This window comes from Streptomyces lasalocidi, assembly GCF_005280215.1.
Classification (GTDB): Bacteria; Actinomycetota; Actinomycetes; order Streptomycetales; family Streptomycetaceae; genus Streptomyces; species Streptomyces longwoodensis.
The window spans coordinates 844268-898986 of sequence record NZ_SZNQ01000001.1 but is presented as its reverse complement, the minus strand read 5'-3'; the positions used below and the strand labels follow the sequence as shown (position 1 = coordinate 898986).

The window sequence follows — 54719 nt, the reverse complement described above, 5'->3', positions numbered from 1 at the left end:
CGGCCGATCAGGTCCCGGCGGAGCGGCGCAGCCGCCACCGCAGCCCCAGCGCGACGGCGGCGGCCCCCAGACAGGCGGCCCCCACCACGGCCACCGCGTCCGGCCAGCCCGGACGGTCGTCCTCCTGCGCCGTGGCGGGGGCGGCGACCGGGGCCGCCGGCACCGCGGCGGGCCCGGGCCTGGGCGGGGCGGCGCGCGGGGCGTCCAGCGATCCCACCGGGTCGACGCTCCCGGCGGCGGCGAACCCCCAGTCCAGCAGCGCCCGCGCCTCCTCGTAGACCGCGAGGCCGCCGCCCGACCGAGGGTTCATCACCGTCACCACCAGCGTGCGCCCGTCCCGGCGGGCGGCGGCCACCAGGGTGTTCCCGGCCTGCGTGGTGTAGCCGTTCTTGATGCCGATCAGCCCCGGGTACGGCGCGACCCCGTTGCCGGTCAGCAGCCGGTTGGTGTTGGCGATCGCGTACGAGCCCCCGTCGGCGCCGGGGAACCGGGCCAGCGCGGTCGCGCAGTACCGGGCGAAGTCGGCGTTGCGCAGTCCGGCCCGCCCGAAGACCGCGAGGTCGTACGCCGACGACACCTGGCCGGGTGTGTCGTACCCGTCGGGCGACAGCACGTGAGTGTCGAACGCGCCGAGTTCCCGTGCCTTGGCCTGCATCCGCTCGGCCGCCGCCTGCCAGCCGCCGCTGAGCGCGGCGAGGACGTGCACGGCGTCGTTGCCGGAGTTCAGGAACACCCCGCGCCACAGGTCGGCGACCTCGTACGTGCGTCCCGGCGCGACCCCGACCAGGCTGCTGCCCGCGCCGATCCCGGCCAGCTCCTGCTCGCCGACCCGGTGCCGGATCCCGGCGGGCAGCGAGGGCAGCACGGTGAGCGCGAAGAGCGTCTTGAGGGTGCTGGCGGGCGGCAGCGGGCGGTGCGCGTCGGAGGCGGCCAGCACGTCACCGCTGTCGGCGTCGGCCACCAGCCACGACAGCGCGGACAGCGCCGGGACCGCGGGCGCGCCGGGACGGGGCCGGACCTGCACCCCGGGCTGGTGGAGCAGTCCCGGCGCGGGCGCCGCCCCGGGGCCGCCCGGCGTCCCCGGGTCCGCCGCGTGCGGGGCGGCGACCGCGGCCGGGCCGAGGACGAGCACCCCGGCCGCGCAGAGCGCGCAGGCCGACGCGGTGGTCCGGGACGCGAGCGACCGAGAAGAGAATCCGATCTTCATATGAGCAACGTAGGAACCGGGGGCGCCATCCCCGCGCTGCCCGTGCCGTACGCGCCTCGCGTGCACCCGGATGCCGTACGCGGGTCCGCGTGCACCCGGATGCCGTAGGCGCCCCCCCGTGCGGGACGCTACGCCCCCGGCAGGGTCGGCTGGATCCGCCGCAGGAACGTCGCGTTGTCCGGGCTCTGGCGCATGCGCTCCAGCAGGGTCTCCAGGTGCGCGTGCCCGTCCCGGGTGCGCAGCGCCCGCCGCAGGCCCCGTACGGCGCCCAACTCGGAGGAGGTCAGCAGGAGTTCCTCGCGGCGGGTGCCGGAGGCGTCGATGTCGACGGCCGGGAAGACGCGCCGGGAGGCCGGTTCGCGGTCCAGGCGCAGCTCCATGTTGCCGGTGCCCTTGAGCTCCTCGAAGAAGAAGTCGTCGGCGCGCGAGCCGGTCTCCACGAGCGCCGTGGCGAGGATCGTGAGCGAGCCGCCCTCCTCGGCGGCGCGCGCGGCCCCGAAGAACCGCTTGGGACCGATCAGCGCGCCCGCGTCGACGCCGCCGCTGAGCGTCCGGCCCCCGGAGGCGGCCGCGTTGTTGTGGGCCCGGCACAGCCGGGTCAGGGAGTCGAGGAGGATCACGACGTCGTCGCCGGCCTCCACCAGCCGCTTGGCCCGCTCGATCACCAGGTCGGCGAGCGCGATGTGCTGCCGCGGGGCCCGGTCGAAGGTCGAGGCGAACACCTCGCCGCGCACCGAGCGGCGCATGTCGGTGACCTCCTCGGGACGTTCGTCGAGCAGCACGACCATCAGCCGGCACTCGGGGTGGTTGCCGGCGACGGCCGCGGCGAGCTGCTGGAGCAGCACGGTCTTGCCGGTCTTGGGCGGGGCCACGAGCAGGCCGCGCTGGCCCTTGCCGACGGGGGCGAGCAGATCGGTGACGCGCCCGGCGAGCCCGGCGGCCGGGTGTTCCAGGCGCAGCCGCTCGCTCGGGTGCAGGGGTGTCAGGTCGCGGAAGTGGCGGCGGTCGCGCAGCGCGTCCGGCGTCCGGCCGTCGACGCGGGTGACGTCGGTCAGCGCGCGCTGCTCGCCGCGCACGCCCTCCACCAGGTCGCCCTTGCGCAGGCCGTGACGGCGGATCAGCGCGACGGGGACCGTGGGGTCGGCGGGGGAGGGCAGCCAGTCCGGGCCGCGCAGGTGCCCCTTGCCGTCGCCGTCGACGTCGAGCACACCGGTGACGGTGCGGACCGGGGGCCGCTGCTGGACGGGGGGACGTTCGAGTGTGGTGGTCATGGTGGTCGGTCCTTTCGAGGACGACGGGCTGGGAAAGCTGCGGGAAGGGAGGGGCCGCGGAGAGCGGAGGCCGGCCGGCGTGCGCGAAGAGGGCGACTGCCTGGCGTACGGAAGGGCCTCCGAGCGGCGGGAACGGCACCCGGGTGCGTGAAGGGCGTGGGCCCGGGGTGCGGACGGAAAACCAAGGGCGTCGCGAAGAAGAGAAGAGCGACGGGGGGAAGATCCGCACCGACGCCCACGACGGGGCGTGCACAGGTGCTGACGGCAGCGTAGCACTCGCTCGCCGTTCTGCGGGGTCCAACACGGCGGGGGCCCGCCGTATTCCGTGACCGTCCGGACAGCCGGGGCCGGTGCTGGCGCGGTGCCGCGCGGTCGGCCTTCCCCGCTCAGTACTCCCGCGCCGGCAGCCCCGCCAGCCCGGTCTCCCGCAGGATCAGCTCCACCGTGTCGGCCAGTGCGCTGCCGGCGCCGATCACGGTCTCCCCGAGGCCGGGCAGCAGGTCCAGCGGCCGGTACCACTCCCGCAGCTGCTCCTCGCCCACGCCCGGCAGGTCCGGTTTGGTGGCGTGCCGCAGGAGGGTCTCCTCGAACGGCACGTCCAGGTAGTAGCCGTGCGTGGGCCCACGGTGGTCGGCGCACAGACGGCCGAGCATCGCGCCGTAGCGGGAGGCGTCGAGGATGCCCTCGACGACGACGTGGTAGCCGGCGTCGAGGGCGTAGCGCGCGACGGTGTCGATGAGCCCGATGTTCGCCCCGCCCGGCCGGTCCCGCTCGCGCAGCACGGTCCGGCGCAGGTGGTCCTGCCCGACCAGCGCGACGCCCCGGCCGAAGCGGTCACGGATCCCGGCCGCCACGGACGACTTGCCGGACGCGGAGTTCCCGCGCAGGACGATCAGCCGGGTGCCGGCGCTGCCCGCCTTCATGGGCGGCAGGCCGGTGCGCGTTCAGGGCGGGGCACGGCGTTCACCCCGCCGCGCCCGACGCCTCCCGGGCGATCTGCTCGAACTGGGCACCCATGGCCGCCGCGAGGGCCTGCGCACCCGACAGCGGACGCACCATCACCATGAACCGGTCGATCAGCCCGTCCTCGTCGACGTGGAGGAAGTCGCAGCCGGTCAGCTCGCGGCCGTCCACCCGGGTCGTGAACACCAGGGCGTGGTCGCGGCCGTCGGAGCCGGACAGCTCGCGCTCGTAGCGGAAGTCCTCGAAGACGCGCAAAACCCCGCGCAGGATGGCCGCGGTCAGCGCCCTGCCCTCGTACGGCTTGAACGCCACCGGGCTGGTGAAGACGACGTCCTCGGCCAGCAGCGCCTCCACGGCGTCCATGTCCCGTGCCTCGACGGCCTCGCGGAAGGCGCGCATCGGATCACCTGCGACTCTCTCATCAGTCAACTTTTTGAATAGGTGCGTCCGACAATAATCACCCGCTGTTACCGTGTCCACATGTCTCTCAAGTACGCCGTCCTGGCCGCCCTCCTGGAGGGCGAGGCCTCGGGATACGAGCTGTCCAAGGTCTTCGACGTCTCGCTGGCGAACTTCTGGCCCGCCACTCCGCAGCAGCTCTACCGGGAGCTGGAGCGGCTGGCCGGGGACGGGCTGATCGAGGCCCGGGTGGTGCAGCAGGAACGGCGCCCCAACAAGCGGATGTTCACGCTCACCGAGGCCGGCCGCGCCGACCTGCGGGCCTTCTCCGCCGCCCCGCCGCGCCGGCCCACCGCGATCCGCGACGAGCTGCTCATCAAGATCCAGGCGAGCGACGGCGTCGATCCGGGCACCGTCCGGGAGCTGGTCGAGGAGCGCATGAGCTGGGCGCGCGGCAAGCTCGGCCGGTACGAGCGGGTCCGGGAGCGGCTGCTGGCCGGCCGCTCGGAGGAGGAGTACCTGCGCGAGGCCGACCGCGTCGGCCCGTACCTCACCCTGCTGGCCGGGATCGGCTTCGAGGAGGAGAACCTGCGCTGGTGCGAGCGGGTCCTGTCCGTCCTCGGCCGGCGCGTTGCCCTAAGCTGACCCGGATGTTCAGCCCCGAGGGCCCGACCCTGCGCGAACTCGCCGTCCAGGCGCTGTCGTCCGTCGAGCGCGGCTACGACCTGCTCGCGCCGAAGTTCGACCACACGCCCTTCCGCACCCCGGACCCGGTCCTGGACGCGGTCGCCGCCGCCCTGCGGCGCACCGGCCCCTACGAGGAGGGCCTGGACCTGTGCTGCGGCACCGGCGCCGGCCTGGGCGTCCTCGCCGAGGTGTGCCGCTCGGGCGTCACCGGGGTCGACTTCAGCGCCGGGATGCTGGCGGAGGCCCGCCGGCGCACGGACGTCACCGGCCCGCGGGTCTCCTTCGTCCGCGCGGACGCCCGCGCCCTGCCCTTCGCGTCCGCCTTCGACCTGGTGGTCAGCTTCGGTGCCTTCGGCCACTTCCTGCCGCGTGAACTCCCGGGCCTGTTCCGGCAGGTGCACCGGGTGCTGCGGCCCGGCGGCACCTTTGCCTTCCCGGTCCTCGCGCCACCGCGCCTCGCCCACCCGGCGTTCTGGATGCTGCTGGGCTTCGACGCCGTGATGCGGGTGCGCAACGCCCTGTGGCGGCCGCCGTTCGTGATGTACTACCGGGCCTTCCGGCTCGGCGACGTCCGCCGCGAACTGGAGCGCGCCGGCTTCGCGGTGGACCTGTACGCCCTGCCGGAGTTCGGCCGCCGCGACGACGGCAGCCCCCGCGTCCGCATGGTGGCGGCCCGCCGGACCTCCTGACGCCGCCCCGCGGGGCGGGACGCGGCCGGCCCCGGCGGGCCGCCACCGGGCCTCACCCGGCCGCGGGCAGCGTGAACTCGTAGACCAGGGCGCCCTGGCGGGTGTCGACCAGCAGGTCGGTGATCTCCAGCGGGCGCGCGTACTGGTCGTGCACCCGGCGGGTCACCCGCATCGACGGGGCGTCGGGCAGGCGGGTGATCGCGTCGTGGTGGTGCAGCGTCAGGCCCGCCCGGCGCATCCAGTCGTAGGCGCGCCGCAGTTGGGGCGTGCCGGGTGCGCCGACGCGCTCGCGGTAGCGGGCCAGCTCCTCGACCTCGGCGAGCGCGACGGCCGAGAACGACGTCACGGCCGTACGCCGGCCCCGTCCGTCCGTCCCGGCGGCCTCGTAGCGGTGGACCAGGGTCGGCCGGTGCGGGGCGAGGCCGAGCGCCTCGGCGTGCTCCGGCGGGGGCGGCTCCCAGCTGACGCTGGCCGTGTTCACGGTGCCGGGTTCGGCCGCCCCGGCGCCCAGCGGGAAGGCCAGGCAGGTGGGCGTGGACACCGGCGTTCCCGGCAGGGCGGCGTGACTGCCGCGCCGGTCGGTGTCGACCAGGCCGTCCCGGCGCAGCACGTCCAGTGCCTGTCGTACGGTCTCCCGGCTGACGCCGTACTGCTGCGCCAGCCGCCGTTCACCGGGCAGCCGACGGCCCGGTGGGAAGGTGCCGTCGCGCAGGGCGCCCAGCAGTTCCATGGCGATCCGCCAGTACAGCGGCCGTTCCTCGATGTGCGGGTGCTCCCGGGGGATGCTGCGGGCCATGTGCCGCGCGCCTCCTGTGGTGACGTTTCGTAGCCGTTCGGGCTCGGTGCGCCACCACATCTACCATTGGTCTAAACCACCAGGGAAGGGCGGCCCGCCCGAACGGCCGAAAGCGGGCCCCGTCGCCCCGTCGGCCCCGGCCGCGTCACAGCGCCTGGTACAGGGCGTCCACCAGGGCCATCTTCCGAGGGTCGTCGGCGATCCGCGGCCCCATCCGGTTCATGACGTAGCCCAGCGCCACCCCCGCCTCGGGGTCCGCGAGTCCGCAGGAGCCGCCGAAGCCGTCGTGTCCGAAAGCCCGCGGGTTCGGCCCGTACGAGCCGTGCGGTCCGCTCAGCCACAGACCCAGGCCGATCTCCGTGTCCCGCCCGAGTCCCGCGCCCAGCACCAGGTCCCGTCCGCTGCCCTGTCCCTCGCGCACCCGCTCGACCGCCGCCGGGGACAGGACCCGGTGCCCGGCGTGGGTGCCGCGCCCGGCGAGGACCGCGTACAGCTCCGCCACCGCGCGTGCCGTGCCGTGCCCGTTCGCGGCGGGTATCTCGGCGGCCCGCCACGCCGGGGTGTTGGCCCCGGCCGCGCCCACCGCCGGGTTGGTCAGCGCGGCCAGCGCCACCGGCGCCAACCGGCCGGCGGCCGCCTGCTGTTCGCCGGGTGACGGGGCCGGTGCGTGCTCCAGCTCGGCCACCCGGCCGGCGTCCTTCCCGGGCAGCCCGATCGTGAAGTCGACGCCGAGCGGCCCGGTCACCTCCCGCTCAAGGAACGCGCCCGGTGTCAGCCCCGACACCCGCCGCACCACCTCGCCGACGAGGTGGCCGTAGGTCAGCGCGTGGTAGCCGAACCGCTCACCCGGCTCCCACCACGGCTCGGTGGCCGCGAGGCGCGCGACGGTCGTCCCCCAGTCGCACAGCTGCTCCAGCGAGTGCGGCTCGCGCAGCCCGGCCAGGCCCGCTCGGTGCGACAGCAGGTGCCGTACGAGCACCTTCTCCTTGCCCGCGGCGGCGAATTCCGGCCAGTACGCCGCGACCGGGGCGTCCAGGTCGAGCAGGCCCCGGTCGGCCAGGAGGTGCGCGCACAGCGCCACCGGGCCCTTGGTGGTCGACCAGACGTTGACCAGGGTGTCCCGCTGCCACGGGCGGGTGCGCGCCGGGTCGGCCCAGCCGCCCCACAGGTCCACCACGGCCTCGCCGTCCGCGATCACCGTGACGGCCGCGCCGAGTTCGCCCCGGGTCCGGAAGTTCTCCTCGAACGCCTCCCGCACCGCGGCGAACCGCGCGTCGCAGTGGCCGTGCAGCTGTGCCTCGTCCTCGGACATGGGCGCCCTCCGTCATCCGCCGGGAAACCTGGAACCGTGAAGTCCCGCCCGCGTCGCCGCGGGCCGGGCTCCCCGAACATACCGACCGGTCGGACCAGTGGGAAGGTCACGTCCGCGGAACGCCTCCCGGCCGGCGGGCCGTCCCGACTCAGGCGTGGGACCGCAGCCAGCGCAGCTTCGCGGCCTCCTGGTAGGGGCCGCCGCCCTCGTGGTCGTTGAAGTCGTAGACCTCGACCGCCTTGTCCTCGTGCGCCCAGGCGTTGAAGGCGGCGAACACCGTCGACGGCGGGCAGGTCTGGTCCTCCAGCGCTGCCGAGAACAGCGCGGGCGCCGAGCCGCGCGCCGCGAAGTGCACCCCGTCGAAGTAGGACAGCGTGCGCAGCGCGTCCCCGCTGCGGCCCCGGTGCGTCTTGAGGAACAGGCCTATCTCCCGGTACGGGTGACGGTCCGTCAGGGTCACGGCCCGCGGGAAGTCGCACAGGAACGGCACGTCCGGCGCGACCGCCACCAGGTCGGGCACCAGGCCGCCCACGGCGATCGTGATGCCGCCGCCCTGGCTCGCGCCGACCGCCACCGTGCGCGAGGCGTCGGTCAGCGGGTGCGACCGGGCCGCCTCCACCGCGCGCACCGCGTCCGTGAACACCCGCCGGTAGTAGTAGTTCTCGGGCGCGTCCAGGCCCCGGGTCATGAAGCCCGGGTACGCGGGGGCGCCCGCCACCGGGTCGGCCGTGGCGCCGCCCCCGCCCCAGGTGCTGCCCTGGCCGCGGGTGTCCATGACGAAGTGGGCCCGGCCCGACGACGCCCACAGCAGGTGCTCGTGGGGCAGACCGCGCCCGCCGCCGTAGCCGACGAACTCCACGACGAGCGGCAGCGGTGCGGTGGCGCCGGCGGGCAGCGTCAGCCAGCCCCTGACCGGGTGCCCGCCGAACCCGGCGAACGTCACGTCGAACACCTCGACCGTCGACAGGCCCGTGTCGACCGGCTCGAACCGGGCGTCCAGGTCATGGGCGCGCGCCTCCTGGAGCGTCTTGGACCAGAACGCGTCGAAGTCCTCCGGCTCGGTGGACGCGCTGCGGTACGCGCGCAGTTCGTCGAGGGAGAGGTCGAACAGGGCCATGCAGGACCGCCTTTTTGTCAACGGGCTGAACGAACCAGCACACCGTACGTGCCCGTGACGGCGCCCACCAGACCCCGTGCCCCGCGCGCGGGGACCGCGGCTCAGGCGTTGTGCCGCCGCGTCCACTGCGGTTCGGTGCGGGCCCAGTCCCGCTCCCACTCGCCCAGCCGGCGGCGCAGCGCCACCCGGCGGACCACCGCGTGCGCCAGCAGCACCGTGGTCCCGGCGCCCAGGGCGACGCAGGTGCCGATGGTCAGGGTGTGCTGCCACACCGCCGTCTCGTCGGGCGGCGCGGCGACTCCCCGTCCCCGGGAGTCCAGCCACACGGTCACCGTGTCGCCGGTGCGCGTGCCCGCAGGCACCCGCGCCGCCGTCAGCCGCGGCCGCTCGCCGGGCGGCGTCCAGCGCACGGTGACCCGGTAGCTCCGCCGGCGCCCGTCCTCCATCACCGGCAGGGCGTCCGGGAGGTCACCCACCACCTCGGCGCGCACCCGGTGGCGGTCGGCCCGCTGGGCCGACGCCACGGCACGTGCCTCGTCGTGCGCCCACCGGCCCGCGAGGGACCCGGCCAGGGGCGCGCTCACCAGCAGCAGCACGGCCACCACCAGCGCCGTCCACGCCTCCACCACATCCGACCGGCGCCGCAGCGGATTGCTCCGCCAGCGCCAGCCGCGCACCCGGATTCGCACGTCGACCTCCTCGCCGCACGCGGACGAGTGCCCACAGGAAAGTCGTACGCCTACTGGAGCCATTGTTCAACGGGAAGCCGACGTCACCGGTGGCGCGGGTGCGGCGGGCGGTCAGCCGAAGCGCTCGATGCGGATGCGGTCCACCGGCTGTCCGGCCGCCACCAGCAGGCGCGAGGCGTGCTCGGCGAACCCGTTCGACCCGCACACGTAGGCCTCCCAGCCGCCGGGCGGCCGCTCGGCGAGGACCGGCTCCAGGTGCGCCGCGCCCAGCCGGCCCACGGGTGTGCCCCGGGGCGCCCGGCGGGTGAAGACCGGCGTCGTCTCCGGGCCGTACTCGCGCGCGTAGATCAGCTCCTCGGGGCCGCGCGCGGACACCAGCAGCCGCAGCGGTACGTCCAGACCGCGCGCCCGGTGGTGCCGGACCATCGACATCAGCGGTACGACGCCGGAGCCCGCGCCGACCAGCAGGGCGGGCCGGTCGCCGGGCCAGGCGAAGAAGCCGCTCACCGGGCCGCGCACCTCGACCCGGTCGCCGGGCCGGGCCTCGGTGTGGAACCAGCCGGAGACCTCACCGCCCTCGACGTGGTCCAGGGTCAGCTCGATGTGGCCCGAGTCGTCGGGCGCGGAGGCGATCGAGTAGTGCCGCTGCGCGGTGTAGCCGTCCGCGGCGGTCAGCCGCAGCATCAGGTGCTGGCCGGGCAGGTGCCCCGGCCAGCCGGGCACCGCGAGCCGGAACGTGGCCGCGCGGTCCGTCTCGCGGCGGATCGCGCTGAGCGTGGCCGGCTGCCACTCACCGGCCTGCGGGGCGTCCACGGCGATCCGGCCGGGCACGGCGAACCGGGTCGCCGGGGCGGCGGCCGGGGGAGCGGAGGCCTGCTCGGGGGCGGGGGCGAGGTCAGTCACCGGAGTACCTCTGCTCCTCCCAGGGGTTGCCGCGCGCGTGGTAGCCGTTCTGCTCCCAGAACCCGGGCTCGTCGTGGTCGAGGAGGCGGATGCCGGCGATCCACTTCGCGCTCTTCCAGAAGTACAGGTGCGGCACCAGCAGCCGCGCCGGACCCCCGTGCTCGGGCGGCAGGGGCGCGCCCGCGTACTCGAACGCGATCCAGGCCCGCCCGCCCCGCAGGTCCGCCAGCGGAAGGCTGGTGGTGTACCCGGTGTGCGCGTAGGCCACGGCGTGCGTCGCGGCCGGGTCGGGCCGCACCGCGTCCAGGAACACGTCCAGGGAGACGCCCCCGAACCGCACGCCGAACTTCGACCAGCTGGTCACGCAGTGGATGTCGCCCTCGTAGACCGACCCGGGCAGCGCCCGCGCCTCGGCCCAGGTCCAGGTGCGCTCCTCGGCGACCAGCCCGTCGACGCGGAAGGTCCACTCCTCGGGCGCGAGGTCGGGGGTCACCTCGGCGGACAGGACGGGCCAGTCGGTGCCCGCGTCGTACTGGCCCGGGGGGAGTCCGGGGTGCCGGGCGCGCGAGCGTCCGGTGAAGCCTCGCGTGACGTTCATACGGGGTGGTGCCTGCCTCGGTGCGACGACGGGGGCGCGCGGTGCCGCGCGCGGGGTGCGCCTTCCACCGTAAGGCCACGTCAGCCGTGCTCCCGCCCCGGGTGGGCGGCGATCATTAAAGCGGTGTGAACTTCCACGGCCGTGGGGAATAGCGTCCGGCCCGCACCCCTTGCCCAGTGGTGGCGGCCCCCGTCGGGCCGCGCGAACGAAGGAGAGGGAAGCGATGCCCAAGGCGTACGTCTTCACGCGGTACGGGGGTCCGGAGACCGAGGCGCTGATCGAGGTCGACCGGCCCCGCCCCGGCCCCGGCGAGGTGCTGGTCGCCGTCCGCGCGGCCGGTGTGAACCCCGTCGACTGGAAGCAGCGCACCGGCTTCCGGCGCCCCGGCGAGGACGGCGAGCAGACCTTCCCGGCCGTCCTCGGCAACGAGGTGGCGGGTGTCGTCGAGGAGACCGGCGAGGGCGTCACCGGCTTCGCGCCCGGCGACGAGGTGTTCGGCACCGCGGTGGCCGGCGGCTACGCCGAGTACGCGCTCCTCGCGGGCGACATCACCGCCCGCAAGCCGGCCGGGCTGTCCTTCACCGACGCGGCCGCCCTCCCCGTCGCCGCCGCGACCGCCTACGACGGCGTCCGCCAGCTCGGCCTGCCCGCCGGGGCCACCCTGCTGATCACCGGCGCGGGCGGTGGCGTCGGCGTGGCCGCGACCCAGATCGCCCGCGCCGAGGGCCTGCGGGTCATCGGCGTGGCGAGCGAGTCGAAGAAGGACTCCGTGGAGGCGCTGGGCGCCGTGCACGTCCCCTCCGGGCCGGGCTGGGCCGAGCGGGCCCGGGCCGCGGCCGCACCGGACGGCGTCGACGCGGTGTACGACCTGGTGGGCGGCGAGGTGCTGCCGGAGGCGGCCGGCCTGCTGACCGACCGCTCCCGGCTCATCACGGCCGGCGCGACGGAGGACGCGGTCCGGGCACTCGGCGGCGCCCGCGTGGTCCGCGCCCGCACCGCCGCCGTCCTGGACGCCGTGGCGGACCTCGTGCTGCGCGGGGTGCTGGACCCCCTGGTGACCCGGACCTACCCGCTGGAGCAGGCCGGGTCCGCCCTGCGCGAGGTCGAGGACGGGCACGCCCGCGGCAAGGTCGTCATCGAAGTGGGGGCGGACGCGTGAGCGGGACGTCGCACGACCAGGGCGGGCAGCCGGCCCGGCACGTACTGGACAACCCGGCGCTGGCGTCCCTCACCGGCCCGCACGCCCACTTCGCCGAGCGCCGGGGACGGGTGCTGCGCTACCCGGTCGACGTGTCCCCGTGGCTGGCGCTGCCCGACGAGCCGGACGCCGACGACTGGGCGGACCTCGTCGCGCTGGCCGGGCCCGGCGCGGAGGTCCCGCTGCTCGGCTTCCGGGGCGCGGTGCCGGAGGGCTGGGAGATCACGTTCCGGGCCGAGGGCGTGCAGCTGGTCGACGACGGCCTCGCCGCCGCGCCCGACCCCGAGGCGGTCCGCCTCGGCCCCGCGGACGTCCCCGAGATGCGCGACCTGGTCGCCCGCACCCGGCCCGGGCCGTTCGAGCTGCGCACCATCGAGCTCGGCACCTACCTGGGCATACGCCGGGAGGGCCGCCTCGTGGCGATGGCCGGCGAACGCCTCCACCCGCCCGGCCACACCGAGATCAGCGCGGTCTGCACCGACCCCGCCGCCCGCGGCCAGGGCCTGGCGACCCGGCTGGTCCTCGCCGTCGCCCACGGCATCCGCGAGCGCGGCGAGACACCGTTCCTGCACACCGGCGCCCACAACACCGACGCGATCCGCCTCTACGAGTCCCTCGGCTTCCGGCTCCGCCTCAGGACGGCGTTCCTGGCGGCACGGGCGCCGGAGCGGCTGGGGGAGGAGGACCGGGAGGCGGTGGGGGTGGCCTGACGGCGGATCCGAGCGCGGGGTGAGGTGGCCCGGGCGCCCCGCGCCGCCTCAGTCGTCCTCGGCGGGCCGGGCGTTGTAGCGCACCAGGTACGCCGCGAACCTCTCCAGGTCCTCCGCCTCCCAGTCCGCGAGCCGTTCCCGGAAGGCCGCCCGGCGGCGCTCCGTGACCTGGGCGAGGACGCTGCGGCCCGCCGCGGTGAGGTCGAGGACCTGGACCCGGAGGTCCTCCGGGTCGGGGCGCCGCTCGACCAGCCCCGCGCGCTCCAGCGCGGAGACCTGGCGGCTGACGGTCGACTTGTCCAGGGCGTAGTGCGTGGCCAGGTCGGTCGCCCGGCAGCCGCCGCTCTCCTCCAGGTGTCCGAGCAGCGTGTACGACACCAGCGTCAGCTCGGGGTGCATCCGGCCCGCCGCCGCCCTGGCCCGCCGGGCGAACACGGTCATCTCCCGCTGGATGACCTCGACGGCCGCCCCGGCGCCGTCCCCACCGCGCCGAACCGTACCTGACAGACCACTCATGGTTGCATAATACAACCGTGCCGTGGTCGTTCATCGGGCCGCCGGGACAGGGTCGTTGGGCGGGGGCGTTGGGGTAGGGTGATCGTCCGGTCGCGGATCCGCCGCGCGCCCGTGGAGCCGAGGAGGTGGGACCGATCACCGCAGTACCGCAGCGGGTGCTCCCCCCTCCGCACGGCCCGGAAGGCCGGCGCTAGGACCGCAGGAGCGCCCTTCGCCCTCCGAAAGGCCGCACGGCTGTCATGCCACCCCTGTCACCGTCCCCCGCCCCCTCGCCGTCGTCCCCGGATGCCGTCGTCGCCGCGCTCCGCGCCGCCGGCTGCGTCTTCGCCGAGGACGAGGCCCGGCTGATCCTCGCCACCGCCCGCACCCCCGACGAGGCCGCCGCCCTGGTCGCCCGCCGGGTCGCCGGAGAGCCGCTGGAACTCGTCGTCGGCTGGGCCGAGTTCCACGGCCTGCGCGTCACCGTCGCGCCCGGGGTCTTCGTGCCCCGCCGCCGCACCGAGTTCCTGGTGGACCAGGCCCTCGCCCACGCCCCGCACGCGCGCGTGGTCGTCGACCTGTGCTGCGGCTCGGGCGCGGTCGGCGCCGCCCTCGCCACCGCCCTCGGCTCCGTGGAACTGCACGCCGCCGACCTCGACCCGGCCGCCGTGCGCTGCGCCCGCGGCAACCTCGCGGACCTGGGCGGGCGAGTGTACGAGGGCGACCTGTTCGGTCCGCTCCCGGACCGGCTGCGCGGGCGGGTGGACATCCTCGCCGCGAACGTGCCCTACGTCCCCTCCCGCGAGGTGCCCCTGCTCCCGGCGGAGGCCCGTGACCACGAGCCGCTGACCGCGCTGGACGGCGGCGCCGACGGCCTGGAGGTGCTGCGCCGGGTGGCCGCCGGGGCGCCCGCGTGGCTCGCGCCCGGCGGCTGCCTGCTGGTCGAGACGAGCGAGCGCCAGGCCCCGGACGCCGTCGAGGCGTTCACCGGCAGCGGCCTGACGGCCCGCCTCGCGGTGGACGACGACCGCTGGGCCCACGTGGTGGTCGGCACGCGCACGCCGTGAGGTCAGGTGGCCGCGCCGCTCCCCGAGGGCGCCGGTGAGGGCGTGGAGTCGTCGCCGCCCCACCGCTGCCCCGGGCGGTCGCCGAAGGGGCCGTGGCCGTCCTTGCGGCCCTGGTCCCCGTGGTCGTCGTGGTCGTCGTGGTCGGTGAAGGTGCCGGAGAGCACGCGGTCGGCGGTCCTCGTGCCGCCGTCGCGGGTGCCGATGACCAGGACTGCGTCGCCCTTCTTCAGGGTGTCGGCGCCTGCGGTGGACCCCTTGTCCCGGCGGACGGCGGTGTCCTTGCCCACCGTCCAGGTCCACGAGGCGCCGTCCTCGCTGTGCACGGTGACCCGGTCGCCGTCCGTCTTCTCGACGGTGCCGCGCTGCCAGGTGCGGACGATCCAGTCGCCGGAGCCGGGGTCCTTCACGCTCGCCTCGCCGTGCACCCCCTCGCCGCCGAAGCCGGACCACGGCCCGCGCCCGTGCCGGTCGGGCGACGGCGCCGCGGACGACGAGGACCCCGGTGCCGCCGGTGCCGTACCGCCGGAGCCGCCCGACGTAGCGGCGTAGGCGACCGTGCCGCCCAGGGCGAGCACGGCGACCGTGGTGGCCGCGATCAGCGCGCGGCCCCGTCGTGAACGCCCCTGCCACCGCCCGGTCGGCGCACCGCCGCCGCTGTGCTCCCGCTCCGGCTCGTGCATCTCGGCTCACCTTCCCGGCCCGACGACACGGTCCATCCCTCACTGTGATTGTCCGGGCAGCGGGGTAAGGACGAGGTAACAAATGCCTGTGAATCGGACGTGCGGGGTCCGTCGTCCGCGTCAGTCCCGCTCGCGGGCGCGGGCCACGAGCAGAGCCACGTCGTCGTGGTTGTCGGGCTGGTGCAGGGTGCGCAGGAGGAGGTCGCACAGCTCCTCCAGCGGCCGGCCGGGTCCGTCCAGCAGGGCGAGCAGGGCCTCCAGCCGCTCGTCGAGGGAGTGCCGGCGGGTCTCCACCAGTCCGTCGGTGTACAGCACCAGCCGGTCGCCGGGGGTGAAGTCGACGGCGGTCGTGGAGAACGGCACCCCGCCCACCCCGAGCGGCGCCCCCGTGGGCAGGTCGAGCAGCTCGGGCGACCCGCCGGCGCGCAGCCGCACCGGCGGCAGGTGCCCGGCGTTGGCGATCCGGCACTGGCCCAGCTCGGGGTCGTGGACGACGTAGACACAGGTCGCGATGGAGTGGTCCAGGCCGGACGTGATCCGGTCGAGGTGCTCCAGGAGCACGGCCGGGTCGAGGCCGAGCGAGGCCAGCGTGGCGGTCGCGGTGCGCAGCCGGCCCATCGTGGCGGCCGCGTCGATGCCGCTGCCCATCACGTCGCCGACGACCAGGGCCGTCCGGGCGCCGTCCAGCGGGATCACGTCGAACCAGTCGCCGCCGACCTCGGTGGTGGCGCCGGCCGGCTGGTAGCGGGAGGCCACCTCCAGGCCGCCGGTGACCGGCGGGTGACTGGGCAGCATGCTGCGCTGGAGGGTGAGCGCGGTGGTGCGGGCGTTCTGGTACCAGCGGGCGTTGTCGATCTGCACGGCCGCGCGCGCCGCCAGTTCCCGGGCCAGCAGCAGGTCGTCCTCGGTGAAGGGTTCGGGGTTGACGGTCCGCTTGAGGTCCAGGGCGCCGAGCACCTCGCCGCGCGCGATGAGCGGCACGGCCAGGTACGAGTGGACGCCCGACCGGCGCAGCAGCACGGCCGCCTCGGGGGAGCGGGCGATGCGGACGTAGTCGTCGTCGGCCACCTCGGGCACCAGCACCGGGCTGCCCGTGCGCACGCACTCGGTGACTAGCCGGTCGGGCCCGTAGCGGGCGACCTGGCCGGGCGGGTCGGCCGCCGCCAGCGCCTCGGGGGAGGCGTACGCCCGCACGGCGAGCGCGCGGATGACGGCCGACTCGGTCGGTCCGAAGGTGCCGGGCCGGCCCGCGACGACCGCGTCCAGCAGGTCCACCGCGGCCACGTCGGCGAGCTCCGGCACGGCCACGTCGGCCAGCTCGCGGGCGGTGCGCTCCAGGTCCAGCGTGGTGCCGATGCGGGCCGAGGCGTCCGCGACGAGGGCCAGGCGCCGGCGGGCCGCCTCGGCCTCGACGCCGGCCCGGTGCTGCTCGGTGACGTCCACGACGGACACGGCCACGCCCAGGACGGCGCCGCGGGCGTCCTCCAGCCGGTACAGCGACATCGACCAGGCGTGGTCCTCGTCCGGGTCCGCCGGGGTCCGGCCGACCGTGGCGCGGTCCACGACCGGTTCCCCGGTGCGCAGCACCTTTCGAGCCGCCGCCTCCAGCGCGTCGGCGTCCAGCAGTGGCACCACCTCACGCAGCGTGCGGCCCAGGTGGGCGTCGGCCGGGACGCCGTCGATCCGCTCCAGCGCTGGGTTGACGGACACGTACCGCAGGTCGGTGTCGAGGACGGCCAGCCCGACCGGTGACTGCGAGACCAGACGGGTGGACAGGGCGAGGTCCTGCTCCACCTGGCGCAGTGTCGGCCGGTCGGCGGCCAGACCGAGGGCGTAGACGTCGCCGTGGTCGTCCAGGAGCCGCATGTTGCGGAACTCGATGAGCCGGACGCTGCCGTCCTTGCGGCGGATCGGGAAGGCGCCGGCCCAGCTCTGCCCGGTCCGCACGACGTCGGCGAACAGCTTCACGACCAGCTCGACGTGACGCTCGTGCACCATCACCTGCGCGGCGTACCGGCCCAGCGCCTCCTCGGCCGGATAGCCGAACAGGGTCTCGGCCTGCGGGCTCCACAGCACGATGCGTCCCCGCGCGTCCAGGACCACCGAGGCCACGTTCAGGACGTCGAGGAGGCCACCGGGCCGCATGGGGCCGCCCGTCCCGGCCGCCGCCGGTTCAGCTGCAGTCATGCCACGCACCGCCTCCGTACTGTTGCCGCGGCACGCCGTCCCCCGCGCCGACTCCCCTTGTTCTACCGCGCCCGACCCCGTTCTCCCATGCCTTCCGCACCGCTTCCATCCTCCCCCGGGACGGGGACGGGCGCCGTTCGCCGACTGGTCCGCCCGTGTCCATCATTTGGTCTGTACATGACTACAGAACGCCGCCAGACTGTGCGCCGACCCGCGTCACCCACCCCCCGTCGAGGAGTCGGCCCATGCCCCTGCGCCCTGCCCGCCGCCGCCGTCACGTGGCCCGCACCGCGCTCGTCGTCCTGGCCACCGCGGCCGCCGCCGCCCTGTCCGCGGCCCCGCCCGCCGCGGCGGCGGACACCTGGAGCGAGGTCGGCTCCGACCGCGCCGACCCGCTGACCGAGAGCCAGGGCCTGGCCTCCGTCGAGGTCCCGGCGGGCAGCCCCAACCGCTACACCGGCATCGGCACCGTCCCCCTCGGCCTGTCGATGCGCGGCTGGAACCACGTCGGCGACCCCGACGCCTCGTACAACGGCTACTACGTCGAGCCCTACCAGCGGGACTCGGGCGCCTCGAAGATGTTCCGCGTGCAGGCGCCCGGCGGCGCCTGGTCGGAGTACGTGCACGCGCTGAGCCCCGGCGAGGCCCTGAACAACTCCTGGGTGGCCGTCTCGCCCGACGGCCAGTGGATGCTCACGGGGGAGTGGGGCACCATGACGCGGTTGCTCGTCCTGCCCACCCCCGGCGTCAACGCGAGCACCTCGCCGTCGGCGAACCTCCCGCAGGCGTCCACGGTCCACCTCGACCACGCCGTCCGTGACGTGCAGGGCTGCGACTTCTCCGGCCCGACGACCCTGCTGTGTTCCTCCGACGACCCCGAGGGGTCCCTGTTCGGCATGACCAAGCCGCTGCTCCAGATCGACCTCTCGGCGCAGCCCGGCTCCTCCGACGTCGCCGGGCACGTGACGGCCCTGCGCCAGCTGCCCCTGCGCAGCGGCTGCTCGGGCAGCTTCGAGGCCGAGGGCGTCGACTACGACCGCCGCACCGGCACCCTGCGCGTCATCGTGGTCTCCCCGGGCTTCTGCGTCCTCACCGACAGCAAGACGTACCGCTTCACGCGCGGCTGAGGCGCGCGGGGGAGGGGCAGAGGGCGGGCCGGACATCGCGCCCCGGCGCCCGGCCCGCCCGCCGGCACGAACGCGGCCCGGCGTCCTGCCGGGTCACCGGCGGGCCCGCGCCCCCGAGTCGGCCGACCCTCCCGCGGGCTCACACCCTGTGCCGGCCGGCCCCAGGGTCGGGCCGCGTCCGGCGCCCGGCCTTCCCTCCCGCGCGGACGCACCCGGCGCCCCGCCCACCCGCCCACGCGGACATGGGCCCGGCACCCTGCCGGGTCACCGGCGGGCCTGCACCCTGTGTCGGCCGACTCTCCCGCGGGCCCGCACGCCGTGGCGGCGGTGTCCCCTCGGCCCGCACCCGACGCCCTGCCCGTCGACACGCGCCGCCGCGGCCCGGCGCCCTGCCGCGCGCCGGTGGGCCCTCGGGTCGGCCCGCGCTCGGTGCTCGGCCTCTCCTCCCGCGCGGACGCGTTCGGTGCTCGGCCTCTCGTCCCGCGCGGACGCGTTCGGTGCTCGGCCTCTCGTCCCGCGCGGACGCGTTCGGCGCTCGGCCCACGGACCGAAAAGTGCCGCTCCCGGGGGATGCGGTGCCGTTCGTGGGGAACTCGCGCTCCGCGTCACCGTCACGAGAGGAGCGATCACGATGGACCGCGAGCGATCGCACGAGGAGTCCGTCTCCGTCGAGATCAGCGGATGCAGCAAGGAGGACGCCCGAGTGGTCTTCGACGCGCTCTGTGCGTGCTTCGAGTCCGACCGGTGCGCCGAGGACGTGCCCGAACAACTGGACGATTCGCGTCCCATGGTCTGGCTCGGCACCTTCGAGGTCAGCGAGGCGCACGAGTTCCCGCCGCCCGCCCGGCTCTCGTCCACCGTCACGGCCGACGCGCAGGGCGGTTACTGGGCGATCGAACAGCTCCGCAAGGTGCTGGACGCCCAGTTCAGCTTGCGTGATGTGGGTCACTCCTCGGGCGACCAGGAGAAGGAGCTGCACGTCCTGCTGGAGAGCAAGTAGCCCTACAGCACGGCCGTCGGCGGGTTCCGCGGCGGATCGGGCTCGTTCTGCAACTAGTTGCATAAAGCTTCGGGGTCCTCTACAACAGGGTCGACGACACCCTGCACGGAGGGCCCCGATGAGCCGTTACCCCCACCTGTTGAGCCCCCTCGACCTGGGCTTCACCACGCTGCCCAACCGCGTCCTGATGGGCTCGATGCACGTCGGCCTGGAGGAGGCCGAGCGCGGGTTCGAGCGCATGGCGGCCTTCTACGCCGAGCGCGCCCGCGGCGGAGTGGGCCTCATCGTCACCGGCGGCATCGCCCCCAACGACGAGGGCCGCCCCTACGAGGGCGGCGCCCGCCTGACCACCGAGGCGGAAGCCGAGCAGCACCGCGTCGTCACCGCGGCCGTGCACCGCGAGGGCGGCCGGATCGCCCTGCAGATCCTGCACTTCGGCCGCTACGCCTACCACCGCGACCTCGTCGCCCCCAGCCCCCTCCAGGCGCCGATCAGCCCCTTCGTGCCGCGCGAGCTCAGCGACGCCGACATCGAGCGCACCATCGACGACTACGCCCGCACCGCCCTCCTCGCCCGGCAGGCCGGCTACGACGGCGTGGAGATCATGGGCTCCGAGGGCTACCTCATCAACGAGTTCACCGCCAGCCAGACCAACCACCGCACCGACCGCTGGGGCGGCTCCCACGAGAACCGCGTCCGCTTCCCCCTGGAGATCGTGCGGCGCGTGCGCGAGGCGGTCGGCGAGGACTTCATCGTCGTCTACCGGCTCTCGATGCTCGACCTCGTCCCCGGCGGCTCCACGCTGGAGGAGGTCGTCGACCTCGCCAAGGCGATCGAGGCGGCCGGCGCGACGATCATCAACACCGGCATCGGCTGGCACGAGGCCCGCATCCCCACCATCGCCACCTCCGTGCCGCGCGGCGCCTACACCTGGGTGACCCGGCGGCTCATGGGCGAGGTGTCGGTGCCGCTGGTCACCACCAACCGCATCAACACCCCCGAAGTGGCCGAGCAGTTGCTCGCCGACGGGGTGGCCGACATGGTGTCGATGGCCCGCCCGATGCTCGCCGACCCCGCGTTCGTCGCCAAGGCCGCCGCCGGCCGGCCCGAGGCCATCAACACCTGCATCGGCTGCAACCAGGCCTGCCTCGACCACACCTTCAGCGGGCAGATCACCTCCTGCCTGGTCAACCCCCGCGCCTGCCACGAGACCGAGCTGGTGCTCTCCCCGACCCGGCGCAGGAAGCGCGTCGCCGTCGTCGGCGCGGGCCCCGCGGGCCTGGCCTGCGCGGTCTCCGCCGCCGAACGCGGCCACGACGTCACCCTGTTCGACGCCGCGAGCGAGATCGGCGGCCAGCTCAACGTCGCCCGCCGGGTGCCGGGCAAGCAGGAGTTCGACGAGACGCTGCGCTACTTCCGCCACCGGCTCGCCGAGGAGACCGTCGACGTCCGCCTCGACACCCCCGTCACCGCCGCCGACCTGGCCGACTTCGACGAGGTCGTCGTCGCCACCGGCGTCACCCCGCGCACCCCCGACATCCCCGGCGTCGACCACCCGAGCGTCGTCGGCTACCTCGACGTGCTGCGCGGCACCGCCGAGGTCGGCAAGCGCGTCGCCGTCCTCGGCGCCGGGGGCATCGGCTTCGACGTCGCCGAGTTCCTCACCGACAGCGGTGACGGGGCCAACGAGGACCCGGCGACGTACTTCCGCCACTGGGGCGTCGACACGGACTACCGCGCGCCAGGCGGCCTCGCCGCGCCCGAACGGCCCGCCCCGCCGCGCACCGTGCACCTGCTCCAGCGCAAGACCACCAAGGTCGGCGCCGGGCTGGGCAAGACCACCGGCTGGATCCACCGCACCGAGCTCAAGCACCGGGGCGTCACCATGGTCCCCGGCGTGCGCTACGACCGCATCGACGACGCCGGGCTGCACCTCACCGTCGGCGAGGACAGCACTGTCCTGGAGGTCGACACCATCGTGCTGTGCACCGGCCAGGAGCCGCGCCGCGACCTGTACGAGGAGCTGCTGGCCGCCGGCCGCACCCCGCACCTGGTCGGCGGCGCCGACGTGGCCGCCGAACTGGACGCCAAGCGCGCGATCAAGCAGGGCACGGAGGTCGCAGCCGCCCTCTAGGGCCTGTCGTTTGGATCAGTCCGGCCCGGCCCACGGCGCCTTGTCGCCGACCCGAGCGGGGTCTGGTGCGTGCAGCTGCAAGGCGGAGGAGGGCGGCGACGCGGAGCGTCGCCAACTGACGACAACGCCGCAGATGCGCGTGCCGGACCCCGCGACGCCGGAATGATCCAAACGACAGGCCCTAGCGTCCGGAGTCACCTGGATCCGTCACCTCGGCGGCCGGGCAGCCACCAGTTGGCCCGGCCGAGCGCGGCCACCAGTGCGGGGGCCAGGACACCGCGGACGATCGTGGCGTCGATGAGGATGCCCAGCGCGAGGGCGGTGGCGAAGATCTTGACGTCGGTGGCCGGGACCCGGGAGAGGGAGACGAAGGCGAGGAAGAGGATGACGGCCGCGCAGGTGATGAGGCGTCCGGTGCGCGCCACCCCGTCGACGGTGGCCCGGTCCGTGGAGCCACTGGCCAGGTACTCCTCGCGGATCCTCGACAGCAGGAAGACCTCGTAGTCCATCGACAGGCCGAACAGGAAGGAGAAGACGGCCACGGGCACCCAGGTGGTGACGGCGTCGGAGGCCGACTGGCCGAAGAGGAGTTCCGTACCGTGCCCCTCCTGCCAGATGAGCACCGTGACGCCGTAAGCGGCCGCCAGGGAGAGGACGTTGAGCAGGAGCGCCTTCAGCGGCAGGACGATCGAGCGCAGGGCGCGGGCCAGCAGGAGGAAGGTCACCACGACGATGATCGCGGCGATCCACCAGGCGTTGCCGTACACCGCGTCGACGAAGTCGGCGTCCTGGGCGGGCAGTCCGCCGACCCGCGCCCCCGATCCCTCCGCCGCACTGCGCACCCGCGATGCGGCGGCGGCTCCCTCGGCCGTCGCCGGGTCCGCGGCCGTCCACACGTCGACGACCGACCACGCGCCGCGCCGCCACTCCTGCGGCCCGGCGACGCCGGCCACCCCGTCCACCGCCCCCACGACGGCCCGCGTCCGCGCCGGGTCGCGGGTGAGCACCTCCACGGGCTGGGTGATGCCGTCACCGATGCCCGCGTCCTGCACCGTGCGCAGAGCATCCGCCGCCCCGCCCCCGGCGCTGATCACGGAGTCGTTGCTGGGGGAGCCGAGGCGCAGACCCGCCACCGGCGCGGCGAGGGCGAGCAGCACCACGGCGCTGGCGGCCGCGGCCACCCACCGGTGGCGCACGACCACGGTGGCGATGCTCCGCCACAGCCTGCTGTCGGGCTCGCTGCGGCGCCGGTGCGGCCAGTCCAGCCGCCGGCCCGCCACCAGCAGCAGGGCGGGCAGCAGGGTCAGTGCGGTCACCACGCTGATCAGCGGGATGAGCAGGCCCGTGAAGCCCACGCTGCGCAGGAACGGCACCGGCAGGGCGATCAGCGCCGCGAGGCTGATCGCCACGGTCAGGCCGGAGAACAGCACCGACCGTCCCGCGGTACCGATCGCGCGGGTGACCGCCTCCTCCGGGTCGGCGCCCCGGCCGCGCTCCTCCCGCCAGCGGGTGACGATCAGCAGGGCGTAGTCGATGGCGACACCGAGCCCGATCAGCGCGAGCAGGTACTGCACGATGAACGACACGTCGGTGACGGCCGTCAGGCCCCACATGATCAGGAACGTGGTCAGGATCGACGCGACCGCCACGATCAGCGGGGTGGCGGCCAGCAGGGAGCCGAAAACCAGCACCAGCACGACCAGGGCGCCGATCCCGCCGAACAGCGTCTCGGCGAGCACACCGGCGTCGCCGCCCCCACCGCCCTCGGCGAGCGCGGCCTGGCCGGTCACCGTCACCGTCGTCCCGGTGGCGGCGCCGGCCCTCTCGGCGGCGGCCTCCAGCGAGGGCAGCACCCGGACGTACGGCTCCGGCGCGCCCGGCAGCGGCCTCGGGTAGACCAGCAGCACCCCCGTGCGGCGGTCGGCCGCCAGCAGGTCCGGCTCCTGCTGCCAGCTCACCAGCCGCCCGCCGGGCCGGGCCGCCTCCACCGCGGCGGCGATCCGCGTGGCCTGCGGCGAGCCGAGGCGCTCGCTCCCCGCGGTGACGGCGAGCACGACCGGTGCGTTCTCGCCGCCCGAGCCGAACTCCTCGACGATTCGCTGGTTCGTCTCGTAGCCGGAGCGGCCGGGCAGGCTGCCCTCGTAGCTCAGTGCGTTCGTGGCCCGTGGCGCGGCGAACCCGCCCGCGACGGCGAGCAGGACCCAGCAGGCGATGATCCACCAGCGGTGTCGCACCACGAAGCGAGCCAAGGCGGTCATCAGCACTCCCAGTCCGGTACGGCCCGACGGCCGGTCCCTCACCCTTCGGCGGTCAGGGGCGCGGCGGATGCGCGGCGGGTTGGTGCGGGTGCGCCGGATGTCCGGCGGAGCGGGCGGTGGCCGTATCGCGCGTGCCAAGGCGCCGCACGCTCCGCACTCCGGCTGACCCGAAGGGGTCATGCGCGCAGCGGTCGTCGTGTTCCGAGCCATCAATGCAGGCGGTGGGGGTAAGCGATGGTCACCACGACCGCCCGCAAGGAAGACAGGTGCCCCGTCATGCCCCAGACCCAGGACGTCGTCGAGCTCATCCTCCAGGACCACCGGCGGATGGAAGACCTGTTCCGCCTGATGCGCAGCGTCGAGGCCGACCGCGCCGCGGCGCTCAAGGAGTTCGCCGACCTGCTGGTCGCCCATGCGCAGGCCGAGGAGGCCAAGGTCTACCCCGCGCTCAAGAGGTACAAGAACATCGACGACGAAGAGGTCGAGCACGGCGAGCACGAGCACGACGAAGGCAACGAGGCCCTCCTGGCCCTCCTGGAGGTGGAGGAGGTCGGGTCCGACGAGTGGGACTCCAAGCTGGAGGAGCTGGTGGAGGCCGTCACCCACCACGCCGACGAGGAGGAGCGCACCATCCTCAACGGCGCGCGCGAGAACGTGGCCATGGAGCGGCGCGAGGAACTGGGAGCGGCGTTCCTGGAGGAGCGCGAGCGTCAGCTGAAGGCCGACTGCGGCTCGATCGACAACGTGCGCCGCATCGTCAAGGCCTGACCGCGGCGCCCCGGCGGGACGGCAGCGGTGGGGGACGACACGGCCGGGGGGCCGTCGCACCGGGGGCCCGTCCCTAGGATGAGGCCATGTCACTCCCGCACGCGATCCTCACCGCCCTGCTCGAGAAGCCGTCGTCGGGGCTGGAGCTGACCCGCCGGTTCGACCGGTCGATCGGGTACTTCTGGTCGGCCACGCACCAGCAGATCTACCGCGAGCTGGGGAAGCTGGAGTCCGACGGCCTCATCCGGGCCCTGCCGGCCGAGCAGCCGGCCCGCGGGCAGAAGAAGGCCTACGAGGTCCTGCCCGCGGGCCGCGCCGAGCTGGCCCGCTGGACCGCGGCCGGCCAGGACCCCAAGCCGCAGCGGGACGCGCTGCTGCTGCGGCTGCGCGCCGCCGCCGTGGTCGGCACCGCGGGCCTCGAGGCCGACCTGGCCCGCCACCTCGACCTGCACCGGCGGCAGTTGGCCGAGTACCAGGACATCGAGGAGCGCGACTTCCCGCCCGGCCGGGACGGCCCCGAGGACCGGCTGCGTCACCTGGTGCTGCGGGCCGGCATCGACCTGGAGACCTTCTGGACGGGGTGGCTCGCCCACGCGCTCGCGGAGGTCGCCGACCTGTCCGGGGTCACAGGCGGTACGGCTTCGAGCGACGGCGCAGGAACCACGCCGCCGCGATGACGCCCGCGCCCACCAGCGTGCCCCCCGCCGCCAGGGTGAGGGTGCCGTAGTCGTGGACGGAGCCGCCCGAGCCGCCCATCACGCCGCGCGAGGCGGAGGCCGTCGGCGTGGGCGTGCGGGTGACGGGGGCCGACACGATGACCGACTGGGTACCGGCCGTGGTGCCGTTGGCGCACGTGACGATGACGGTGTACGTGCCGGGGCTGACGTTCGACCAGGCGGCCGACTGGCTGACGGAGGTGCCGGACAGGGCCACCTGCCGCCCCTGCGCGAACGTCGTCTGGCCGCTGCTGAGCAGCGAGCCGGTGCCCCAGGTGCCGTTGGTCTGGGTGGTGCAGGCGCTGGTGACCACGGAGACGGTGGTGCCCACCGTGCTCACGGAGATCCCCTGCACCCGCGCGGCGGCCGGGTCGGCGGTCAGGACGAGGGGCAGCGCGGCGGCGACTGCCACGGTGAGTCCGGAGCGGACGAGAAGGCGTGAGTCGGTCATCGGTGTCCTCCGGCGGCACGGTTGGCGGTACATCCCTTGCGCCGCCGAGGGGTCGGGTACGCCCGTGCTGCCTCGGAGCCAGCCAACGGTGCCGCCCGCCCTCCCGCACCCGGACGGCACCCGGCCGGGTGACGGGCGCACTCGGGCGGACCCGGACCGACCGTCCGTCCGGGTCAGCCCGTGCCGTCCGCGCCGTCCGTGCCGTCAGCGGCGCCCGTCGTCACCGCGCGCTCGGCCGACAGGGCGCCCCAGGTGCCGTCCGGCAGCCGCGCCCGCAGCCGCACCCGCACCGTCCGCCCGGTCTCCTTCCCGAGGTAGAAGCTGTATGACGCCTCGTCCCGGGGCGCGTTCCCGCCCCACACGAGCGAGGTGGCCGTGCGCCCGTCGAGCCGGATCTCGTACTCGGTGACGACGCCGTCCACCCGCGGCGGCACCCAGGCGAGGTCGAGGTAGTACGCCCCGTCCGCCCGGTGGCTCGTCGCGCGGAAGCCGGCCGGCGCGGTGTCCCGGTCGGCGGCGCCGGTGCCGGGCCCGGTGGTCAGCCGGACGGCGGGCCCGGCCGCGGAGAGGTTGTCGGCGGCGTCCCGAGCCCGGACGGTGAAGGCGTAGCGGGTGCCGGGCCGCAGTCCCGTCACGACGGTCGCCGTCTGGTTCCCGCCGACGCTGTGGATCCTCGTCCCGCCCTGGTAGACGTCGTACGACACCACCGCGCGGTCGTCGGTCGCGGCGGACCAGGACAGCTGCACGGCCGTCGCCCCCACCGCGCGGCCCGCGACCCCGCCGGGCCGGGTGGGCGCGGAGCGGTCGGCCGCCGTGGCCGTCGGCGTGCTGGCGCGCACCTCGCGGCTGGGCGGGCCGAGCCGCCCCTCGCCGTCCCGGGCGCGCACGGTGAAGGCGTACGCGGTGCCGGGGGCGAGCCGTACGACGTCGACCATGTGGACGGAGCCGGGCACCTCCCGCACTTTGGCGGTGCCCCGGTAGACCTCGTAGGCCGACACGCCGGCCCGCGCACCGACGGCGTTCCACATCAGGTGCACGCTGGTCGCGCTGCCCGCCGCCGCGGTGACCCCGGTCGGCGCCCCGGGCGCCGCGCCCTCGGCGGCGCCGGCGGCCGTGTCATCGGTCGTCGAGGCACAGCCGCAGCCCAGCGCCAGCACCCCCGCGAGCACCGCTGAGCCCAGCACAACGCGTCGCACGGCTTCGCCTCCCGGCCCGGAACGGCGGCAATGGTCCGGACCAATATGCCGCGATGATGCGAGCACATCAAGAGGGTGTGACGTCTCCGGGCCGGCGTTGGTGGTCACCCGGGAGGGTTACGTATGCTGAGGGCCCCACGGGCGAACTGCCCCGAGAGGGCTGGGGAGTTCGCCCCGGAGGCGCGGACCGCTGTCGTCGCTGATCCCGCGCCGGCGGGTGGCCGGGTGGCCGGCGTTCCACATGGGCGCCGGCGCCCGCTCCCTGTCACCGCGTCAGAACGGTGCTCCGTACGGCCCCCTTCGAATGGCCCGGTAGGGCGACCCCCACGAGATTGGGCTGAGTGCTCGTCACCTCCCCCATGAGAGGGTCCCTTCCGTGCGTGTCCAGTCGTTGACCCTGGCCGTGGCCGGCCTCGCCCTGGTGGCCCCGACCCTCCCGTCCTCCTCCGCCGCCCCGACGGCGCCGCCGCCCCTGGGCGGTCCGGCGCCGCAGCACGTCGGAGCGGTCAGCGCGGCGGACCTGCTGGCCAGGGTGCGGGACTGCACACCCGTCTCCCAGGGCCGCTACCGCACCGACCACGACACACCCGCCACCGTCCCGGTGTGCGGCACCGGGGGCGTCGTCTTCTGGAAGGCCGACCTGGACATCGACTGCGACGGCCGCCCGGGCCGGTACTGCAACGCGCGCACCGACCCCCTGTACGCCCCCGGCACGGCCTTCCAGCAGTCCGACGGCCGTGACCTGAGCGCCGAGACCCTGCCGTACGTCGTCGTCCCGGCGCCCAGCGACATCTGGGACCACCGCCGGGACGGGGTGCGCGGCGGATCGGTCGCGGCCGTGGTCCACGGCGACCGCGTCCAGTACGCGGTCGTCGGTGACGTCGGCCCGGACGACATCATCGGCGAGGCGTCCTACGCCACCGCCGTGGGCCTCGGCATCCGCCCCGACCCGCACGGCGGCGGCACGCCCTCCGGCGTCACCTACATCGTCTTCAAGGACTCCGAGGTCAAGCCCATCCAGGACCGCGCGGCCGCCGTGGCCACGGGGGAGCGGCTCGCCCGCCTCTTCGTCCGCGGCGACACCGGCGCCGCGGCGACGGCCGGCGGATCCGCGGCCGCCACCACCGGCAAGGCGCCGGAGGACCCGCCCCGCCAGGCGGCGCCGGACGATGCGGCGGACCCGTCCGAGGAGTCGGCCGACGCCCCCTCCGACGAGGAACCGGACGGGCAGGGCGCGGACGCCGAGGACGAGCAGGAGGAGTAGCCGGGCGGGGGGGGGACCGCGCTCCTGACCCGCCGTGACGGGCGGTCCCCGGCGCCGCCCTCAGGCCTTGCGGTAGCTGTACGCCTCCGCGGCCGCCGCCGCCACCGCGTCCAGGTCCGCGCCCGTGGCCGCCGTGACCACCGCGGCGACCGCGCCCTCCACGAACGGGGCGTCCACCAGCCGGGTGTCGTCGGGCAGTTCGTCGCCCTCCGCGAGCAGCGCCTTCACGGTCAGGACGGCGCTGCCGAGGTCCGTGAGGACGGCGACCCCGGCACCCCGGTCCACCGACGCCGCGGCCGCCACGACCAGCTCGGAGCTGGTGCCGAGGCCGCCGCCCTCGGTACCGCCCGCCGGGGCGATGGGGACGTGCGGACCGCCGCCCACCAGCCCCTGGGCCAGCTCGGCGACGGCCGCCGCCACGGCCGCGCTGTGCGAGACGAGGACGATGCCGACCAGCCTGTCGTCGCTCATGGCGGCCCTCACTCCCCGTCCGTGTCGGCTTCGCCGAGCGCGGCGATCAGCAGGGCCGCCGAGGTGGCCCCGGGGTCCTGGTGCCCGATGCTGCGCTCGCCGAGGTAACTGGCCCGCCCCTTGCGGGCCTGCAACGGCGTGGTGGCCTCGGCACCCTGCTCGGCGGCGGCCCGGGCGGCGCCGAACCCGTCCCCGAGGGCGTCGACCGCCGGGACCAGCGCGTCGATCATGGTCTTGTCGCCCGGCGCGGCCCCGCCGAGCTGCATCACGGCGTCCACGCCCGTGCGCAGTGCCTCGGCCAGCTGCTCGGGGCCGACCTCCGGCGCGTCGCCGAGCGCCTTGCCGGTGCGGCGCAGCAGCGTGCCGTACAGCGGTCCCGACGCGCCGCCCACCGTCGAGATGAGCTGGCGCCCGGCGAGGATCAGGACGGCGCCCGGTGTGCGCGGCGCCTCCTTCTCCAGCGCCACGGTCACCGCGGCGAAGCCGCGCCGCAGGTTGCTGCCGTGGTCGGCGTCGCCGATGGGCGAGTCGAGGGCGGTGAGCCGCTCCGCCTCGCGTTCGACGGACGCGGAGGTGGCCGTCATCCAACGGCGGAAGAAGTCGGCGTCCAACACGGGGTCTCCTTGCGTGTCAGGTGCGTACGGGTGCGGTCGGCTGCGCCGGGGACGACTCCCTCACCGGCCCCAGCGCAGCCCGGGCGTGCTCACCGGGGCGTCCCAGAGCCGCAGCAGCTCCTCGTCGATCTGGCACAGGGTGACGGACGCGCCGGCCATGTCCAGGGAGGTCACGTAGTTGCCGACGAGCGTACGGGCGACGGCCACCCCGCGCTCGGTGAGCACCCGCTGCACCTCGGCGTTGAAGCCGTACAGCTCCAGCAGCGGGGTCGCGCCCATGCCGTTGACGAGCACCAGCACGGGGTTGCGGGGCGTCATGTCGTCGAGGATCGCGTGCACGGCGGCGTCGGCGATCTCCCGCGAGGTCATCATCGGCCGCCGCTCGCGACCCGGTTCGCCGTGGATGCCGACGCCGAACTCCAGCTCGCCGTCGGGCAGGTCGAACGTCGGGCTGCCCTTGGCGGGGGTGGTGCAGGCGCTCAGGGCGACGCCGAAGCTGCGCGCGTTCTCGTTGACCTGCCGGGCCACCGCCTCGACCCGCTCCAGGGGCTGCCCCTCGTCCGCCGCGGCGCCGGCGATCTTCTCGACGAAGAGGGTCGCCCCGGTACCGCGCCGCCCGGCCGTGTACAGGCTGTCGGTGACCGCCACGTCGTCGTCGACGAGCACCTTGGCGACCCGGATGCCCTCGTCCTCGGCCAGCTCGGCGGCCATCTCGAAGTTCAGTACGTCCCCGGTGTAGTTCTTGACGACGAACAGCACCCCGGCGCCGCTGTCCACGGCCGCCGCGGCCCGCAGCATCTGGTCCGGCACGGGCGAGGTGAACACCTCGCCGGGACAGGCCGCCGACAGCATGCCCGGCCCGACGAACCCGCCGTGCAGCGGCTCGTGCCCCGAGCCGCCCCCGGAGACCAGCGCCACCTGCCCGGCGACCGGCGCGTCCCGTCGGACGACCACCCGGTTCTCCACGTCCACGGTCAGTTCCGGATGCGCGGCCGCCATGCCCCGCAACGCGTCGGCGACCACGGTCTCGGGAACGTTGATGAGCATCCTCATGACTACCTCCGAGGGCTGGGCGGGTGTCCCGTTAGGAAGTATCGACCTTGCGGCGGCGAAGGTCACGTCCGTCGAAGACCTTCCGGCGGGGACACCCCGGGCGGCCGGAGCGCCGCCCGCCCTCACCCCTGGGCGGCCGCCCCGGGGGCCCGGCGCACGCCGACCGCGGCGACCAGCGCGCCCAGCACGCACAGCGCGCCCGCGACCAGCACGGAGGTGTGCACGCCGTTCATGAACGCTTGGTGGCTGCCCTCGACGACCGCTGTCCGCAGGGGTCCGGGCAGGGCGTCCGGGACGGGCGCGACCCCCATCGCCACGGCGTCCTTCGCCTCGCCCAGCCCCGCCGCCGCGTCGGCGGGCACCCCGGCGGCGGTCAGTTCGCCGGTGAGGGTGGAGCCGACCCGGCTGCCGATGAGCGACACCAGCACCGACGTGCCCAGCGCGCCGCCGACCTGCAGGGCCGTCGCCTGGAGGCCGCCCGCCACACCGCCGTCCCGGACGGGCGCGTTGCCCACGATGGCGTCGGACGACGACGACATCACCATGCCGACACCCAGGCCGAGCGCGATGAACGGCGGCCACATCAGGGCGTACGACGAGTCCGCGGCCCAGCCGAGCATCACGAAGCAGGCCACCGCCTGGAGCGCCATGCCGAGCGGCATCGTGAACCGCGGCCCGAACCGCTCCGTCAGGGCCGCGCCCAGCGGCGAGGCCACCACCGAGGCCAGGCTGAGCGGCAGGGTGCGCACCCCGGCCTCGACCGGGGAGAACCCGCGCACGTTCTGGAGGTAGAGCATCACGAAGAAGATCACACCGAGCAGCACGAAGAAGTTCAGCGCGGTGATGACCGTGCCGATGGTCAGCGCCGGGTTGCGGAACAGGCGCATCGGCAGCAGCGGCGCCGCCACCCGGTTCTCGTACAGGCCGAAGGCCACCAGGACCAGCACACCGCCCCCGATGGCGCCCAGGGTGCCGCCCGCGGTCCAGCCCCAGGTCTCGCCCTTGACCACGCCGAACACGACGGCGAGCAGCCCCACCGCCAGCAGCACGACCCCGCCGAGGTCGAACTTCTCGCCCCGCGCGGCGGTGTTCCTGCTCTGCGGCAGCACCAGGGCGCTGAAGACCAGCGCGGCCACGGCGATGGGCGCGTTGATGAAGAACACCGACTCCCAGTCGACGTGCTCCACGAGCAGTCCGCCGACGATCGGGCCGAGGGCGGTGGAGACGGAGGAGACCATGGCCCAGATGCCGACGGCCATGCCGAACTTCCGCGGCGGGAACACCGCCCGCAGCAGACCGAGGGTGTTGGGCATCAGCAGCGCGCCGAAGAAGCCCTGCACGGCGCGGAAGACGATGACGCCCGTGATGGACCCGCTCAGCCCGATGGCCACGGACGCCACGGCGAACCCGGCGACACCGACCAGGTAGAACGTCCGCCGCCCGAACCGGTCGCCGAGCTTGCCGCCGAGGATCAGCGCGGCGGCCAGCGCCAGGAGGTAGGAGTTGGTGACCCACTGGAGGTCGGCGGTGGACGCGTGCAGGTCGCGGCCGATCTCGGGATTGGCGATCGAGACGACCGACCCGTCGAGACCGACCATGAACAGGCCGAACGCGACGGCGATCAGCGTCAGCCAGGGGTTGGCCCGCAGACCGCGGGGCTGGTCCGGGGGAGCGGCGACGGAGGCCGCCGGGGTGGGGGAGTGGGTGTCCACGGAGGGCATGACAGTGCCTGTCCTTCGTTCGTTCGTTCGCCGGTCCGGCACCGGACGGCACGCGACAGCGGATCGACACGCCACAGGGAGCGCGCACGACGACGGGTCGCCGACCACCGGAGGAAGCCGGAAGGGCGAGAAAGGCGAGAAGAGGGGAGGGGAGGAGGAGGGCCGGGCCGCGGGGCCGCACGCGCCCGGGGTCCTACGACGGACCCGGCACCGCGCTCAGTGGGCGGCGGTGGCGGTGGCGGTGGCGGCGCTTGCGGTGGGCAGGTGCCGGCCGAGCGCGTTCAACGCGCCCAGCGCGGAGCCCAGGGCGTCCAGCTCGCCCTCCGTCAGGGCGCGCAGCGCGCCCACGACGTGGCCGGCCATCAGCTGCCTGACCTCGACGAGGCGCTGCCGGGCGACCGGTGTGAGGTGCAGGTGGGCGACGCGCTTGTCGGAGGCGTCCTGCCGGCGCTCCAGCAGGCCCTGCTCGGTGAGCTGGGTGACCAGTGCGCTGACGTTGTTGGGCTTCATCAGCAGCGCCTCGGCCGCGGCCCGGACGGTCACCCCGTCGTGGTCGCCGACGTGCCGGAGCAGCGCCAGCTGCGCCTCGGAGGGCTTGGGGTGCGGGTACACCAGGTCCACCTGCCGCTCCAGGGCCCGCCCCAGCGCGGGCAGGCACGCCACGAGGCCGGCGGCCACGTGGTCGAGGTCCTGCGCGGACGCGCTGTGCGGGGGCATGACGGCGAGCATAGGTACGGGCGGATACCTATGTCAACATAGCTAGCTGTTGCGTCCCGTCCCGGGGGCCGGGGCCGGCTCGTGGTCCGGGTACCGACCCCTGGACGGGCGCGGTCGGTTCAGCCCGTGGGCTGGGTGAAGCGGATGCTGTTGCCGAACGGGTCGCGCAGGCCGCAGTCGATGCCGTACGGCTGCTCGGTGGGCTCCTGGGTGAACTCCACGCCCCGGCCGCGCAGCGTCTCGTAGGTCTTGCGGCAGTCGTCCGTGCTGAAGATGAGGTGGCCGCCGGTCGCGCCCTTGGTGAGCAGCGCGCGGACCTGCTCCGCCGTCTCCTCGGACAGGGCCGGCGGACCCGGCTTCTCCAGCAGGATCTGGCGCTCGGGGTGGCCGGGGACACCGACGGTCAGCCAGCGCATGAAGCCGAGGTCGACGTCGGCGGTCACCTCGAGGCCGAGCTTGCCGACGTAGAAGCCGAGGGCCTCGTCCTGGTCGAGGACGTAGATCTGTGAGTGCGTGATTCCCGTGAACATGGGTGTCACGCTAACGACCCACGACGCGGAAAACTTCTCCGAAACCGCCGAGCCGGGGGTCAGCGGCCAGGACCGGGTGCGGGCCCGCCGTGGGACGGACGGGTCCAGGCCATCGTGAAGCACGTCGGCACGTGCACCGGCGGCGCCGCGGCCGGTCTCGCCGTGGCGGTCTCCTTGCGGTACGCGCGCGGGGAGCGGCCGACGATGTCCCGGAACGTCCGGCTGAACGTGCCCGGGCTGCCGAAGCCGACCTCGAAGCAGATCTCCGTGACCGGGCGGTCCGTCTCCCGCAGCAGGAACATCGCCCGCTCCACGCGCCGGCGCTGCAGGTAGCGGTGCGGCGTCTCACCGAAGGTGGCCCGGAAGGTCCGCGTGAAGTGCGACTCCGACACGTGCGCGACCCGGGCCAGCGCGGGCACGTCCAGGGGCTCGGCGTAGGCGCGGTCCATGGCGTCGCGGGCCCGGAGCATCCGGCGGTGCGTGTCTTCGGCGGCGCGGCTCACGCGGCCATCCCATCACGGCGGCGCGGTCCACCTGGAGGTCGACACCGGGCCCACCCACAGCGGGGCGGCATTCCAGCGCTCGGCGGCCCCCGCTGGACGCCCCCCGATATCGTCCGCGCATCCCATGTACCGTCAAGCCACCCGCCGATCCTCGCCGTCACCCCCGCAGGCACGAGCTCCCTGTCAACCGGTTCGGAGTTGGTGGTTCTCGTTGTCGCCGTCGGAACAGGAGCACGTCCATGCGTCTCTACGCCCAGAGCCCGGCGCGTCGGGGTCGTCAGCTGATCGCGGATCTGATCGCTCTGCTCCTGATCGCGAGCACGGTGAAGTTCGCCCTGGTGGTCCGTGACGCGATCCTGACGTTGGCCGAGCCCGGGCGGAAAGCCGAGAGCGCGGGCGACGGTCTTGCCTCCAGTCTCGACGATGCGGGCAACGCGGCCTCGAAGGTCCCGTTCGTCGGTGACTCGTTGAAGAAGCCACTCAAGTCCGCGGCCGAGGCCGGCACGAGTCTCTCCGATGCCGGACAGTCGCTGCAGGACACCGTGGGCCATGTCGCCACGCTCACGACGATCGCCCTGATCGTCCTTCCGACCGCCGTGATCCTGGTGTTGTGGCTCGTTCCACGGCTGCGGTGGATCCGGCGGAGCGCCACCACTCGCCGCCTCTTCGACGCCCCCGGTGGCGCCGACCTCCTCGCGCTGCGTGCGCTCACCGGGCCGCAGCGGCCGCTGGTCGCGCTCGCCACGCCGCCGGGCGGCCTGGCCGACGCCTGGCGTCGCGGGGACCCTGACGTCATCGCCGACCTGTCGACTCTGACGCTGCGACGCGCGGGTCTTCGACCTGGATGGCCGGGAGAACAAGTGGGCTGATGGTCGGCCGTGACGGGCTGTGGCAGCTGACTGTCCTGTCAGTCGCGCCTGGCACCATGGCCGCCCATGAACGCTGAATCGGCCGACCGCTCCTGGCTCCGCGACTTCCACCGCGGCTTCCTGCTCGAGGGCTACACCCTGACGCTGGTTCGCGGTCTCACTCCACGTGAGTACCTCGACCGCATCGGCGCCCAGCCGCAGGAAGACTGCGACGGCTTCCATGACTTCATCGCCCGGGACCGCGAATTCCAGGACGGTGAGGACGACTGGGGCGACCGCATGTTCGTCGGAGCCGCCCTGGTCCACGACGAAGACGCCGACTGGGTCCTGGCCCTCGAGATCAACGGCGGCATCGAGATCCACACCGATGCGATGAAGCACGCCACTCGCGGCACCCGCGGCGTCTCGCACTTCCGCAGCCCGAACGCCATGTCCCTGTTCTCCTGGTGGGAGGACGGTGAGCTGCGCACTCGCTTCGAGGGTCCCCTCCATCGAGAAGGCACCACACCGGACCACCTCCTCGACCTCATGCGCCGGACGGGGTTCGACCTCGAAACCGGCGCCTACGACCTGGAGAATTACGTCGCACTCGCGGAAGAGCTCACCGGCGTCCACCTGACCGCGAACATGCTCGAAGACGGCACCTACTCCATAGGCATCGTCGAGATCCCCACCCAGCACTGAACCGGTGTTCTCATCGACGTCACCGATCGCATGACACCCGCGCCCAATGAACAAGCCGAGCCGGTCACTCGGTGCCGTCGGCCGGCAGGCGCTCCGGCAGTCCGAGCCGCGGGAACCGGTCGTCGTGGAACGTGGTGACCTCGGTGATCGCCCCGCCGGTGACGCGCAGGACGTCGATCGTCAGCGGCAGGTACGCGCCCTCGGACCGCTGCCAGAGGTAGAAGGCCAGGGCCGGCTGCCGGTTCACCGAGGTGGGAACGGCGCGCAGACCGGTCATGCCCTCGAAGCCGCTCTCCCTCAGGAAGTCCACCACTGCGTCGCGGCCGACGTACAGGCCGGGCGTGGGCGGCATCGAGAAGCGGACGTCGTCCCGCAGCATCGAGGCGAGCGCCTCGACGTCCGTGGCCACGCTGGCCTCGGCGTAGCGGTGCACCAGCTCACGCAGGGTGGCGTCCTCCTCCCCGCCGGTCCAGTCCTGCCGCTCCTCGGGCAGGTGCTCCCGCATCCCGGCCCGGGCGCGCTGCAACGCGCTGTTCACGGAGTTGACCGAGTCGCCGAGGAACTCCGCGACGTCCTTCGCCGGCCACCCGAGCACGTCCCGCAGGATCAGCACGGCCCGCGGGCGCGGCGCGAGGTGCTGGACCGCGACCAGGTACGCCAGCTCGATCGTCTCCCGCGCGACGGCGACGGTCTCCGGCTCGTCCGCGTCACCCGCGGGCAGTTCGTCGAGCAGCCGGTCCGGGTAGGGCTGCAGCCACCGCGCCTCGCCGCCGGCCGCGGGCTCGGGGCGGCGCTTGGCGAGCAGGTCCAGGCAGGCGTTGGTGGCGATCCGGTACAGCCAGGCCCGGAACGTCGACCGCCCCTCGAAGGTCTCCCGCCGCCGCCAGGCACGCAGGAACGTCTCCTGCACGGCGTCCTCGGCGTCCTCGAACGACCCGAGCATCCGGTAGCAGTGCACGTGCAGCTCCCGCCGGTGCCGCTCGGCCAGCCCCGAGAAGGCCGACTCGTCGGCCTCGCCGAGACCGCCCGCACCCGGTCCGCTCATACCCAGCTCCTCCAGCATGGTGTCCGCGCCCATCACGTCATCCTTCCGTCTCACCCCGTCCGGTCGTACGTGTGACGGGCGCGGCCGCGAAAACTCATCACCAGGGCCGGTCGGCATGGCTGAGCAGCCGGCATGCCCCGCCATCCCAGGCCGACGGCGTCCGCAGAGCCGGGTGGATCCCTAGAGCCCGGTGGACCCCATCGGCCCGCGTCACCGCGACGACCGCCCGCTTCCCCCGGCACGGCACCAATCTTTAACGTTTCTTTTTCTTGAACCATTCGTGTTTGTGTGGAAGGGTCACGGCCATGACCGCACCCCAGTCCCCGTCCACCGCCGACGAGTTGCGCGGTGCCGGCCTGCGGGTGACGGCCGCCCGTGTCGCGCTGCTCGAGACCGTCCGCAAGGGCGACCACCTCGGTGCCGAGGCCATCGCCGCCGGTGTGCGCGAGCGCGTGGGGCACATCTCCGTCCAGGCCGTGTACGAGGCGCTGCACGCGCTCACCACGGCAGGACTGATACGCCGGATCGAACCGGCCGGCAGCCCCGCCCGGTTCGAGGGACGCGTGGGCGACAACCACCACCACGTGCTGTGCCGCGCGTGCGGTGCCGTCGCCGACGTCGACTGCGCGGTCGGCGACGCGCCCTGTCTGACCGCCTCCGACGACCACGGCTTCTCGATCGACGAGGCCGAGGTCATCTACTGGGGCCTGTGCCCCGACTGCTCCACCGCGCACCGCTCCTGAGCACCCCCGGCACCGCCAGCACCCGAGCACCCCAGCACCCGAGCACTTCGATCAACCCAGTCCGGAAGGAATGCCTGCATGGCTGAGAACCCCGACGCGATCGTCACCGACTCCAAGACGGAGGGCACGGGAGGCTGCCCGGTTGCGCACGGGCGTGCCGCCCACCCGACGCAGGGCGGCGGCAACCGCCAGTGGTGGCCGGACCGGCTGAACGTCAAGATCCTCGCGAAGAACCCCGCCGTCGCCAACCCGCTCGGCGCGGACTTCGACTACGCCGAGGCGTTCCGGTCTCTGGACCTCCCGGCCGTGAAGCAGGACATCGCCGAGGTGCTCACCACCTCGCAGGACTGGTGGCCCGCGGACTTCGGCAACTACGGCCCGCTGATCGTCCGCATGGCGTGGCACAGCGCCGGCACCTACCGCATCAGCGACGGCCGCGGCGGCGCCGGCGCCGGCCAGCAGCGCTTCGCGCCGCTGAACAGCTGGCCCGACAACGCCAACCTCGACAAGGCCCGCCGGCTGCTGTGGCCGGTGAAGAAGAAGTACGGCCAGAGCCTGTCCTGGGCCGACCTGATGATCCTCGCCGGCAACGTCGCCCTGGAGACCATGGGCTTCGAGACCTTCGGCTTCGGCGGCGGCCGCGAGGACGTCTGGGAGCCGGAGGAGGACGTCTACTGGGGTCCCGAGACCACCTGGCTCGACGACCGGCGCTACAGCGGCGACCGCGAGCTGGAGAACCCGCTCGGCGCCGTCCAGATGGGCCTGATCTACGTCAACCCCGAGGGCCCCAACGGCAACCCCGACCCGCTGGCCGCGGCCCGCGACATCCGGGAGACGTTCCGCCGCATGGCGATGAACGACGAGGAGACCGTCGCGCTCATCGCCGGCGGCCACACCTTCGGCAAGACCCACGGCGCCGGCCCCGCCGACCACGTGGGCAACGACCCCGAGGCCGCCTCCCTGGAGGAGCAGGGCCTCGGCTGGCGCAGCACCTACGGCACCGGCAAGGGCGGGGACACCATCACCTCCGGCCTGGAGGTCACCTGGACCACCACGCCGACCCGCTGGAGCAACGACTTCTTCGAGCTCCTCTTCGCCCACGAGTGGGAGCTCAGCGAGTCCCCGGCCGGCGCCAAGCAGTGGGTCGCCAAGAACGCCGAGCCGGTCATCCCGGACGCGCACGACCCGTCGAAGAAGCACCTGCCGACGATGCTCACCACGGACCTGTCGCTGCGCTTCGACCCGGTCTACGAGCAGATCTCCCGCCGCTTCCTGGAGAACCCGGACCAGTTCGCGGACGCCTTCGCCCGCGCCTGGTACAAGCTGACCCACCGTGACATGGGCCCGAAGTCGCTGTACCTCGGCCCGGAGGTCCCGGAGGAGACGCTGCTGTGGCAGGACCCGCTGCCGGAGCGCGAGGGCGAGCTGATCGACGCCGGGGACGTCGCCACGCTGAAGGCCAAGCTGCTGGAGTCGGGCCTGACCGTCTCCCAGCTGGTGAGCACGGCGTGGGCGTCGGCCTCGACGTTCCGCGCCACGGACAAGCGCGGCGGTGCCAACGGCGCCCGGATCCGCCTGGAGCCGCAGCGCGGCTGGGAGGTCAACGACCCCGACCAGCTGGCGCTGGTGCTGCGCACCCTCGAGGGCATCCAGCAGGACTTCAACGCCTCCTCGGGCGCGAAGAAGGTGTCCCTGGCCGACCTGATCGTCCTCGGTGGCTCCGCCGCCGTGGAGGCGGCCGCCAAGGAAGCCGGCGTCGAGATCCAGGTGCCGTTCACGCCGGGCCGGGTGGACGCCACCGAGGAGCACACGGACGCCGAGTCGTTCACCGCGCTGGAGCCGACCGCCGACGGCTTCCGCAACTACCTCGGCAAGGGCAACCGCCTGCCGGCCGAGTACCTGCTGCTCGACCGCGCCAACCTGCTCTCGCTGAGCGCCCCCGAGCTGACGGTCCTGGTCGGCGGTCTGCGCGTGCTCGGCGCCAACCACCAGCAGTCGCAGCTCGGTGTCCTCACCACGACCCCCGGGGTGCTGACCAACGACTTCTTCGTCAACCTGCTCGACCTGGGCACGACGTGGAAGGCGACCTCGGAGGACCAGACCACGTTCGAGGGCCGCGACGCGGCAACCGGTGAGCTGAAGTGGGCCGGCAGCCGTGCCGACCTGGTCTTCGGCTCGAACTCCGAGCTGCGCGCGCTGGCGGAGGTCTACGCGAGCGACGACGCGCGGCAGAAGTTCGTCACGGACTTCGTCGCGGCCTGGACCAAGGTCATGGACGCGGACCGGTTCGACCTGGTCTGATCCCTCGCAGCGTCCCGCCGTCCCGCCGTCCCGCCGTCCCGGCGGACACCGCGTGAACCGGTGGCCCCGGTCCTCCCCAGGACCGGGGCCACCGTGCGTCGCACCCACCGTGTGACACGCGGCGCCCTTGTTATGACCGTCGTCATAGGAGATGCTGCCTCCCGGCAGGGACCACCCGGCGGAAGGGGCAGCACATGGACGGCGTCGGCGTCGCGCGCACGATGTGGGAGCTCGGGGAACCGGTGCACGACCTGGTCTACTTCAGCCCCGAGGCCCGCGAGGCCGCGGACGGCCTCGGGATGCGCGGCTTCTGGATGGGCTACTTCGCGCTGCGCGCCGCCCCCCTCGGCCCCGTGCCCGCCCCCGTCGTCACCGGCGCCTTCTACGTCTTCCACCCGGCCCGCGTGGCGGGCGCCCTGCCCGACGCCTGGGGGTGCGCCGACCCGGCCGCGGTCGTAGCCGCCCGGGAGCGGGCCATGGACGCCGCCCTCACCCGGGTGTACGGCGCCGAACGCGTCGCCTCCGCCGACCTTACCGAGGCCGCCGACCTGGCCTGGCGGGCCGCCGAGGCCGCCGACACCGCGGGGCGGGTGCTCGGCGCCGCCAACCAGGCCCTCGACCGGCCGGCCCTGCCCCACGTACGGCTGTGGCAGGCCCTGACGACCCTGCGCGAGCACCGCGGTGACGGGCACATCGCCGTCCTCGTCGCCCACGGCGTCGGCCCCGTGGCCGCCATGGTCCTCAAGGTCGCCGCCGGGGAGTCCGACGCGGACCTCCTGCGCCTGGGCCGCAAGTGGGACGCCGAGGCGTGGGGGACGGCCGTAGAGGAACTGCGCGACCGGGGCTGGCTGGACGCCGACGGACGCCTCACCGCGCCCGGTGCGGCGGCCCGTGCCCGGATCGAGGCGGAGACCGACGCGGCGGCCGCCCGCCCCTGGCGGACCCTCGGCGCCGACGCCACCGCACGCCTCGCCGACCTGCTCGCCCCGCTGGCCAGGACGGTGCTGGACACGGGTCTGATCCCGTCCGGCAACCCGGTCGGCCTGACCGACGGGGTATGGACCGGCCGGCCGGTGCCGAGCCCGAGCGCCGAGTCGGACAGGACCTGGCAGAAGGTGTCGCGGACCCGACCGCCTGCCCCGCGCGAGACGCCCGTACCCCCCACCGCCCCCGGCGGTTAGGCTCGCCGTATGCGCATCTCCGTCTCCTCCGACATGGACGAACCCGTGGCCCGCGCGCTGGTCGCACAGCTGCGCGAGCGGGGGCACGACGTGGTCGCCCACGGGGCGCTGGTGCCGGGCGACGATCCCCAGTGGGCCGTGTGCTCGGCGCGGGCGGCGCGGGACGTGGCCGACGGGCGCGCCGACCAGGCCGTGGTGTGCTGCTGGACCGGCACGGGCGCCTCGATCGCCGCGAACAAGGTGCCCGGAGTGCGGGCGGCGCTGTGCACCGACGGCGCCACGGCCGACGGAGCGCGCCGCTGGAACGACGCCAACGTCCTCGCCCTGAGCCTGCGCCTGACCTCCGGACCGCTGCTGACGGAGATCCTGGACGCCTGGTTCACGGCCGTCCCGAGCGAGGACCCGGAGGACCGGGGCAACGTGGCCCACGTGGACGGACTGGACCGGACCAGGGCCGACGGGGCGGGGCCGGGGGAGCGCGGCGCCTGAGGCGCGCGGCGCCGCCCGGGCCGACCGGGGTCGCCCGAATGGGTCGGCCGGCCCTGTCGGGTACCCGGCGGTCGGGAGAGGGTGGACGGGTGCGCCACGGCACCCCGCCCACCGCACCGCGACCCGGAAGGGGACCAGCATGTCCGTCGACCCCCGGCAGGCGTCCACCGTGCTCACCGACGACGAACTGAGGACGCTCGACGCCCACTGGCGCGCCGCGAACTACCTGTCCGTCGGCCAGATCTACCTCATGGCCAACCCGCTCCTCACCGAGCCGCTGCGCCCCGAACACGTCAAGCCCCGCCTGCTCGGGCACTGGGGCACCTCGCCCGGCCTCAACCTCGTGCACACCCACCTCAACCGCGTGATCAAGGCCCGCGACCTGAACGCGCTGTGCGTCTGGGGCCCCGGGCACGGCGGGCCGGCCGTGGTCGCCAACTCCTGGCTGGAGGGGTCGTACAGCGAGGTCTACCCGGACGTCCCGCAGGACGCCACCGGCATGGCCCGGCTGTTCAAGCAGTTCTCCTTCCCGGGCGGCGTGCCCAGCCACGTCGCGCCCGAGACGCCCGGCTCCATCCACGAGGGCGGCGAGCTCGGCTACTCCCTCTCGCACGCGTACGGGGCCGCCCTGGACAACCCCGACCTGGTGGTGGCCTGCGTCATCGGCGACGGCGAGGCCGAGACCGGCCCGCTCGCCGCGTCCTGGCACTCCAACAAGTTCCTCGACCCCGTCCACGACGGCGCCGTCCTGCCGATCCTCCACCTCAACGGCTACAAGATCGCCAACCCGACGGTGCTGGCCCGCCTCCCCGAGCCCGAACTCGACGAGCTGCTGCGCGGCTACGGCCACGACCCCCTCCACGTCACGGGCGACGACCCGGCCGCCGTGCACCGGGCGATGGCCGGGGCGATGGACACCGCCCTGGACCGCATCGCCGCCCTCCAGCGCGCCGCCCGGGAGGGCCGCACCGCCGAGCGGCCCCGCTGGCCGGTGATCGTGCTGCGCACCCCCAAGGGCTGGACCGGGCCCGCCGAGGTCGACGGACTGCCCGTCGAGGGCACCTGGCGTGCCCACCAGGTCCCGCTGTCCGCGGTCCGCGACAATCCCGAGCACCTGCGCCGGCTGGAGGCGTGGCTGCGTTCCTACCGGCCCGAGGAGCTCTTCGACGAGCGCGGCGCGCCCCGTCCCGACGTCGTCGCCTGCGTCCCGGCGGGCACCCGCCGCCTGGGCGCCACCCCGCACGCCAACGGCGGCCTGCTGCTGCGCGCCCTGCCGATGCCCGACCTGGACACCTATGCCGTGGCCGTCGACAAGCCCGGCACCACCCTTCACGAACCCACCCGCGTCCTCGGCGACCTGCTCGAGGACGTCATGCGCGCCACCGCCGACCGCCGCGACTTCCGCCTCGTCGGCCCCGACGAGACGGCCTCCAACCGGCTCCAGGCCGTGTACGCCGCCAGCGGCAAGGCGTGGCAGGCGCAGACCCTCCCGGTCGACGAACACCTCGACCGGCACGGCCGCGTGATGGAGATCCTCTCCGAACACACCTGCCAGGGCTGGCTGGAGGGCTACCTGCTGACCGGCCGGCACGGACTGTTCTCCTGCTACGAGGCGTTCGTGCACATCGTCGACTCGATGGTCAACCAGCACATCAAGTGGCTGCGCGTCACCCGCCGGCTGCCCTGGCGCGCCCCCATCGCCTCCCTCAACTACCTCCTCACCTCCCACGTGTGGCGCCAGGACCACAACGGCTTCTCCCACCAGGACCCCGGCTTCGTCGACCACGTCCTCAACAAGAGCCCCGAGGCCGTGCGGGTCTACCTGCCGCCGGACGCCAACACCCTGCTGTCCGTGGCCGACCACGCCCTGCGCAGCCGCGACTACGTCAACGTGATCGTGGCCGGCAAGCAGCCCTGCTTCGACTGGCTGACCATGGACCAGGCCCGGGTGCACTGCGCCCGCGGCGCCGGCATCTGGGAGTGGGCCGGCACCGAGACCGGCGACCGGGAGCCCGACGTGGTCCTCGGCTGCGCCGGTGACGTCCCCACCCTGGAGGTCCTGGCCGCCGCCCAGCTGATCCGCCGTCATCTGCCCGGCCTCGCCGTGCGCGTGGTCAACGTCGTCGACATCGCCCGGCTGCTGCCGGCCGAGGAACACCCGCACGGCATGAGCGACTTCGAGTACGACGGGCTGTTCACCGCCGACCGGCCGGTCATCTTCGCGTACCACGGCTACCCGTGGCTCATCCACCGCCTCGCCTACCGCCGCACCGGCCACGGCCACCTGCACGTGCGCGGCTACAAGGAGGTCGGCACCACGACCACCCCGTTCGACATGGTCGTCGGCAACGACCTCGACCGCTACCGCCTCGTCATGGACGTCATCGACCGCGTCCCCGGACTCGCGGTGCGCGCCGCGGGCGTACGCCAGCGGATGGAGGACACCCGCCTGCGCCACCGCGAGTGGATCCGCGAGCACGGTACCGACCTGCCCGAGGTCGCCGACTGGACCTGGGAGGGCTGAGCGCCCGCGCTTCCGCCGGGTCCGCGCTCAGCCGACCGGTGTGCCCGTCGCGGCCCCGAGGTGGGCCGTGACCCACTCCCGCGCCAGCCGGGCGACCTCGTCCCGCGCGGCGGGGTCCTCCGGCACGGGCCCGGCGCCGGGGAGCACGGCGACCCGGTGCTCGCAGTGCATCCAGTCCGCGGCGAGCCGGTTGAGGCACAGGACCCGGGCGTCCCGGGAGCCGACCGCGAGCAGCGTGGGGACGTGGACCGCGGCCAGCGTGGCCGGGCTGGCCAGGTCGGGGCGGCCGCCGCAGCAGACGACGGCACGGATCCCGGGATCGAGCGCCACGGCCTCCAGCGCCGCCGCGGCCGCCGTCCCGGACCCGAAGTAGGCCACCGGGAGCCGGATCTCGTCGCGCGCCCACCGCGTCGCCGCCCGCAGCCGGCGGGCGAGCAGCACGATGTCGAACGGCAGGTGCCGGTCGCGGGCCTCCTCCCGGGTCACCAGGTCGAGCAGCAGCGCGGCCAGGCCGGCCCGGACCAGCAGGGCGGCGACGTGCCGGTGGCCGGGACAGTCGCACGCGGTGGCGCCGCCGAGGCAGTCGCCGTGGGCGAGCACGACCAGGCCGTACGCCGCGTCCGGCACGGTGAGCCGGGCCCGCAGCCGCACCGGCCCGGCGGGCACGTCCCGCTCCACCGCCTCGGCCTCGGCGTGGACCTCCCCGCCGGCCGCCCCGGGCGGCACCGTCGGCGCGCCCCCGGCGGCCGGTGCCCCGGGCTCCCGTATCGGCCGGGCCCGCGCGCCGGTCACCGTGTCGTCCTCGATCCGGGGGAAGGAGCGGTACCAGGCGCCCACCGAGCCGAGGTGGCGCAGCGGCTGGAGGCAGACCACCTGGTCGGCCACCGGGTGCAGCCGGGCCAGGGCCCGCTCGGGGGCGACCGGCACGGCCAGCAGGACGTGGACGGCGCCGCGGGCGCGCACGGCCCGGCAGGCCGCCGACGCGGTGACGCCGTCGGCCATGCCCTCGTCCGTGACCACCACGGTCCGCCCGGCCACCGGCTCGGGCGCCCGCTCCCCGCGGTAGCGGCGGGTCAGCCGGGCGACCTCGGCTCGCTCGGCCCGCTCCACGGCCCGCTGGTCCTCCGGTGCCAGGGCGACGTGCCGGATCACGTCCTCGTCGAGGACGCGCACCCCCTGTTCCCCCACGGCGCCGAAGGCGAGTTCCGGCTGCCAGGGCACGCCGAGCGCGCGCACCACGAGCACGTCCAGGGCCGCCCCGAGGTGCCGGGCCACTTCCCGCGCCACGGGCATGCCGCCGGGTGCCAGGCCGAGGACCACCACGTCCCGGCCCCGCAGGTGCTCCAGCCGCCGGGCGAGCAGGCGCCCCGCCTCCGTCCGGTCCACGAACCGCATGGGCCACCTCCTTGCACGGGCCGCCGCTCCTCGCCGCGGCCACGCCGCCCGCACGGGGTGCGCCCGGCAGGGCCGGCAGATCACCATGCACGGGCCGCCGCTGGCCGTGTCGTACGGGCCGGCGCGCGTGCGGGGGCGGGGTCGGCCGCGTGGGGGCGGGAGGACCGTCGCTCGTCGCGAACCCGGAGGGTGCGGTGCGCGGCCGCCCGGCGGCCGCTCGCACGGGTCGTCCGGCGTCGCCCTTCCCGTCCTCCTTCCAGCACACCACACCGACCCGGGCACCACCAGGCCTCTCGGGGGTCGCGTCACCGGCGGGAGCGCCCGCGGGCGCCCGTCACAAGGTCGCGGCGTGGTCCGGGACGTAGGTCTGGAGGTCGCGCGGGGTGCGCACGTACCCGGTCGGCCCGGGCCGCTCCGGGAGGTCGAGGACCGCCGGGGGGACCTCGCGGTAGGGCACCGAGTCCAGCAGGTGGGCGATCATGTTCAGCCGCGCCCGCTTCTTGTCGTCGCTCTCCACGTGGTACCAGGGCGCCTCGGGGATGTCGGTGTGGACCATCATCTCGTCCTTGGCCCGGGAGTACGCCTCCCAGCGGGTGATCGACTCCAGGTCCATGGCGGACAGCTTCCACCGGCGCAGCGGGTCCTCCAGCCGCTTGCGGAAGCGGTCCTGCTGCTCCGTGTCGCTGACCGAGAACCAGTACTTGCGCAGCAGGATCCCGTCCTCCACCAGCATCCGCTCGAAGACCGGGCACTGGCGCAGGAACAGCTGGTGCTCGGCCTTGGTGCAGAAGCCCATCACGTGCTCCACGCCGGCCCGGTTGTACCAGGAGCGGTCGAACAGCACGATCTCCCCGCCGGCCGGCAACTGCTCGACGTAGCGCTGGAAGTACCACTGGCTGCGCTGGCGCTCGGTCGGCTTGGGCAGGGCCGCGATCCGCGCGACGCGCGGGTTGAGGTGCTCGGTGACCCGCTTGATGGTGCCGCCCTTGCCGGCCGCGTCACGCCCCTCGAACACCACGACCAGACGCTTGCCCTCGGCCCGCACCCACTCCTGGAGCTTCACCAACTCCATCTGCAACCGCAGCAGTTCGCTCTCGTAGACCTTGCCCGACAGCTTCGCCGCCTTCTGCTCGGCCATACCGTCCGACTCCCCTCGCCGCGTTCCGCTGGACGCTCGCAGTGTAGGAAGCCCGGCGGGGATCCGCGACACAACAGGCCCCGGCCCGACTCGTCATCCTGGGCTGCCGCAGTGCGGACACCTCGCCGGGCGCCACGGCGGACGCCCCGCCCCCCCCCACTATCCTGGGCGCCGTGCCCCACGGTCAGCCCACCGCCGCCGACGGCCCCCTCGACGCCGCTGCCCGCTTCATCACGGCCCGTGCCCTGCGCCACCGCCCGCTCTCCGGCGCCGTGGGCGCGGTCGACCTGGACGACGGGCGCACCGTGGTCGTGAAGTGGGGGGACGGCCCGGACGCCGTACGGGCCGAGGCGGCCGGGCTGCGCTGGCTGGCCCGGGCGGGCGCCGTCCCGGTCCCCGCGGTGCACGGCCACGACGAGCACTGGCTGATCATGGACCCGGTGCCCGACGGCCGGCCCACGAAGCAAGGGGCCGTGCGGCTGGGCCGCGAGCTGGCCGCCCTGCACGCCGCCGGCGCCCCGGCGTTCGGCGCCCCGCCGCCGGGGGGACCGCGCGAGGCGTCCATCGGACGCGCGCCGATGCGCAACGTCCCCGGCGACGACTGGCCGACCTGGTACGCCGAGCACCGCGTCCTGCCCTACCTGCGCACCGCCGTCGACGACGGCACCCTCCGCCCCCGTGAGGCGGCCGAGCTGGAGCGGCTGTGCGCACGGCTGCCGGGCCTGGCCGGACCCGCCGAGCCCCCGGCGCGGCTGCACGGCGACCTGTGGAACGGCAACGTCCTGTGGGACGCCGACGGCCGGGCCTGGCTCATCGACCCCGCCGCGCACGGCGGACACCGCGAGACCGACCTGGCGATGCTCCACCTGTTCGGCTGCCCCGACCTGGACCGGGTGCTCGACGGCTACCAGGAGGAGGCCCCCCTCGCCGACGGCTGGCGCGAACGGACCGGCCTGCACCAGCTCTTCCCCCTGCTCGTGCACGCCGTGCTGTTCGGCCGCCCGTACGCCGACCAGGCGCTCGCGGTGGCGCGGGCGGCGGGGTGAGACCGGGGCGCCCTCCGGCTCACCGGGCGAGGATCAGTGCGCTCCCAGACCGCCGCCGCCGAACGACCCGCTGCTGCCCTTGCTCCAGCGCGGCCGGGTCGTCGAGGCGCTCGTCCGCGTGCGCATGTTGGTCAGCTCGTACGGGGTGAGCGGGCGTTCGCCCTTCGGGATCTGCGGCACGTCGTCGGGCTCGCGATTCTCCCGGATCTCGTGGACCGGGCCGTCCGGCGGCAGCTGCGGCTGCTCCTCGGGGCGCGGCCGCGGCGACTCGTTCATCTTGACCCGGTAGCCCAGCCAGAAGCCGCCGCCCAGCAGGGCCAGCAGGGCCATGGCGACGAGGAACAGCCCGAGACTGAGCAGACCGCTCGGCGCGGCCAGTTGCATGGATGCGGTAGTCATAACGGTGCAATACCCCTTGAATCGGACGCAAACCGCGATAACGGAACCGACCACGACGACGGTACGGAGGGTCGCCGAGCGGCTCCGGACGGTGCCCGGCCGGCCGGCGCCGCCCGCCCGACCCGCGCCCGCATCCGCCGTTGTGGCGGCGGGGTTTGGGGCCGGGGCCGGCGGCTACCCGCGCAGCGTGACCTGGATGACATCGCGGCAGGAGCAGCAGGAGCGACAGGAACGGCAGCACCAGCAGGAGCTCTTCCGTTTCCTGGAGGAGCGCTTCGCGTGCGCCCAGGCGTGCACCGAGTGTGCACGTTCCTGCGCGATGCGTGCGAGCCTCGTGGACCCGGACGGCACCGAACAGCAGGAACTGGCACGGCGCAAGGGGATCATGTGCGCCGAGGTGTGCGACGCGACGTGCCGCGTCCTCTCCGAGGAGAACCGCCAGGACGAGGACGGCATCCGCGTCCAACTGGAGTGGTGCCGCACCGTCTGCCTGGAGACCGCGCACGTCTTCGACGCGTACCCCGGCGCGGAGGAAGCGGCGGCGGCGTGCCGGGCGTGCGCCCGGGCGTGCACGACCTTCCTGGACACGTTGCGCTGACCTCCCGCCACCCGCCGCGCCGCCACGGGAGGCGGACGCCGCACCCTGGCCGGAGCGGATCACCGCGTGTTACCAAGGACCATGTCCGCACACGAGGGATCCCGCAGCTACGACGCCGTCATCGTCGGCGGCGGCCACAACGGCCTGGTCGCGGCGGCCTACCTGGCCCGCGCCGGCCGGTCCGTGCTGGTCCTGGAACGGCTCGGCCACACCGGCGGCGCCGCGGTCTCCACCCGCCCCTTCGCCGGCGTCGACGCCCGCCTGTCGCGCTACTCGTACCTGGTCAGCCTGCTGCCCGCGAAGATCGTCCAGGACCTCGGGCTGGACTTCCGGCTGCGCACGCGCGACATCTCCTCGTACACGCCCGTGGAGCGCGCCGGGCACCCGACCGGCCTCCTGGTCGGCGGGGGCGAGCGGCGCACCCGGGAGGCGTTCGCGCGGCTGACCGGCGGTGACCGCGAGTTCGACGCCTGGCAGCGGTTCTACGCCCTGACCGGACGGGTCGCCCGCTCGGTGTTCCCCACCCTCACCGAGCCCCTGCCCACCCGCGAGGAGCTGCGCCGCCGCGTCGACGACGAGGAGGCCTGGCGGGCCCTGTTCGAGGAGCCGATCGGCGTCGCCGTCGAAGAGCGCTTCAGCGACGACCTCGTACGGGGCGTGGTCCTGACCGACGCCCTGATCGGCACCTTCGCCGACGCCCACGACCCCACGCTGGCCCAGAACCGCTGCTTCCTCTACCACGTGATCGGCGGCGGGACCGGCGCCTGGGACGTGCCCGTCGGCGGCATGGGCGCCCTCACCGACGCGCTGGCCGACGCCGCCCGCGCCGCCGGTGCCGTGATCGCCACCGGTCACGAGGCCGTGCGGATCGACACCGACGGCCGCAACGCCGAGGTCAGCTGGCGCAGCGCCGACGGCGAGGGGGCCGCCGCCGCCCGGCACGTCCTCGTCGGCGCCTCCCCGCAGGCCCTCGCCGCCCTCACCGGCGACACCCCGCCGGCCCCCGCCGAGGGGGCGCAGCTGAAGGTGAACATGCTGCTCAAGCGGTTGCCCAGACTGCGGGACACCTCCGTCGACCCGCGCGAGGCGTTCGCCGGCACCTTCCACATCGCCGAGGGCTACGAGCAGCTCGCCGAGGCCCACGCCCGCGCGACTGCCGGGGAACTGCCCGCCGCGCCGCCCTCGGAGATCTACTGCCACTCCCTGACCGACCCGACGATCCTCGGCCCCGACCTGGTCGCCGAGGGCCACCACACCCTCACCCTCTTCGGCCTGCACGCCCCCGCCCGGCTCTTCGAGCGGGACAACGACGCGGTGCGCGAGGAACTGCTGCGGCGCACCCTCGCCCAGCTCGACGCCCACCTCGCCGAGCCGCTCGCCGACTGCCTGGCCACCGACGCGGACGGCCGGCCCTGCATCGAGGCGAGGTCCCCGCTCGACCTGGAGCGCGACCTCGGCCTGCCCGGCGGCAACATCTTCCACCGCGCCCTGTCCTGGCCCTGGGCCCAGGACGGCACCGGCCGCTGGGGCGTGGAGACCCGCCACCCCAACGTGCTGCTGTGCGGCGCGGGCGCGGTGCGCGGGGGAGGCGTCAGCGGGGTGCCGGGCCACAACGCGGCCATGGCGGTCCTGAAGCAGGACGTCCCCTGAGCGGCGGGTCGGTCGGGTCGCATGGGGCAGCCGGGACCGGGTACTGCGACAAGTCTGTACGAATCCGGCATATCGCATAGCGCAGGAGGATGTCATGGCGGACCTCAGCCCGATCGACCTCCAGAAGGCCCTCAACGGCATGGAGTACCCGGCGGAGAAGAAGGACCTCGTCGACTGCGCCCGCCGCAACGACGCGGACGACAGGGTCGTCAGCTCCCTCGACGGTCTGCACCAGGACCACTTCGACGGACCCAACGAGGTGCAGAAGGCGGTGTTCAGCGGCTGACCGCCGACCCGGGTCCCCTGGAGCATCTCACCGCCGTGGCCGCCGTCCCCGGCCGGGGACGGCGGCCACGGCGTGCCCGCCGCCGCCGAGCCCCCCGCGCAGGCGGCTTGACCCCCGCCGGTGGCGCGCCGAGGATCAAGGCCATGACGCCCGGACACGGCAGTACGGTCGACGGGGTGCTGCGGCGCAGCGCCCGGCGCACCCCGGCGCGCGTCGCGGTCGAGTACCGCGACCGCACCTGGACCTACCAGGAACTCGACGACGCCGTCTCCCGGGCGGCGGCCGTCCTGCTCGCCCGGGGCCTCGCCCCCGGCGACCGCGTCGGCGCCTACGGCCACAACTCCGACGCCTACCTCATCGCGTTCCTCGCCTGCGCCCGGGCCGGCCTGGTGCACGTGCCCGTCAACCAGAACCTCACCGGCGACGACCTCGCCTACCTGGTCCGCCAGTCGGGCAGCGCCCTGGTCCTCACCGACCCCGGCCTGGCCGGCCGGCTCCCGGACGGCACGCCCGCGCTGGCCCTGCGCGACACCGACGACGCCCTCCTCGCCCGGCTCGCCGACGCGCCCCCCTACGACGGGCCCGAGCCGCGGAGCGAGGACCTGGTGCAACTGCTGTACACCTCGGGGACGACGGCCCTGCCCAAGGGCGCGATGATGACCCACCGGGCCCTGGTCCACGAGTACCTGAGCGCCATCACCGCCCTCGACCTCAGCGCCGGCGACCGGCCCGTGCACTCGCTGCCGCTCTACCACTCGGCGCAGATGCACGTCTTCCTGCTGCCGTACCTGGCCGTCGGCGCGACCAACGTCATCCTGGACGCGCCCGACGGCGACCGGCTGTTCGACCTGATCGAACAGGGCCGCGCGGACAGCCTGTTCGCCCCGCCCACCGTGTGGATCGGCCTGGCCAACCGCCCCGACTTCGCCGAACGGGACCTCAGTGGCCTGCGCAAGGCGTACTACGGGGCGTCGATCATGCCGGTCCCGGTCCTGGAGCGGCTGCGCGCACGGCTGCCGGAACTCGCCTTCTACAACTGCTTCGGGCAGAGCGAGATCGGCCCGCTGGCCACCGTCCTGGCCCCCGACGAGCACCGGGGCCGCATGGACTCCTGCGGGCGGCCCGTCCTGTTCGTCGACGCGCGCGTGGTGGACGAGGACGGCAAGGAGGTGCCGGACGGCACGCCCGGCGAGATCGTCTACCGCTCGCCGCAGCTGTGCGAGGGCTACTGGGACAAGCCCGAGGAGACCGCCGAGGCGTTCCGCGACGGCTGGTTCCGCTCCGGCGACCTCGCGGTCCGCGACGCCCACGGCTACTTCACGATCGTCGACCGGGTGAAGGACGTCATCAACTCCGGCGGTGTGCTGGTCGCCTCGCGGCAGGTCGAGGACGCGCTGTACACCCACGAGGGAGTCGCCGAGGTCGCGGTCGTCGGGTTGCCCGACGAGAAGTGGATCGAGGCCATCACGGCGGTGGTGGTGCCCCGCGGCGAGGTGACCGAGCAGGAACTGATCGCCCACGCCCGGGCGGGGCTGCCCCCCTTCAAGGCGCCCAAGCGGGTGCTGTTCGTGGACGCGCTGCCCCGCAACGCCAGCGGCAAGATCCTCAAGCGGGAACTGCGCGACCGGTTCGCGTGAGCGGCCGGGAACGGGCGCTCCCCGCGATCAGCGCGGCCGCTCGACCCGCTCGACCCTCTCGTCTACGATTCGGCGGATCTTGCCCACCGAGCGTTCGAGCGACTCCGGGTCGACGATCTCCACCGCGACCGAGACGCCGATGCCGTCCTTGACGGCCGCCGCGATGGAGCGGGCGGCGGTCACCCGGTCCTCGGGGGAGGCGTCCGGGCGGGCCTCGGCGCGGACGGTGAGGGCGTCGAGGCGGCCCTCGCGGGTCAGGCGGAGCTGGAAGTGCGGGGCGACGCCCGGGGTGCGCAGCACGATCTCCTCGATCTGGGTGGGGAAGAGGTTCACCCCGCGCAGGATCACCATGTCGTCGCTGCGGCCGGTCACCTTGTGCATCCGGCGGAACACCCGTGCCGTGCCCGGCAGCAGCCGGGTCAGGTCCCGGGTGCGGTAGCGGACGACGGGCATGGCCTCCTTGGTGAGCGAGGTGAAGACCAGCTCGCCCTCCTCGCCCTCCGGCAGGACCTCGCCGGTGAACGGGTCGACGACCTCCGGGTAGAAGTGGTCCTCCCAGATGTGCAGCCCGTCCTTGGTCTCCACGCACTCCTGCGCGACGCCGGGGCCCATCACCTCCGACAGGCCGTAGATGTCCACGGCGTCGATCCCGAACCGCTCCTCGATCTCCCGCCGCATCTCCTCGGTCCACGGCTCCGCCCCGAAGACGCCGACCTCCAGCGAGGTGGAGCGGGGATCGACGCCCTGGCGCTCGAACTCGTCGAGCAGGGTGAGCATGTAGGACGGGGTGACCATGATGATCCGGGGCTCCAGGTCCTGGATCAGCTGCACCTGACGGGACGTCATGCCGCCGGACGCGGGGACGACGGTGCAGCCGAGCCGCTCGGCGCCGTAGTGGGCGCCCAGGCCGCCGGTGAACAGGCCGTAGCCGTAGGCGATGTGCACCGTGTCGCCGGGCCGCCCGCCCGCCGCGCGGATCGAACGGGCCACCATGTCGGACCACGTGCCGAGGTCGGCGTCGGTGTAGCCGACCACCGTCGGCCGCCCGGTCGTGCCGCTGGAGGCGTGCAGCCGGCGGATGCGGTCGCGCGGCACGGCGAACATCCCGTACGGGTAATGCTCGCGCAGGTCCGCCTTGGTGGTGAACGGGAAGCGGGCCAGGTCGCCGAGGGACCGGCAGTCCTCGGGACGGACACCGGCCTTGTCGAACGACTCCCGGTAGAACGGCACATTGGCGTACGCGTGCTCCAACGACGCCCGCAGCCGCTCCAGTTGCAGCGCCCGCAGCGCCTCCACGTCGAGCCGTTCCCCCGCGTCCCACAGGTCCCGCGTCTCCACCATGGACGCCACTCCCCCGAACCGTACCGAACCCGTACCACTACGCCATACCGGGCGACCGATCATTCGGTCGAGTCGCCTGGGATCAGTAATTCAGGCACCCCGGCCCGCTGGCAAGAGCCCGGGACGAGTTTCTCGCCCCCGGCCATCCCGTTGCGGACGCCCGGCCCGCGAGCGGAGGATCTCGCGGTATGCCGACCTTCACCGCGCCCGACGGGACCCGCCTCGCCCTCCACGTCCGGGGGGAGGGCCCGCCGCTCGTCGTCCTGCCGGGCGGCCCCATGCGGGCCTCCGCCTACCTCGGGGACCTCGGCGGTCTCACCGACCGCCGGCGGCTGCACCTCCTCGACCTGCGGGGCACCGGTGACTCCGAGGTGCCGGCCGACCCGGCGACGTACCGCTGCGACCGCCTGGTGGACGACGTGGAGGCCCTGCGCCGGCACCTCGGCCTGGAGCGGATGGACCTGCTCGCCCACTCCGCCGGCGGCAGCCTGGCGATGCTGTACGCGGCCCGTCATCCCGAGCGCGTCGCACGGCTGGTGCTCGTGACCGCCATCCCCTGGGCGCTGGGCTGCCGGCCCACGGCCGAGGACCGGCTCGCCGCCGCACGGCTGCGCCGGGGGGAGCCCTGGTTCGCGGGGGCGTTCCCGGCGTTCGAGGCGTGGCTGCGGGACCCGGCGGAGTACGACCCGGTCGTCTCGCCCTTCTTCCACGGCCGCTGGGACGCCGCGGCTCGCGCGCACGACGCGGCCGCCGACGAGCAGTGCAACGACGCCGCCGCCGAGGTCTACGGCTCCGAGGGCGCCTACGACCCACCGGCCACCCGGGCCGCGCTGGCCCGGTGCACGGCCCCGGTGCTCGTCCTCGCCGGCGCCCTCGACGGCGGCCCCCGGCCCGACCTGGCGCGCCGGGCGGCCGAGGCCTTCCCCGACGCCCGCTCCGTCGTCCAGCCCGGCGCCGGTCACTACCCCTGGCTCGACGACCCCGAGTGGTTCTCGGCGCAGGTCGACGCGTTCCTGGCCGGGGCGGCGGCGCCGCGAGAGTGACGGCCGGTTCCGCTGACGCCCCGTCACACCCCCGGACCGCTTAGCCCGCGCGGCGCGTCGAGGCGTCAGGTCCCCGAAGTCCGGGAAGTCCCGCTCATGTGCTCTGTCCGCGGTACGGGACCCTCGCTAGGCTGGCCGCGGACGACGGAACCGGGAGGAGCACGGACGTGGCCGAGAGCACCATCCAGCAGCAGCGGGTCGTGGGCTGGGACAAGCCGGAGCTGGACCTCAGCAACGCCGAGTGGCAGTCCAGCAGCCGCGGCCTGGGGGATGTCCAGATCGCCTTCGTCGAGGGATTCATCGCGATGCGCAACAGCCGCCGGCCCGAGAGCCCTTCCCTGATCTTCACGCCCGCCGAGTGGGGCGCGTTCGTGTCGGGGGCGCGGGAAGGGGAGTTCGACCTCACCTGATCCGCCGCGACCCCTGCGGCCGGAGCGCCATCCGGGCGGGTTGTGGCCCGTTTTCCGGACACGCGACGCGGCGAGGCCCTGCCGGGGCGGACACCTGCGCGAAGGTGACCCCAGCAGGAGCACGGTCGCACTCCGGAGGTGAGGATCATGAGCAGTCTGCCGGTGGTCGCGGCGGTCGACGGGTCCGACGACAGTCTGCGCGCCCTCGACTGGGCCCTCGACGCCGCACGCCTGCATGACGCGCCGCTGCGCGTGGCACACGTACGCCACTACGCCGCGTGGACCCAGCCCGGTGCGCCCATCGTGGTGCCGCCCGCCCCGGACGAGGACCCCGTGCTGCTGGACGCCCGGGCCCGCGTCGAGGCCGCGGGGGAGGTGCCGGACACCGAGTACGTCGCCCTCGACGGCGCGCCCGGCGGACTGCTGCCCGGGCTCGGCGCGGAGGCGCG

Annotated in this window: 53 protein-coding genes and 2 pseudogenes (2 of these 55 running past the window's edge); 27 read left to right on the top strand and 28 right to left on the bottom strand. The window is 74.5% G+C overall.

Going from position 1 to position 54719, the window contains the following annotated elements; all coding sequences use genetic code 11:
- A protein-coding gene (locus E4U91_RS39750) for a glycosyltransferase 87 family protein (RefSeq protein ID WP_137305238.1) crosses the window boundary here: on the top strand, window positions 1-278 show its 3' end. The gene continues 1093 nt to the left of window position 1, outside the view; the window shows 278 of its 1371 coding nt (coding positions 1094-1371); its start codon lies beyond the left edge, outside the window; the stop codon is at window positions 276-278.
- 83 nt (window positions 279-361) lie between these two features.
- Here the strand turns inward: E4U91_RS39750 and E4U91_RS38855 are convergent.
- The 4 genes and pseudogenes from E4U91_RS38855 to E4U91_RS03900 all read right to left on the bottom strand — a co-directional run.
- Window positions 362-1207: pseudogene (locus E4U91_RS38855) on the bottom strand (D-alanyl-D-alanine carboxypeptidase family protein); the annotation flags it as partial.
- A 128-nt stretch (window positions 1208-1335) separates the two neighbouring features.
- Complete coding sequence (rho, locus tag E4U91_RS03910) at window positions 1336-2478, bottom strand: transcription termination factor Rho (protein WP_137305236.1); 1143 nt, start codon at window positions 2476-2478, stop codon at window positions 1336-1338.
- Between the two features lie 386 nt (window positions 2479-2864).
- On the bottom strand, window positions 2865-3401 hold the full coding sequence (locus tag E4U91_RS03905; RefSeq protein WP_137305235.1) for a P-loop NTPase family protein: 537 nt from the start codon (window positions 3399-3401) through the stop codon (window positions 2865-2867).
- A 40-nt stretch (window positions 3402-3441) separates the two neighbouring features.
- Window positions 3442-3840, bottom strand: a complete 399-nt coding sequence (locus E4U91_RS03900; RefSeq protein ID WP_137305234.1) for a nuclear transport factor 2 family protein — start codon at window positions 3838-3840, stop codon at window positions 3442-3444.
- An 81-nt stretch (window positions 3841-3921) separates the two neighbouring features.
- On the opposite strand from E4U91_RS03900, the gene E4U91_RS03895 reads away from it, so the two are divergent.
- Both E4U91_RS03895 and E4U91_RS03890 read left to right on the top strand, forming a co-directional pair.
- Window positions 3922-4485: a PadR family transcriptional regulator gene (locus tag E4U91_RS03895; RefSeq protein ID WP_137305233.1), complete on the top strand. Its 564-nt coding sequence runs from the start codon at window positions 3922-3924 to the stop codon at window positions 4483-4485.
- Window positions 4486-4490: 5 nt separating this feature from the next.
- Window positions 4491-5216, top strand: a complete 726-nt coding sequence (locus tag E4U91_RS03890; RefSeq protein ID WP_137305232.1) for a class I SAM-dependent methyltransferase — start codon at window positions 4491-4493, stop codon at window positions 5214-5216.
- Window positions 5217-5268: 52 nt separating this feature from the next.
- On the opposite strand, the gene E4U91_RS03885 is transcribed toward E4U91_RS03890, so the two are convergent.
- The 6 genes from E4U91_RS03885 to E4U91_RS03860 form a co-directional block, all read right to left on the bottom strand.
- On the bottom strand, window positions 5269-6012 hold the full coding sequence (locus E4U91_RS03885) for a GntR family transcriptional regulator (RefSeq protein WP_137305231.1): 744 nt from the start codon (window positions 6010-6012) through the stop codon (window positions 5269-5271).
- Between the two features lie 145 nt (window positions 6013-6157).
- Window positions 6158-7324, bottom strand: coding sequence for a serine hydrolase domain-containing protein (locus tag E4U91_RS03880; protein WP_137305230.1), 1167 nt, complete (start codon window positions 7322-7324; stop codon window positions 6158-6160).
- 148 nt (window positions 7325-7472) lie between these two features.
- On the bottom strand, window positions 7473-8441 hold the full coding sequence (locus E4U91_RS03875; protein ID WP_137305229.1) for an acetylxylan esterase: 969 nt from the start codon (window positions 8439-8441) through the stop codon (window positions 7473-7475).
- Between the two features lie 101 nt (window positions 8442-8542).
- Window positions 8543-9130, bottom strand: coding sequence for an Rv1733c family protein (locus E4U91_RS03870; protein WP_137305228.1), 588 nt, complete (start codon window positions 9128-9130; stop codon window positions 8543-8545).
- 111 nt (window positions 9131-9241) lie between these two features.
- Window positions 9242-10033: a ferredoxin reductase gene (locus E4U91_RS03865; RefSeq protein ID WP_137305227.1), complete on the bottom strand. Its 792-nt coding sequence runs from the start codon at window positions 10031-10033 to the stop codon at window positions 9242-9244.
- Complete coding sequence (locus E4U91_RS03860; RefSeq protein ID WP_137305226.1) at window positions 10026-10631, bottom strand: sulfite oxidase-like oxidoreductase; 606 nt, start codon at window positions 10629-10631, stop codon at window positions 10026-10028. The genes E4U91_RS03865 and E4U91_RS03860 overlap by 8 nt, the downstream gene beginning before the upstream one ends.
- A 223-nt stretch (window positions 10632-10854) precedes the next feature.
- Here E4U91_RS03860 and E4U91_RS03855 point away from each other — a divergent pair, with 223 nt between their 5' ends.
- Window positions 10855-11790, top strand: coding sequence for a quinone oxidoreductase family protein (locus tag E4U91_RS03855; RefSeq protein ID WP_137305225.1), 936 nt, complete (start codon window positions 10855-10857; stop codon window positions 11788-11790).
- Entirely contained in the window at window positions 11787-12539 is a 753-nt protein-coding gene (locus E4U91_RS03850) for a GNAT family N-acetyltransferase (RefSeq protein ID WP_137305224.1), read from the top strand. The genes E4U91_RS03855 and E4U91_RS03850 overlap by 4 nt, the downstream gene beginning before the upstream one ends.
- 48 nt (window positions 12540-12587) lie before the next feature.
- Here the strand turns inward: E4U91_RS03850 and E4U91_RS03845 are convergent, their stop codons facing one another.
- Window positions 12588-13055 (bottom strand): MarR family winged helix-turn-helix transcriptional regulator, encoded by a 468-nt coding sequence (locus E4U91_RS03845; protein ID WP_137305223.1) that lies wholly within the window; start codon window positions 13053-13055, stop codon window positions 12588-12590.
- Between the two features lie 239 nt (window positions 13056-13294).
- Between E4U91_RS03845 and E4U91_RS03840 the strand changes: the two genes are divergently transcribed.
- Window positions 13295-14101 (top strand): putative protein N(5)-glutamine methyltransferase, encoded by an 807-nt coding sequence (locus tag E4U91_RS03840; protein WP_137305222.1) that lies wholly within the window; start codon window positions 13295-13297, stop codon window positions 14099-14101.
- Between the two features lie 2 nt (window positions 14102-14103).
- Here E4U91_RS03840 and E4U91_RS03835 read toward each other — a convergent pair whose 3' ends face one another.
- Entirely contained in the window at window positions 14104-14781 is a 678-nt protein-coding gene (locus E4U91_RS03835; protein ID WP_137305221.1) for a hypothetical protein, read from the bottom strand.
- A 120-nt stretch (window positions 14782-14901) separates the two neighbouring features.
- Window positions 14902-16968 carry a SpoIIE family protein phosphatase gene (locus E4U91_RS03830; RefSeq protein ID WP_241678501.1) on the bottom strand — a complete coding sequence of 689 codons (2067 nt, stop codon included), beginning with the start codon at window positions 16966-16968 and terminating at the stop codon, window positions 14902-14904.
- A 245-nt stretch (window positions 16969-17213) separates the two neighbouring features.
- On the opposite strand from E4U91_RS03830, the gene E4U91_RS03825 reads away from it, so the two are divergent.
- From E4U91_RS03825 to E4U91_RS03815, 3 genes are all read left to right on the top strand, one after another.
- Window positions 17214-18095 carry a hypothetical protein gene (locus E4U91_RS03825; protein ID WP_137305220.1) on the top strand — a complete coding sequence of 294 codons (882 nt, stop codon included), beginning with the start codon at window positions 17214-17216 and terminating at the stop codon, window positions 18093-18095.
- Window positions 18096-18726: 631 nt separating this feature from the next.
- Complete coding sequence (locus tag E4U91_RS03820) at window positions 18727-19095, top strand: hypothetical protein (RefSeq protein WP_137305219.1); 369 nt, start codon at window positions 18727-18729, stop codon at window positions 19093-19095.
- A gap of 118 nt (window positions 19096-19213) precedes the next feature.
- On the top strand, window positions 19214-21229 hold the full coding sequence (locus E4U91_RS03815) for an NADPH-dependent 2,4-dienoyl-CoA reductase (RefSeq protein WP_137305218.1): 2016 nt from the start codon (window positions 19214-19216) through the stop codon (window positions 21227-21229).
- A 194-nt stretch (window positions 21230-21423) separates the two neighbouring features.
- On the opposite strand, the gene E4U91_RS03805 is transcribed toward E4U91_RS03815, so the two are convergent.
- Entirely contained in the window at window positions 21424-23487 is a 2064-nt protein-coding gene (locus E4U91_RS03805) for an MMPL family transporter (protein WP_137305217.1), read from the bottom strand.
- A gap of 276 nt (window positions 23488-23763) precedes the next feature.
- Between E4U91_RS03805 and E4U91_RS03800 the strand changes: the two genes are divergently transcribed.
- Together E4U91_RS03800 and E4U91_RS03795 are read left to right on the top strand one after the other, a co-directional pair.
- Window positions 23764-24255 carry a hemerythrin domain-containing protein gene (locus tag E4U91_RS03800; protein WP_137305216.1) on the top strand — a complete coding sequence of 164 codons (492 nt, stop codon included), beginning with the start codon at window positions 23764-23766 and terminating at the stop codon, window positions 24253-24255.
- An 86-nt stretch (window positions 24256-24341) separates the two neighbouring features.
- Window positions 24342-24932: a PadR family transcriptional regulator gene (locus E4U91_RS03795; RefSeq protein WP_137305215.1), complete on the top strand. Its 591-nt coding sequence runs from the start codon at window positions 24342-24344 to the stop codon at window positions 24930-24932.
- Here E4U91_RS03795 and E4U91_RS03790 read toward each other — a convergent pair.
- Complete coding sequence (locus E4U91_RS03790; protein WP_137305214.1) at window positions 24880-25422, bottom strand: hypothetical protein; 543 nt, start codon at window positions 25420-25422, stop codon at window positions 24880-24882. The two genes, E4U91_RS03795 and E4U91_RS03790, sit on opposite strands and share 53 nt — an antisense overlap.
- 173 nt (window positions 25423-25595) lie before the next feature.
- Window positions 25596-26618 carry a fibronectin type III domain-containing protein gene (locus E4U91_RS03785; RefSeq protein WP_137305213.1) on the bottom strand — a complete coding sequence of 341 codons (1023 nt, stop codon included), beginning with the start codon at window positions 26616-26618 and terminating at the stop codon, window positions 25596-25598.
- Window positions 26619-26994: 376 nt separating this feature from the next.
- Between E4U91_RS03785 and E4U91_RS03780 the strand changes: the two are divergent.
- A pseudogene (locus E4U91_RS03780) lies at window positions 26995-27699 on the top strand (glycoside hydrolase family 75 protein); the annotation flags it as partial.
- Between the two features lie 243 nt (window positions 27700-27942).
- On the opposite strand, the gene E4U91_RS03775 reads toward E4U91_RS03780, so the two are convergent.
- The 7 genes from E4U91_RS03775 to E4U91_RS03745 form a co-directional block, all read right to left on the bottom strand.
- A complete protein-coding gene (locus E4U91_RS03775; RefSeq protein WP_137305211.1) occupies window positions 27943-28353 on the bottom strand; it encodes a PTS-dependent dihydroxyacetone kinase phosphotransferase subunit DhaM in 411 nt (136 codons plus the stop codon).
- An 8-nt stretch (window positions 28354-28361) separates the two neighbouring features.
- Complete coding sequence (dhaL, locus tag E4U91_RS03770; protein ID WP_137305210.1) at window positions 28362-28967, bottom strand: dihydroxyacetone kinase subunit DhaL; 606 nt, start codon at window positions 28965-28967, stop codon at window positions 28362-28364.
- Between the two features lie 60 nt (window positions 28968-29027).
- Window positions 29028-30020: a dihydroxyacetone kinase subunit DhaK gene (dhaK, locus tag E4U91_RS03765; protein WP_137305209.1), complete on the bottom strand. Its 993-nt coding sequence runs from the start codon at window positions 30018-30020 to the stop codon at window positions 29028-29030.
- Window positions 30021-30142: 122 nt separating this feature from the next.
- A complete protein-coding gene (locus E4U91_RS03760; protein WP_137305208.1) occupies window positions 30143-31741 on the bottom strand; it encodes an MFS transporter in 1599 nt (532 codons plus the stop codon).
- A gap of 216 nt (window positions 31742-31957) precedes the next feature.
- A complete protein-coding gene (locus tag E4U91_RS03755) occupies window positions 31958-32458 on the bottom strand; it encodes a MarR family winged helix-turn-helix transcriptional regulator (protein ID WP_137305207.1) in 501 nt (166 codons plus the stop codon).
- 119 nt (window positions 32459-32577) lie between these two features.
- Complete coding sequence (locus E4U91_RS03750; protein ID WP_137305206.1) at window positions 32578-32988, bottom strand: VOC family protein; 411 nt, start codon at window positions 32986-32988, stop codon at window positions 32578-32580.
- A 59-nt stretch (window positions 32989-33047) separates the two neighbouring features.
- Entirely contained in the window at window positions 33048-33491 is a 444-nt protein-coding gene (locus E4U91_RS03745; protein ID WP_174867750.1) for a helix-turn-helix domain-containing protein, read from the bottom strand.
- Between the two features lie 239 nt (window positions 33492-33730).
- Here E4U91_RS03745 and E4U91_RS03740 point away from each other — a divergent pair, with 239 nt between their 5' ends.
- Window positions 33731-34360, top strand: coding sequence for a hypothetical protein (locus E4U91_RS03740; RefSeq protein ID WP_137305205.1), 630 nt, complete (start codon window positions 33731-33733; stop codon window positions 34358-34360).
- A gap of 66 nt (window positions 34361-34426) precedes the next feature.
- Window positions 34427-35044, top strand: a complete 618-nt coding sequence (locus E4U91_RS03735; RefSeq protein ID WP_137305204.1) for a DUF6461 domain-containing protein — start codon at window positions 34427-34429, stop codon at window positions 35042-35044.
- A 64-nt stretch (window positions 35045-35108) separates the two neighbouring features.
- Here E4U91_RS03735 and E4U91_RS03730 read toward each other — a convergent pair whose 3' ends face one another.
- On the bottom strand, window positions 35109-36122 hold the full coding sequence (locus tag E4U91_RS03730; protein ID WP_137305203.1) for an RNA polymerase subunit sigma-70: 1014 nt from the start codon (window positions 36120-36122) through the stop codon (window positions 35109-35111).
- A gap of 272 nt (window positions 36123-36394) precedes the next feature.
- Between E4U91_RS03730 and E4U91_RS03725 the strand changes: the two genes are divergently transcribed.
- From E4U91_RS03725 to E4U91_RS03705, 5 genes are all read left to right on the top strand, one after another.
- On the top strand, window positions 36395-36832 hold the full coding sequence (locus E4U91_RS03725; RefSeq protein WP_137305202.1) for a Fur family transcriptional regulator: 438 nt from the start codon (window positions 36395-36397) through the stop codon (window positions 36830-36832).
- A 78-nt stretch (window positions 36833-36910) separates the two neighbouring features.
- Complete coding sequence (katG, locus tag E4U91_RS03720) at window positions 36911-39133, top strand: catalase/peroxidase HPI (protein ID WP_137305201.1); 2223 nt, start codon at window positions 36911-36913, stop codon at window positions 39131-39133.
- 194 nt (window positions 39134-39327) lie between these two features.
- Complete coding sequence (locus tag E4U91_RS03715; protein WP_241678500.1) at window positions 39328-40314, top strand: SCO6745 family protein; 987 nt, start codon at window positions 39328-39330, stop codon at window positions 40312-40314.
- Between the two features lie 9 nt (window positions 40315-40323).
- Entirely contained in the window at window positions 40324-40803 is a 480-nt protein-coding gene (locus E4U91_RS03710) for an RpiB/LacA/LacB family sugar-phosphate isomerase (RefSeq protein ID WP_137305200.1), read from the top strand.
- 139 nt (window positions 40804-40942) lie between these two features.
- Window positions 40943-43327: a phosphoketolase family protein gene (locus E4U91_RS03705; RefSeq protein ID WP_137305199.1), complete on the top strand. Its 2385-nt coding sequence runs from the start codon at window positions 40943-40945 to the stop codon at window positions 43325-43327.
- 27 nt (window positions 43328-43354) lie between these two features.
- Here the strand turns inward: E4U91_RS03705 and E4U91_RS03700 are convergent, their stop codons facing one another.
- Window positions 43355-44722 carry a phosphoribosyltransferase family protein gene (locus E4U91_RS03700; RefSeq protein ID WP_137305198.1) on the bottom strand — a complete coding sequence of 456 codons (1368 nt, stop codon included), beginning with the start codon at window positions 44720-44722 and terminating at the stop codon, window positions 43355-43357.
- A gap of 334 nt (window positions 44723-45056) precedes the next feature.
- Window positions 45057-45860, bottom strand: a complete 804-nt coding sequence (ppk2, locus tag E4U91_RS03695; protein ID WP_137305197.1) for a polyphosphate kinase 2 — start codon at window positions 45858-45860, stop codon at window positions 45057-45059.
- Between the two features lie 173 nt (window positions 45861-46033).
- Between ppk2 and E4U91_RS03690 the strand changes: the two genes are divergently transcribed.
- Window positions 46034-46906 carry a fructosamine kinase family protein gene (locus tag E4U91_RS03690; protein WP_174867749.1) on the top strand — a complete coding sequence of 291 codons (873 nt, stop codon included), beginning with the start codon at window positions 46034-46036 and terminating at the stop codon, window positions 46904-46906.
- 33 nt (window positions 46907-46939) lie between these two features.
- On the opposite strand, the gene E4U91_RS03685 is transcribed toward E4U91_RS03690, so the two are convergent.
- On the bottom strand, window positions 46940-47305 hold the full coding sequence (locus tag E4U91_RS03685; RefSeq protein ID WP_174867748.1) for a DUF6479 family protein: 366 nt from the start codon (window positions 47303-47305) through the stop codon (window positions 46940-46942).
- A 196-nt stretch (window positions 47306-47501) separates the two neighbouring features.
- On the opposite strand from E4U91_RS03685, the gene E4U91_RS03680 reads away from it, so the two are divergent.
- The 4 genes from E4U91_RS03680 to E4U91_RS03665 all read left to right on the top strand — a co-directional run bounded on the left by E4U91_RS03680 (window position 47502) and on the right by E4U91_RS03665 (window position 51476).
- Complete coding sequence (locus tag E4U91_RS03680) at window positions 47502-47903, top strand: four-helix bundle copper-binding protein (RefSeq protein ID WP_137305195.1); 402 nt, start codon at window positions 47502-47504, stop codon at window positions 47901-47903.
- Between the two features lie 81 nt (window positions 47904-47984).
- Window positions 47985-49553, top strand: coding sequence for a phytoene desaturase family protein (locus E4U91_RS03675; protein ID WP_137305194.1), 1569 nt, complete (start codon window positions 47985-47987; stop codon window positions 49551-49553).
- Between the two features lie 94 nt (window positions 49554-49647).
- On the top strand, window positions 49648-49839 hold the full coding sequence (locus tag E4U91_RS03670) for a DUF2795 domain-containing protein (protein ID WP_137305193.1): 192 nt from the start codon (window positions 49648-49650) through the stop codon (window positions 49837-49839).
- Between the two features lie 143 nt (window positions 49840-49982).
- On the top strand, window positions 49983-51476 hold the full coding sequence (locus E4U91_RS03665) for an acyl-CoA synthetase (RefSeq protein WP_137305192.1): 1494 nt from the start codon (window positions 49983-49985) through the stop codon (window positions 51474-51476).
- Between the two features lie 27 nt (window positions 51477-51503).
- Here the strand turns inward: E4U91_RS03665 and paaK are convergent, their stop codons facing one another.
- Window positions 51504-52817: a phenylacetate--CoA ligase PaaK gene (paaK, locus tag E4U91_RS03660; protein WP_137305191.1), complete on the bottom strand. Its 1314-nt coding sequence runs from the start codon at window positions 52815-52817 to the stop codon at window positions 51504-51506.
- Window positions 52818-53005: 188 nt separating this feature from the next.
- On the opposite strand from paaK, the gene E4U91_RS03655 reads away from it, so the two are divergent.
- The 3 genes from E4U91_RS03655 to E4U91_RS03645 all read left to right on the top strand — a co-directional run.
- Window positions 53006-53860, top strand: coding sequence for an alpha/beta fold hydrolase (locus E4U91_RS03655; protein ID WP_137305190.1), 855 nt, complete (start codon window positions 53006-53008; stop codon window positions 53858-53860).
- Window positions 53861-54027: 167 nt separating this feature from the next.
- The gene (locus tag E4U91_RS03650; RefSeq protein ID WP_067228882.1) at window positions 54028-54270 is read left to right on the top strand and encodes a DUF397 domain-containing protein; all 243 of its coding nucleotides are present in this window, start codon (window positions 54028-54030) and stop codon (window positions 54268-54270) included.
- Window positions 54271-54417: 147 nt separating this feature from the next.
- On the top strand, window positions 54418-54719 hold the beginning of the coding sequence (locus tag E4U91_RS03645; protein WP_137305189.1) for a universal stress protein. 601 nt of this gene lie beyond the right edge of the window; 302 of the gene's 903 nt are visible here — the first part of the coding sequence; the start codon lies at window positions 54418-54420; its stop codon lies beyond the right edge, outside the window.

Bases quoted from the DNA above. Each gene is read 5' to 3' on its own strand.
- rho (WP_137305236.1), bottom strand. From the start codon at position 2,478: ATGACCACCACACTCGAACGTCCCCCCGTCCAGCAGCGGCCCCCGGTC.
- E4U91_RS03905 (WP_137305235.1), bottom strand. From the start codon at position 3,401: ATGAAGGCGGGCAGCGCCGGCACCCGGCTGATCGTCCTGCGCGGGAAC.
- E4U91_RS03900 (WP_137305234.1), bottom strand. From the start codon at position 3,840: ATGCGCGCCTTCCGCGAGGCCGTCGAGGCACGGGACATGGACGCCGTG.
- E4U91_RS03895 (WP_137305233.1), top strand. From the start codon at position 3,922: ATGTCTCTCAAGTACGCCGTCCTGGCCGCCCTCCTGGAGGGCGAGGCC.
- E4U91_RS03890 (WP_137305232.1), top strand. From the start codon at position 4,491: ATGTTCAGCCCCGAGGGCCCGACCCTGCGCGAACTCGCCGTCCAGGCG.
- E4U91_RS03885 (WP_137305231.1), bottom strand. From the start codon at position 6,012: ATGGCCCGCAGCATCCCCCGGGAGCACCCGCACATCGAGGAACGGCCG.
- E4U91_RS03880 (WP_137305230.1), bottom strand. From the start codon at position 7,324: ATGTCCGAGGACGAGGCACAGCTGCACGGCCACTGCGACGCGCGGTTC.
- E4U91_RS03875 (WP_137305229.1), bottom strand. From the start codon at position 8,441: ATGGCCCTGTTCGACCTCTCCCTCGACGAACTGCGCGCGTACCGCAGC.
- E4U91_RS03860 (WP_137305226.1), bottom strand. From the start codon at position 10,631: ATGAACGTCACGCGAGGCTTCACCGGACGCTCGCGCGCCCGGCACCCC.
- E4U91_RS03855 (WP_137305225.1), top strand. From the start codon at position 10,855: ATGCCCAAGGCGTACGTCTTCACGCGGTACGGGGGTCCGGAGACCGAG.
- E4U91_RS03845 (WP_137305223.1), bottom strand. From the start codon at position 13,055: ATGAGTGGTCTGTCAGGTACGGTTCGGCGCGGTGGGGACGGCGCCGGG.
- E4U91_RS03840 (WP_137305222.1), top strand. From the start codon at position 13,295: ATGCCACCCCTGTCACCGTCCCCCGCCCCCTCGCCGTCGTCCCCGGAT.
- E4U91_RS03835 (WP_137305221.1), bottom strand. From the start codon at position 14,781: ATGCACGAGCCGGAGCGGGAGCACAGCGGCGGCGGTGCGCCGACCGGG.
- E4U91_RS03830 (WP_241678501.1), bottom strand. From the start codon at position 16,968: ATGACTGCAGCTGAACCGGCGGCGGCCGGGACGGGCGGCCCCATGCGG.
- E4U91_RS03825 (WP_137305220.1), top strand. From the start codon at position 17,214: ATGCCCCTGCGCCCTGCCCGCCGCCGCCGTCACGTGGCCCGCACCGCG.
- E4U91_RS03820 (WP_137305219.1), top strand. From the start codon at position 18,727: ATGGACCGCGAGCGATCGCACGAGGAGTCCGTCTCCGTCGAGATCAGC.
- E4U91_RS03815 (WP_137305218.1), top strand. From the start codon at position 19,214: ATGAGCCGTTACCCCCACCTGTTGAGCCCCCTCGACCTGGGCTTCACC.
- E4U91_RS03805 (WP_137305217.1), bottom strand. From the start codon at position 23,487: ATGACCGCCTTGGCTCGCTTCGTGGTGCGACACCGCTGGTGGATCATC.
- E4U91_RS03800 (WP_137305216.1), top strand. From the start codon at position 23,764: ATGCCCCAGACCCAGGACGTCGTCGAGCTCATCCTCCAGGACCACCGG.
- E4U91_RS03795 (WP_137305215.1), top strand. From the start codon at position 24,342: ATGTCACTCCCGCACGCGATCCTCACCGCCCTGCTCGAGAAGCCGTCG.
- E4U91_RS03790 (WP_137305214.1), bottom strand. From the start codon at position 25,422: ATGACCGACTCACGCCTTCTCGTCCGCTCCGGACTCACCGTGGCAGTC.
- E4U91_RS03775 (WP_137305211.1), bottom strand. From the start codon at position 28,353: ATGAGCGACGACAGGCTGGTCGGCATCGTCCTCGTCTCGCACAGCGCG.
- dhaK (WP_137305209.1), bottom strand. From the start codon at position 30,020: ATGAGGATGCTCATCAACGTTCCCGAGACCGTGGTCGCCGACGCGTTG.
- E4U91_RS03760 (WP_137305208.1), bottom strand. From the start codon at position 31,741: ATGCCCTCCGTGGACACCCACTCCCCCACCCCGGCGGCCTCCGTCGCC.
- E4U91_RS03755 (WP_137305207.1), bottom strand. From the start codon at position 32,458: ATGCCCCCGCACAGCGCGTCCGCGCAGGACCTCGACCACGTGGCCGCC.
- E4U91_RS03750 (WP_137305206.1), bottom strand. From the start codon at position 32,988: ATGTTCACGGGAATCACGCACTCACAGATCTACGTCCTCGACCAGGAC.
- E4U91_RS03740 (WP_137305205.1), top strand. From the start codon at position 33,731: ATGCGTCTCTACGCCCAGAGCCCGGCGCGTCGGGGTCGTCAGCTGATC.
- E4U91_RS03735 (WP_137305204.1), top strand. From the start codon at position 34,427: ATGAACGCTGAATCGGCCGACCGCTCCTGGCTCCGCGACTTCCACCGC.
- E4U91_RS03730 (WP_137305203.1), bottom strand. From the start codon at position 36,122: ATGGGCGCGGACACCATGCTGGAGGAGCTGGGTATGAGCGGACCGGGT.
- E4U91_RS03725 (WP_137305202.1), top strand. From the start codon at position 36,395: ATGACCGCACCCCAGTCCCCGTCCACCGCCGACGAGTTGCGCGGTGCC.
- katG (WP_137305201.1), top strand. From the start codon at position 36,911: ATGGCTGAGAACCCCGACGCGATCGTCACCGACTCCAAGACGGAGGGC.
- E4U91_RS03715 (WP_241678500.1), top strand. From the start codon at position 39,328: ATGGACGGCGTCGGCGTCGCGCGCACGATGTGGGAGCTCGGGGAACCG.
- E4U91_RS03710 (WP_137305200.1), top strand. From the start codon at position 40,324: ATGCGCATCTCCGTCTCCTCCGACATGGACGAACCCGTGGCCCGCGCG.
- E4U91_RS03705 (WP_137305199.1), top strand. From the start codon at position 40,943: ATGTCCGTCGACCCCCGGCAGGCGTCCACCGTGCTCACCGACGACGAA.
- E4U91_RS03700 (WP_137305198.1), bottom strand. From the start codon at position 44,722: ATGCGGTTCGTGGACCGGACGGAGGCGGGGCGCCTGCTCGCCCGGCGG.
- ppk2 (WP_137305197.1), bottom strand. From the start codon at position 45,860: ATGGCCGAGCAGAAGGCGGCGAAGCTGTCGGGCAAGGTCTACGAGAGC.
- E4U91_RS03685 (WP_174867748.1), bottom strand. From the start codon at position 47,305: ATGACTACCGCATCCATGCAACTGGCCGCGCCGAGCGGTCTGCTCAGT.
- E4U91_RS03680 (WP_137305195.1), top strand. From the start codon at position 47,502: ATGACATCGCGGCAGGAGCAGCAGGAGCGACAGGAACGGCAGCACCAG.
- E4U91_RS03675 (WP_137305194.1), top strand. From the start codon at position 47,985: ATGTCCGCACACGAGGGATCCCGCAGCTACGACGCCGTCATCGTCGGC.
- E4U91_RS03670 (WP_137305193.1), top strand. From the start codon at position 49,648: ATGGCGGACCTCAGCCCGATCGACCTCCAGAAGGCCCTCAACGGCATG.
- E4U91_RS03665 (WP_137305192.1), top strand. From the start codon at position 49,983: ATGACGCCCGGACACGGCAGTACGGTCGACGGGGTGCTGCGGCGCAGC.
- paaK (WP_137305191.1), bottom strand. From the start codon at position 52,817: ATGGTGGAGACGCGGGACCTGTGGGACGCGGGGGAACGGCTCGACGTG.
- E4U91_RS03655 (WP_137305190.1), top strand. From the start codon at position 53,006: ATGCCGACCTTCACCGCGCCCGACGGGACCCGCCTCGCCCTCCACGTC.